Source organism: Sphingobium yanoikuyae (assembly GCF_013001025.1).
In the GTDB taxonomy this organism is placed as follows: domain Bacteria; phylum Pseudomonadota; class Alphaproteobacteria; order Sphingomonadales; family Sphingomonadaceae; genus Sphingobium; species Sphingobium yanoikuyae_A.
The window spans coordinates 1,403,820-1,461,490 of the sequence record NZ_CP053021.1 but is presented as its reverse complement, the minus strand read 5'-3'; the positions used below and the strand labels follow the sequence as shown (position 1 = coordinate 1,461,490).

Below are 57,671 nucleotides of genomic sequence, written 5' to 3'. Positions count from 1 at the left end.
GTATGACGCCGAATGGACTTGGCGCCAGAAGGAATTTGCCCGGCTGCCCGGCAGCGGCCGGACCGAAGGCGGCGCCGACGATCATCTGCCCAGCGTGACGGCCGCCACCCAGCAGCGCCGCTATGCCTATTGGAGCGACATCCTCAAACAGCTCGACCAGATCCCCGACGCGCAACTGTCGCATGAGGAATATATCAACAAGGCGGTGTTCAAGACCTCGGTCTGGGAGAATGCGACCAAGATCAAGTACAAGACCTATGAGGCGCCGTTCAACAGCGATACCTTCTTCTGGACCGGCCTCAACCCGCGCACGCCCTTTTCCAGCGCCGACAATTATCGCCGCTATCTCGGCCGGATGAAGGATATCCCGCGCTATTTCGACGAGCAGATCGCGAACATGCAGGCGGGCCTGAAGCGCGGCTATACCGTGCCGCGCGTGTCGATCGAGGGGCGTGACAAGACGATCGAGCCGTTCCTGGCCGCCGGCACCGACAATCCCTTCTACAAAGCATTCGCCGCGATGCCAGACACCATCCCGGCCGACCAGCGCCAGGCGATGCAGGCACAGGCCCAGGCACTGATCCGCGACGCCATCGCGCCCAGCTATCAGAAGCTGCTGACCTTCATGCGCGGCGAATATATGCCCAAGGCGCGCAAGACGATCGACGCCTATTCGCTGCCCGACGGCAAGGCCTTCTATCAGGACCAGATCCGCGAATATACGACGCTGGACCTGACGCCGCAGCAGATCCACGAGATCGGCCTCAAGGAAGTCGCGCGCATCGACGCGGACATGAAGAAGACGATGGCGGACGCTAAGTTCCAGGGGAGCTTCGCCGAGTTCCTGGAATTCATGCGCACCGATCCGCAATTCTATGCCAAGACGCCGCGCGAGCTGCTCTCCTATTCCGCCTATGTTACCAAGAAGATGGACGGCAAGCTGAAGGACACGTTCAACAATTTGCCGCGCTATCGCTTCACCATCCTGCCGGTGCCGGACGAGATCGCGCCCATCTATACCTCGGGTCGGGGCGGGCTCGAATCCTGCCTGATGAACACCTATGACCTGCCCTCGCGCCCGCTCTACAATCTGACCGCGCTGACGCTGCACGAATGCAATCCGGGCCACAGCTTCCAGGCCGCCTATGCGCTGGAAGCCCCCAATCGCCCGGCCTTCCGTGGCCAGACCTATTTCTCGGGCTATGGCGAAGGCTGGGGCCTCTATACCGAATGGCTGGGGACCAAGCTGGGCATGTATGAGACGCCCTATGAGGAGTTCGGCCGCGAGACGTTCGAAATGTGGCGCGCAGTGCGGCTGGTGATCGACACCGGCATGCACTCCATGGGTTGGACGCGGCAGCAGGCGATCGACTATATGGCCAGCCATACCGCGCTTGCGAAGCTCGACATCACCAATGAGGTCGATCGCTATATCGCCTGGCCGGCGCAGGCGCTGGCCTACAAGCTGGGCGAATTGTCGATCCGCAAGATGCGCGCCAAGGCCGAGGCGGAACTGGGCGACAAGTTCGACCAGCGCCCGTTCCACGACACGCTGCTGACCATGGGATCGGTCCCGCTGCCGGTGATGGAGGCGGAGCTTGACCGCTTCATCCAGGCGGAAAAGGCCAAGGCCGCAGCCGGGGCGTCCGGTGCGGCGCAGTAAGCGCATTCTCCTCCCCCTGATCGGCGCGGCGCTCTGCATGGGCGCCGCGCCGATCCCCCCTTCGGTGGAGACCGAGAAGGCGGCGATCCGGCAGGTGATCGCCGACATGGAGCTTGCCTGGAACCGGGGTGATTTTCGCGGCTATATGGCGGGCTTCCTCAACCCCGGCGTCACCTTCGTGTCGCGCGGCCAGTTCCAGCGCGACTGGCAGGGGACGCTCGATCATTATGTCCGCGACTATGGCGCCTCGCCCGAAACGCGCGGCACGCTCCATTTCTGCGACATCAGGATCGAGATGCTGGCGCCCGATGCGGCCCAGTTGATCAGCCGTTTCCACCTTGCCGCCAAACCCGGCCAGTCCGGCATCAACACGCGGCTGATGCGCAAGGTCGAGGGCCGCTGGGTGATCGCCCTCAACCATGTGTCCGCGTTCGAGCCGGACTCGACCCACCCTGCCTACTGCCAATGAGCGCCATGCCCCCAGCCGATCATCACGCCACCGCCACCTTCCTCGGCCATCCGCGCGGCCTGTTCATTCTCTTCTTCACCGAATTGTGGGAGCGCTTCTCCTTCTACGGCATGCGGGCGCTGCTGATCTTCTACCTGACCAAGCAGTTCCTCTTCTCCGACGAGCGCGCGGGCATGCTCTATGGCGCCTATATCGCGCTGGTGTTCGTCAGCCCGCTGGTCGGCGGCTGGCTGGCCGATCGCTACCTCGGCGCGCGCAAGGCGGTGCTGTTCGGCGGCATCGTCATCGCCTGCGGCCATATCCTGCTCGGCCTCGATGCGCTGGGCGGCGACCGTGAGAGCGCGACCCGCATCTTTCTCGCCGGCATGGCGGTGATCGTGGTCGGCACCGGCTTCCTCAAGGCCAATGTCTCGGTGCTGGTCGGCCAGCTCTACCCCCGCGACGACATGCGTCGCGATCCGGCCTACACCATTTTCTACATGGGCATTAACCTTGGCGGCGCACTCGGCCCGCTCGTCTGCGGCCTGCTGGGCGAAACGATCGGCTGGTCCTGGGGCTTTGGCGCAGCGGCGCTGGGCATGATCCTGGGCATCATCGTCTTCGTCATGGGCAGGCCATTGTTGCAGGGCCAGGGCGAGGCGCCCGACCCGGCCTGGCTGGCGAGCCCGCTGTTCGGCATCCCCCGCGAATATTGGCTCTATGCCAGCGCCCTGCCCTTCACCGCGGCGATGCTCGCCCTGCTCGCCAGCCCCGCGACGGTCGGCTATCTGCTGAGCGCCAGCGGCTTTGCCATGGGCATCGGCCTGGTCGCCTATGCCTGCCTGAAGCTCGATCCCGCAGCGCGCGGGCGGTTGCTGGTGGCGATCTTCCTGCTGGTGGTGCAGCCCGTCTTCTGGGGTCTGTTCGAACAGACCGGCTCCTCGCTCAACCTGTTCATCGATCGGCATGTCGACCGCACCATGTTCGGCATCACCGTGCCGGCCTCGCTGTTCCAGGCGGTCGGTCCCTTCTCCATCTTCCTGCTCGCGCCCTTCTTCGCCTGGCTATGGCTGAAGCTCGGCCGGCGCGGGCTGGAGCCGTCCGCCCCCGCCAAGTTCGGCCTGGCCATCATCCAGGTCGGCGCCGGTTTCCTGCTGCTGGTCGGCGCGGGCATGATGCTGCCGGGGGCGAAGATGCCGATGCTCTTCATCCTGCTGCTCTACCTGCTCCACACCATGGGCGAACTGTGCCTGTCGCCGGTCGGGCTGGCAGCGATGTCGCGCCTGTCGCCGCCCCATATGCTGGGGCTGATGATGGGCACCTGGTTCCTGGCGACGGCGGGCGGCAATTTCATGTCGGGCGTGATCGCCGCCGCCATCGGCGCATCGGCGGGGGCAGACCAGGCAAGCACGGTGCTCGCCGCTTATGGCCGGATCGGTGGCCTTGCCATGCTGATCGGCCTCATCATCCTGATCGTGTCGCCGCGTATCGGCCGCCTCATGCAACAAGGCGGCCGATAGCGTCTTTTGGGAAATGCGCGGAAGCGCGCATTTCCATTCCGTACCGGCCCGCTCCCCCACCCGGCCACCCAACGGCAGTATATATGGGTGGTCGGGCGGGGGAGCGGGCTGGAGCCGCCATGCGCCGACAGGCGCATCAAAGATCAGCTGCGCGCCAGCAGCGCGACCAGTTCATCCTTCCAGAATTTCGCCCAAGTGTGGGTGCTATGCCCCCGCGTCTCGGGCGAATAGGGGATCAGCTTGTAGCGCGTGGTCTTCAGGCGCTTGGCCGCCGTTTCGGCCATGCCCATTTCCGGCGGATTGATGAAATCGTCGGAGGAATTGATCCAGGTCATCGGCGCGCTGATCTTCTCCAGATCGGCGGACGGATCATAATCGCGCGAGGAATCGAGCTGGTAGAGATAATCATTGGCGTCGCGGCTGGCGATGTCGCGATCGAACCGTTCCTTCCAATAGGCGTCGACCGCGTCGCGCGTGGGGAATTGTACCTGCATGTACCAGGCGGCGGCACCGGCGATCTGCGACAGGCTGGATGCGGTACGCAGGCCGAGCAGCGGCTGCGCCTTGTAATTGCCATCCTGCCAGGCGGGATCGGCGCGGATGCCGTCCATCGCCGCCTTGCGCCACATCCGGTTGCGCCCGGCGATCGGCGCTGCCTGGCACGCCATCGGCATCAGCGCACTGGCAAAGCCGGGATGTTTCTCGCCCCAGACGAAGATGTGCATGCACCCCATCGAGGTGCCGAAGGTCAGCCGCAGATGATCGACCTTCAGCCCGTCGACCAGCATGCGGCGCTGCGCCTCGACCATGTCGTCATAATCATAATGGGGAAAGGCCATGCGCAGGCCGTCGCTGGGCTTGGAGGAATCGCCATGGCCGATATTGTCGGGCAGGATGATGAAATAGCGGCGCACGTCGAGCGGCTGGCCGGGGCCGTAAAGTTCGTCGGCAAATTGCGGCTGCAGGAACTGCGCGCCCGATCCGCCAGTGCCGTGCAGGATCATCACCGCATTGTCGATCCGACCCTTGGCATCGCGATGCGGCGTGCCGATGGTGCGATAATGCATCCGCAGTTCGGGCAGCTTCTCACCGGAGCGAAAGGCGAAATCGCGGATGACATGGTCGCCCTGCTTGACCTGCGCGGCATCGAAGCCCTGCGCCAGTGCCGGCGTGGCGAGCAACAGTGCGGCAGCGGCGGCGAGCCGGGGCCATCGGTTCTTCATGTTCTGGTCCTCCCTTGGAACTTTACGAAGATGACGCATATGCACATTTGACAGATTTGGTATACGATGTACGGTTCGCCGCAAATTTAGGCAACAGGCAGAGTCATGATCCCGAAAAACATCGCATATTCCGCCCTTCCCCTGCTGCTGACGGCACTGGCTGCGCCGTCGATCGCCGCCGACAAGCCTGCCCCGGCGGAGAAGGAAGAGGCCAAGAAGGACGATAGCGCCGTCGCCCCGGTCGAGGAACAGGCGATGCCCAGCCGCGCGTCGGTGACGGTCGCCGGCAAGCTGATCCACTATACCGCCACGCCCGGCACGCTGACGATCCGCAACGATGCCGGCGAACCAATCGCGAGCATGTTCTACACCGCCTATGTCGCCGATCGGGCCAAGGGCGCGAAGGAACGCCCCGTCACCTTCCTGTTCAACGGCGGTCCGGGTTCGTCGACCATGTGGCTGCACATCGGCTCCTTTGGCCCCGTCCGGGTGGATACGCCGACGCCCGACACCGCTCGCCCCGCCCCCTTCGCCATCGGCCCCAATCCCGACAGCCTGATCGACCGCAGCGACCTGGTCTTCATCGACGCGATCGGCACCGGCCTGTCGCGTCCGCTCGGCAAGGCACAGGGCAAGGATTTCTGGGGCGTCGATCCGGACATCGACGCCTTTGCCAGCGCCATCCAGCGCTATCTGACGATCAACAATCGCTGGAATGCGCCCAAATTCCTGCTCGGCGAAAGCTATGGCACGCTGCGAGCGGCGGGCCTGGTCAACACGCTGCAGGAACGCGGCGTGCAGATGAACGGCGTGGTGCTGCTGTCGTCGATCCTGAACTATGGCATCCGCAATCCGGGCTATGACCAGATCAACGTCACCTATCTGCCCAGCTATGCCGCCACCGCCTGGTATCATAACCGCCTGCCCAACCGACCGGCGACGCTGGAGCCGTTCCTGAGCGAAGTGCGCGCCTTTGCCCTGGGCCCCTATCTGTCCGCACTGGCCAAGGGCGACGACCTGCCCGATGGCGAGCGCGATGCGATCGCGACCCAGTTAGCCGCCTATACCGGCCTGTCCAAGGGCTTCATCCTGCAGAACAAGCTGCGCGTCGATCTCGGCCGGTTCCGCAAGGAGCTGATGCGCGACAGCAGCCGCACCGTCGGACGGCTGGATTCCCGCTTCGTCGGCATCGATGTCGACGACAGCGCCGCCGATCCCGAATTTGACGCGGCCGACACCTCGATCAGCGGCGCCTATATCGCGGCGCTCAATTCCTATCTGTTCGGCACGCTCGGCTACAAGACGCCGCTCAGCTACCGCCCGAATTTCTACAAGGAGATCAGCCCGGCCTGGGACCAGCGCCATCGCGCGCCGGGCGGCGGCGGCCGGCCGATGCCGGCGGCCGACACCGCGCTGGACCTGGCCCGCGCGATGCGCACCAACAGCCATCTGAAAGTGCTGTCGCTCAACGGCTATTATGACATGGCGACGCCCTTTGCCGGCGCCGAATATGACCTGAAGCATATGCAGCTCGACAAGGCGCTGCAGGCCGATATCAGCTATCGCTATTATGAATCCGGGCACATGATCTACATCCACCCGGAGTCCATGAAGGGCCTGCGCCGCGACTTGCTGGCCTTCTACGACAGCGCGACGGAATAGGCGGCAGGACGGGCGCGCGGGGATGGTCTTCCTATCCCCCCGCACCCGTCCTGATCGAGGGGCGTCACCCGTTCGATAGCGGAACACCCCTCCACCGGCTTCGCCGGTCCCCCTCCCCTTGCAGGGGAGGAACGGACATCCGGCGTTGCCCGCTTGCAGACGGCAGGCAACGCCCTCTGGGCATTGGCTGATCCACCACGAACAGGTGCGTCTGCGGCAGGGCCTGCAAATCGACCTCCTTGCCCGCGACGAACAGCCGGCCGAGGCGGCGGATATTATGGATGTCGGCCAGCGGATCGGCGTCCAGCAGCAGCAGGTCGGCGATCTTGCCCGGCTCCACCGTGCCCAGATCCTGGAGCCGCCCGGCTGCCTGCGCGCCGTTGCGGGTTGCCGCGACAATCGCCTGCATCGGCGTCATGCCCAGTTCCACCAGCCCTTCGATCGCCAGCAGGCTCCCCTCGCCTGGCTCCTGCTCCGGCGATTTGGGGCCGCGGCGAAATTCGGGCGCATCACCCAGATAATTGTCGGTCGCGATCGTGACGGGGCATCCGGCCGCGACCAGCCGCTCGGCATTGCGCCGCTCGATCTCCGCATCGTCGCCGCGCATCGCCGCCCGGCGACGCAGTTCGGTGCTGGTCAGCGCCGGCGGCATCTGCGCAATGTCCGCCACCGCCCTGGCGCGCCTTGCGATCTGCTTCTGTCGTACCGCGCCGGTGACCATGTTGGACCGCATCGCGCACAGCGTCCCCTTTGACAGGATCAGCGCGATCAGATCGTCGGGATAGTCGCGGCTCAATATCTCGGGATGCTGGATCAGGTCGATCCCCGCCTCGACCGCCAGGCGCAGCCCTTCCGAACTGGTGGCATGGGTTTCGGCCATCTTGCCGCGCTTGTGCGCCTCCGCCACGATCACCGCCTGCTGGCGCGGCGAAAAGCCGATCAGCGAGGGCATCATGAAATGGCTGGTGCCGCCATATTTGAGGAAATCGACGCCCCGATCGAGATAGGCGCTGACGGCGGCCCGCAATTGTTCCGGCGTCATGTCCATCAGTTCCTCGCCCATGCCCTGGGCCAGCATGTCGTTCCACTGTTCCTGAAACAGGGTCAGGTCGCGATCGCCGGTCAGCGAATAGGTCAGCGAAAATGGCCCACCCCAGCCCAATATATTGCCCGCCACCAGCATGCGCGCGCCGATCGCCTGGCCGCTGGCGATCCGGTCGCGCACCGCCAGCAGCGGCGGCAGCACGCCATAGCTGTCGCGCATGGTGGTGACGCCCGCGCGCAACTGGCGCTGGGCAAATTCGAGCGCCAGTTCCTCGTTCCGGTCGGCATAACGCGATGAGGTGTCGCGGCGCGCCGGATTGCCATAGACGGTCGCATGAACATTGGAGTCGATGAAGCCGGGCAGCAGATAGCGCCCGCGGCCGTCGACCTGCCGCGCCGAGGCCGGCGCCTTCAGCTTTGTGCCGACCGCTGCGACCTTCCCATCGGCGATGAGCACGTCCTGCCCTGCCTTCGGCGCAGCCCCGGTGCCGTCGATGACGGTTACGTCGCGTATCCATATTGTTTCAGCTGCAACAATCTCGGGCCGGAACAGCCCCAGAGCCGCTCCAGGCAGCAGCAGGGAACGAACAATTTTTCTATTTATTTTCATTACACTAACTCCCCGTTCGACGCTTTTAGCCGGCGACTGCGGACTGACATTTAACTGCAATCTTGACAGCCTCCTGCAGCCTTAGCATGATTAAAGTATACGATATTCCATATACATTGAAGCGGTCAAAGAGCTGCAAAGACAGAGAGAGGAGCTGAACACCCGTCCGGGGGACCGTCAGGCGGTCCGGTACGCAGGAGCCGACATCGGCGCAGCATCCCACATTGCTGCGCATGCAAAATCATAATCTGTGTCGAATGAATTGAATCCTAGCGATTACAAGGGGATAGACCAATGATGACGATCCGACCGGCGGGCCTGTACGGCCGCCGCAATGCCTTTCTGTTGCTGTCGACCATCCTAGCCGGCGGCGGCTTGGGTTCCACCGCCCAGGCCCAGGAGGCGGCCCAGCCCTCCACCGACATCGTCGTCACCGGGTCGCGCCTGGTCCGCACCGATCTGACCGCGCCCAGCCCGATTTCGGTCATGGGCAGCGAGGATGTGAAGCTGTCGGGCAACGTCACGCTGGAAAAGACCCTGAACGAGATGCCGCAGCTGGCGTCGGGCAACACCTCCACCGTCAATAATGGCGGCGGGTCGGGCGTGCTGACCGCCAATCTGCGCGGCCTGGGCAACACCCGCACGCTGGTGCTGGTCAATGGCCGCCGCTTCATCCCCGCCGATTCCAACGGCAATGTCGACCTTGCCTCCATTCCCGACGCCCTGATCAAGCGCGTCGAGATCATCACCGGCGGCGCGTCGGCCGTCTATGGCTCCGATGCGATCGCCGGCGCGGTCAACTTCATCCTCGACGACAAGTTCGAGGGCGTCGAAGCCAGCGCCCAATATGGCATTTCTGATCGCGGCGACGCCGAATCGAAGAAGCTCGACCTGACCTTTGGCACCAGCACCGCCGATGGCCGGGGCAATATCACTCTGTCGGGCAGCTGGACCCGCCAGTCGTCGATCACCCAGAATGATCGTGGTTTCAGCCGCACGCCGCTGGGCGAAGTCAACGGCCAGCTGGTCTATTCGGGGTCGGGCAGCATCCCCGGCACGCGCGTCCCGCTGAGCGCCGCGCAGCGTGCAGCGCTGACCGGCGTCAACCTGACCCCCGGCGGCAGTTGCACGTCGGTCACCGGCATTCGTTTTGGCGAGAACGGCACCGTCCTGCCCTATTGCCAGCCGGAGGACACCTACAACTACGCGCCCTATAATCTGCTGCAGCGCCCGCTCGATCGCTTCAACGTCGCCGCCAACGCCCATTATGAGGTGGCCGACAAGATCACCGCCTATGCCGAGGCCTATTTCGTCAACGCCAAAAATGACATGATCCTGGCGCCCGACAGCTTCACCCCGCTGACGCCCGGCGCCGCCTCCTCGACATTGCTGATCCCCAATTATGCCAGCAACCCGGTGCTGCCCGAAAGCCTGCGCCAGTTCTTCACCAACAATGCCGCCATCTTCGACACCAATGGCGACGGCACGGCGGAAATCGTCGGCGGCGGCCGCCGCGCGGACGAACTGGGCACCCGCAACTATCGCTACGAACGGCAATCCTACCAGATCACCACCGGCCTGCGCGGTGATGTGTCGCTGCTGGGCAGCGACTGGAAGTGGGACGCCTTCTACCAATATATGCGCAACCGCACCGACACCCGCAACGAGGGTCTGATCTCGCAAACCCGCCTGTCGATGGGTCTGGACGCGGTCATCGATTCCTCGGGCAATGTCGTCTGCCGCAACCAGTCGCTGGGCTGCGTCCCCGTGTCGATCCTGGGCCTCAATTCGATCAGCCCGGAAGCCGGCGCCTTCCTGACTCCGGTGCGTGAAAGCCATGACATCTTCACCCGCCAGGTCGCGGGCGCCAGCATCGCCGGCACCCTGTTCGAACTGCCGGCCGGCCCGGTTTCGGTCGCGCTGGGCGCCGAATATCGCAAGGACAAATATACGTTCAGCCCCAGCCCGCTCGACCTGGCCAATGAATATGGCGCGGTGTCGCAAAAGGCGCTGGCCGGTGCCTATGACGTCAAGGAACTGTTCGGCGAACTGCGCATCCCGATCCTGGCCGACATGCCCTTCTTCGACACGCTCGCGATCGAGGGTGCGGCCCGCTATTCGGATTACAGCTCGGTCGGCAAGGTCTTCACCTGGAAGCTGGGCGGCGAATATGCCCCGGTCAGTTGGATCCGCATCCGTGGCGCCTATAACAGCGCGATCCGCGCGCCCAATATCGCCGAACTCTATACGGCGGTGACCCGCGGCTATTCCAGCGGCACCGATCCCTGCGCCATCCCGACCTCGGGCGGCGACAATCGCAGCGACGCGCTCAAGAATTTCTGCGTCGCCACCGGCGTGCCGGCGGGCGAAATCGCCAACTTCACCCAGGCGACGCTCGGCCTCAACCAGGACAGCGGCGGCAACCCGAACCTGCGCGAGGAAAAGTCGAAGACCTACACGATCGGTGCCGTCATCTCGCCGCCCTTCATCCCGCGCCTCAACATCACGGTCGACTATTTCAACGTGAAGGTCGACGACGCGATCATGACCGTCAACGCGCAGCAGACGATGAACGACTGCTACACGATGATGGATGCGGGCAGCGCCACCTGCCGGGCGATCACGCGCCTGGGCAATGGCCAGCTCGACTATGTCAGCGTGTCGAGCAACAATATCGGCTCGCTCAAGGTCAACGGCATCGACGCGCAGGTCGATTATCGCGTGCCGCTGCCCGGTGCGCTGTCGCTGGGTGACGATGCCAGCCTGTCGTTGCAGGCGATCGCCAGCTGGCTGTTCGAGCGCACGACGCAGGTGCTCGCCACCTCCGCCCCGCAGGATTGCGCCGGCTATTATGGCGCGGGCTGCTCAGTCGGCACCGGCGGCTTCATCACCCCGGACTTCAAGCTAAACCTGGGCGCCACCTATGCCAGCGGCCCGCTGAGCTTCCGCCTGCAGGGCCGGATGATCGGCGACCTGAAGCTCTATCCGACCGCCACCAATGTGGTGAAGTCGGTGGACCCGGTCTGGTATCTCGACACCAGCTTCTCGATCGACGCGACGGAGACCTTCTCCTTCTTCGGCGGCGTCAACAATCTGCTCGACCGGCAGCCGCCGATCCTAGGCACGACGCTGGTCGGCGACGCCAATACCGACGTGTCGCTCTATGACACGCTGGGTCGCCGCTACTTCGTGGGCGCACGAATGAAGTTCTGATCCGGCCGATAGGCGGGCCGGAGCCGTGGCGCTCCGGCCCGCCACTTACAACAGCTATAGAGGAGAGCGTCGCATGGCCGTCCGGTCCCGTCCCATTCTCGCCCTGGCGGCGCTGCTCCTGAGCGGCAGCGCGCTCGCGGCGCCCGAAGCATCCAATGCGCCGGCGGCAAAGACCGCCGATCCCATTCCCGCCCGCAACCAGGGCGTAGGGCCGTTCCAGCGCACGGTGCTGCGCCATGTCTATATGATCGACGGCACCGGCGCCCCGGCGCAGGGGCCGTTCGACATCGTCCTGTCGAACGATCGCATCGCCGAAATCAAGTCGATCGGCGCGCCCGGCGCGATCAATCCCGCGCTGCGCGCCGCGCCCGGCGACCATGAGATCGACCTGGCCGGTGCCTATGTCATGCCTGGCTTCGTCGATGCCCATGTCCATCTTCATTCGCTGAGCGACGCGCAGAAAGTGCCGTCCGACTATATTCTCAAGCTCTGGATGGCGCATGGCATCACCTCCGTCCGCGACCTGGGCAGCGGCCATCCGATCGAATGGCTGGCCGAGATCAAGGCCCGCAGTGCCCGCAACGAGATCGTCGCCCCGCGCATCGACATCTATCCGATGTTCCACCAGATACGCGGCCCGGTGAACGACGCCGCCACCGCCCGCGCGGTGATCCAGGAAGCCAAGAAGCGCGGCGCCGACGGCATCAAGTTCATCGGCGGCGCGCCGGAGGATGTGCTCTATGCCGCGCTCGACGAGACGAAGAAGCTCGGCCTGCACAGCACCATGCACCATGCCCAGCAACTGGTCGCCTATGCCAATGTGCTGGGCACGTCGGGCGCGGGCCTGGAAAGCATGGAACATTGGTATGGCCTGCCCGAAGCGATGTTCACCGACCAGCGCATCCAGGCCTTTCCCACCGAGTTCATCAACAATGACGAGCAGATGCGCTTCGGCGAGGCCGGGCGGCTGTGGGCGCAGGCGGCCGAGCCGGGATCGGACCAGTGGAACAAGGTGATGGACACGCTGCTGGAACGCGGCTTCACCCTGGACCCGACCTTCACCGCCTATCTCACCAGCCGGGACTTCATGCGGATGAGCCGGGCGCAATGGCATGCCGATTACACCATGCCGGCGCTGTGGGACTATTATCGCCCGAGCCGCACCAATCATGGCGCCTATTGGTTCGACTGGACCACCGAGCATGAAATGGCGTGGAAGGACAATTATCGCCGCTGGATGCGGTTCGTGAACGACTACAAGAACCGTGGCGGCCGCGTCACCGTGGGCAGCGATAGCGGCTATATCTACAATCTCTATGGCTTCGGCTATATCCAGGAGATGGAATTGCTGCGCGAGGCGGGGTTCAGCCCGCTGGAGGTGATCCACGCCGCGACGCAGGAAGGCGCCCGGCTGCTCGGCCATGAGGACCAGATCGGCACCATCCGGGTCGGCCGCAAGGCCGACCTGGTGGTCATCAAGGGCAACCCGCTGGCCAACATGAAATTGCTGTTCGGCACCGGATCGATCAGGCTCAATGATGCGACCGGCAAGGTCGATCGGGTCGGCGGCGTCGATTACACGATCAAGGACGGCATCATCTATGATGCAAAGGCGTTGCGCGCGGAAATCCGCGCCATGGTCGCCCGGCAGAAGGCCGAGCGCGGCATGCCACCGGGCATCATGACGATCGAGAATGCGGAGGCCTCTACGCTACCATGAGGTCTTCGCAGCGACAGGCAGAAGGCGGCCTTTGAGGCCTGACCGGAGCCTGTCGACGGGCGCTCTTTCCTGTTGCCGACAGCCCTTGTCGGCAGCGGGGAAGAGCGCCGATTTGCCTTTGGCCCGTCAACCGCCCGCCGGCCCGAAGCGGGCCACCATGTCATAGGCGTCGGCCAGGAAGACCTGGCGGACATAGGTGATCGGGTCGCCGCCGCGCCAGGTATGGCGCTCGACGCACAGGCAGGGCGCGCCGGGCGCGATGCCGAGTTGGGCGGCCTCCTCCCGCGTTGCGCCTACCGCCGAAATCCGGTTTTCCGCCTCGGTCCAGGGCACATGCTGCAGCAGCCAGGTGCCCGGCGAGATGCTGTCGAAATCGCCATCGACGATCGCGGGCACGGCGCGGGTCGCGATCAGGCGATGTTCCACCGCCAGCGGCCGATCATTGGCGCAATGAATGCCATCCAGTTCCAGCAGTTGCGCGCCATTGGCCAGCGCCGCTTCCTCGTCGCGCCCGGCAATCGGGCCGCGCACCTGCCGCCGGGTCAGGCGATAGCTGTGGCGCTGGCCGCGCTCGCCAATCTGGACGGCAAGGTCCGGGATATCCAGCACCATCGAATGGACGCGCGGACGCGCGACGAAGCTGCCCGCCTTCTTGCGCCGCTCGACCAGGCCAGCCGATTGCAGCGCCGACAGCGCCTTGTTCACGGTCATGCGCGAACAGCCATGCGCCTGCATCAGTTCCTGCTCGGTCGGCAGCCGGTCGCCCGGCGCCAGCGTGCCGGCCAGGATGCGGGCCTCGAAATCGGCGCGGATCTTCTCGTGCAGCGGCTGTTTCACGCGGTCAGTTTCTCCAGCGTCCGGCGATAGCGGGTGGCGATGGTCTCGCGGGCGCGATGCCGCCCGCCGCTTACCATCTGCACGCCCCGGCGCCAGACCGTATCGATCGCCTCGCGCCCGGCGCCGAAGATCAGCCCATCCAGCACACGCTCGACCGGGCGATGGGACAGCGAGGGATGATTAAGGTCCAGCGTCACGAAATCTGCCGATGCGCCGACGCGCAGCCCAGCGGAGACACCCAGCGCCTGCGCGCCGCCCGCCACCGCCGAACGATAAAGGCGATCACCGGTAGACATACCCGGATCGCGCGCCAGCACATTGCGCTGCTGCAGGCCAAGGCGCTGGCCATATTCGAGCAGGCGCAGTTCCTCGGTCGCATCGATGCGGACATTGGAATCGCTGCCGACGCCATAGACGCCGCCGGCGTCCAGAAAGGGTTCGGCCGGGAAGAGGCCGTCGCCCAGATTGGCCTCGGTAATCGGACACAACCCCGCCACCGCGCCGCTGGCCGCCATCGATCGCGCCTCATCCTCGGTCATGTGCGTCGCATGGACCAGGCACCAGCGGTTGCTGACCGGCGCATGGTCGAGCAGCCATTCGACCGGCCGCTGGCCGCTCCAGGCGATGCAGTCGGCCACTTCCTTCTGCTGCTCGGCGATATGGATATGGACCGGATTATGACCCGCGATCCGGGCGAGCAGCGCCAGTTCGTCAGGTGCAACCGCACGCAGGCTGTGCGGCGCCACGCCGACCACGGCATCGGGCAGATCGCATGCACCGGCGATTGCTGCCTCGCGCAGCCGGGCAAAACCGTCGAGATCATTGATGAAACGTCGCTGGCCCTCGCTCGGCGGCTGTGCGCCGAACCCCGACCAGGCATAGAAGACCGGCAACAGCGTCAGGCCGATGCCGCTTTCCGCCGCCGCCGCCATGATCGCCAGGCTGGTTTCCGCCGGGTTCGCATAGGGCGCGCCGTCCGCGGCGTGATGCAGATAGTGAAATTCGCCGACACGAGTGAAGCCGCTTTCCAGCATCTCGACATAGGCCTGTGCCGCAATCGCCGCGATATCATCCGGGTCCATGCGATCGACGAAGCGATACATGAGGTCGCGCCAGGTCCAGAAACTGTCGCCCGCCGGGCCGCGCACCTCGGTCAGGCCGGCCATCGCCCGCTGAAAGGCATGGCTGTGCAGATTGGCCAGGCCCGGCAACGCGACGGGGTGACGGATATCCTCGGCCTGCGGGGCGGCGCCTTGCTCGATCGACGCGATCGTGCCGCCCTGCAACTGCATGCGGACGTCCCGCGCCCAGCCCACCGGCAGCAATACATGCGCGAAAAACAGGGACGTCATAGGCAGCAAATCTCCCGGACCGATATAATGTCTATACATTAAATATCGAATCATGCAATCTGGGCGGAAGGCCGTGAAGGGAGGCTGGCGATGACGATGATATGCGATCGGCTATGGACCAATGCCCGGCTGGCGACGATGGCGGGCGACGGGATCGGCGCGGTCGAGGATGGTGTGATCGCCGCGCGCGACGGCCGTATCACCTTTGCCGGTTCGCGTGCCGATGCCCCTGCATTCGCCCCCGTTGAGACAATCGACTGCGCCGGCCGCTGGATCACGCCGGGCCTGATCGACTGCCACACCCATCTGGTCCATGGCGGCGATCGCGCCGCCGAGTTCGAGCTGCGCCTGGCCGGCGCCTCCTATGAAGAAATTGCCCGAGCCGGCGGCGGCATCGTCTCGACCATGCGCGCCACCCGCGCAGCGAGCGAGGCGGAACTGATCGCCAGCGCCCTGCCCCGGCTCGACGCGCTGATCGCCGAGGGCGCCTCCACGGTCGAGGTGAAGTCCGGCTACGGCCTTGATCCCGTCTCCGAGTTGCGGATGCTGCGCGCCGCGCGCCAGCTGGGCCGCGAACGGCCGGTGCGGATCATAACGACCTTCTTGGGCGCCCACGCCCTGCCGCCCGAATATGCCAGCGATGCCGATGGCTATATCGCGATGCTGTGCGACGAATTGCTGCCCGCCGTCGCCGCCGAAGGCCTAGCCGACGCGGTCGATGCCTTTTGCGAGGGGATCGGCTTTTCGCCGGCACAGACCGACCGGCTGTTCACCGCCGCGCGCGCACTCGGCCTGCCGGTCAAGCTTCATGCCGAACAGCTTTCCAACCTCCATGGCGCGGCGCTCGCCGCCAGCCATGGCGCGCTGTCAGCCGATCATCTGGAATATCTGGATGAAGACGGAATCGCCGCCATGGCCCGCGCCGGCACGGTCGCAACCTTGCTGCCCGGCGCCTATTATTTCGTGCGCGAGACGAAGCTGCCGCCGATCGACGGGCTGCGCCGTGCCGGCGTGCCGATCGCGCTGGCGACCGACTGCAACCCCGGCACCTCGCCGCTCACCTCGCTGCTGCTGGTCATGAACATGGGCGCGACCCTGTTCCGCCTGACCATCGACGAATGTCTGGCGGGCGTCACCCGCAATGCGGCCCGCGCGCTCGGCCTTGCCGCCGACATCGGCACGCTGGAGGTCGGCAAAAGCTGCGACCTTGCCATCTGGGACATAGAGCGCCCCGCCGAACTGGTTTATCGCATGGGGTATAACCCGCTCCATGCCCGCATCTGGAGTGGTCAATGAACGCTATCATCCTCGTCCCCGGCGAAGCTTCGCTGGCCGACTGGCGCGCCATCTATCGCGGCGCGACGGCCCGGCTTGATGGCGCGGCGGCCCCGCGCATCGCGCAAAGCGCGGCAGCGGTGGCGCGCATCCTGGCGAAGGGCGAGCCGGTCTATGGCATCAACACGGGCTTCGGCAAGCTGGCCAGCGTCCGCATCGGTGACGAAGACCTCGCCACGCTCCAGCGCAATATCGTGCTGAGCCATGCCGCCGGCACCGGTGCCCCCTCCTCCGTGCCGGTCATCCGCCTGATGATGGCACTAAAGCTCGCCAGCCTGGGCCAGGGCGCGTCGGGCGTTCAGCCGCAGACGGTCGCCCTGCTGGAGGCGATGCTGGTCCAGGGGCTGACCCCGGTGGTGCCGGCCCAGGGGTCCGTCGGCGCCAGCGGCGATCTGGCGCCCTTGTCGCACATGGCCGCCGCGATGATTGGTGTCGGCGACATCATGCTGGACGGCGAGCGCCTGCCCGCCGCCGAAGCACTGGCCCGTGCCGGCCTCGCGCCGCTGGAACTTGGCCCCAAGGAAGGGCTGGCGCTGCTCAACGGCACCCAATTCTCGACCGCCAATGCGCTGGCCGGCCTGTTCGAGACGGAAACGCTGTTCCAGTCCGCGCTCGTCACCGGCGCGCTCTCGACCGAAGCGGCCAAGGGCTCCGACACCCCCTTCGACCCGCGCATCCACGCGCTGCGCCGCCATGCCGGGCAGATCGAGACCGCCGATGCGCTGCGCGGCCTGATGGCAGGCAGCGCCATCCGTGCGAGCCATCTGAAGGGCGATGAACGCGTGCAGGATCCCTATTGCCTGCGCTGCCAGCCGCAGGTGATGGGCGCCGCGCTCGACCTGCTGCGCCAGGCAGCGACCACGCTGGCCATCGAGGCGAATGGCGTGTCGGACAATCCGCTGATCTTCCCGGAAAGCGACGAGGCGCTGTCGGGCGGCAATTTCCATGCCGAGCCGGTCGCCTTCGCTGCCGACATGATCGCGCTCGCCATCTGCGAGATCGGATCGATCGCCGAACGGCGCATCGCCATGCTGGTCGATCCGGCGCTGTCGGGCCTGCCCGCCTTCTTGACCCCGCGCCCCGGTCTCAATTCGGGCTTCATGATCCCGCAGGTGACGGCCGCCGCTTTGGTGTCGGAAAACAAGCAGCGAGCCTATCCGGCCAGCGTGGATTCGATCCCGACCAGCGCCAATCAGGAGGATCATGTCTCCATGGCCGCGCATGGCGCGCGCCGCCTGCTCGACATGGCGGACAACGCCACTGCAGTGATCGGCATCGAATTGCTGGCGGCGGTGCAGGGCATGGACTTCCACGCCCCGCTTGCCTCCAGCACGGCATTGGAAGCGGCGCGCGCCTGCGTCCGGGATCAGGTGCCGCACCTCACCGACGACCGCCATTTTCATCCCGACATGGAGGCCGCCAACCGCATCGTCCGATCGGGCGCGCTGGTGGCGGCCGCTGGTCATGCCCTGCCGGTGCTGGGATGAACGACTGGCTCGACATCCGGCGGGGCGATGCGGCGCTGATCGTCGCCTTTCCCCACACCGGCACCGATCTGGCCGATGTCGGCGACGCCTTCCGCTCGCCCTGGATCGCGCGCGCCGATGCCGACTGGTGGGTGGATCAGCTCTACGCCTTCGCTCGCGATCTGGGCGCGACGACGATCCGCACCACCATTTCGCGCAGCGTGATCGACGTCAATCGCGATCCGTCCGGCGCCTCGCTCTATCCGGGGCAGGCGACGACCGAGCTCTGCCCGACGACCGATTTCGATGGCGAACCGCTCTATGCCGGCGCCGTCCCCGATGCGGCCGAGATCGACCGGCGGCGGGCCAACTGGTTCAGCCCCTATCATGCCGCGCTACAGGCGGAGATCGACCGGCTGCGCGCCCGGCATGACCGGGTCGTCGTCTACGACGCCCATTCGATCCGCAGCATCGTCCCGCGCCTGTTCGACGGCGCATTGCCGCAGTTCAACATCGGCACCAACTTCGGCACGACCTGTTCGCCGGACCTGACCGCCGAGGTCGCCCGCCTCTGCGCCGCAAGCGGCATGAGCCATGTCGTCGACGGCCGTTTCCGTGGCGGCTGGACCACGCGCCATTATGGCCGGCCCGAACAGGGCGTCCATGCGATCCAGATGGAGCTCGCGATGCGCGGCTATCTCCACGAACCGGCCGAACGCACCGAGGCCAATTGGCCGCCGCCGCTCGACCCGGCCCATGCCGCGCCGCTGACCGCCACCCTCACCGCCATCTTGAAGGCCTGCCTCGCCTTCACTCGCCAGGAAGGCCGACCTTCATGACCCGCATCGACAATAGCCGCATCATCAAGCCCGCCACCGGGACCGATCTCAGCGCGAAGAGCTGGCTCACCGAAGCGCCGCTGCGCATGCTGATGAACAATCTCCATCCCGACGTCGCCGAGCGGCCCGAGGAGCTGGTCGTCTATGGCGGGATCGGCCGCGCCGCACGCGACTGGGAAAGCTATGACCGGATCGTCGAGACGCTGAAGCGGCTGGACGACGACCAGACTTTGCTGGTCCAGTCGGGCAAGCCGGTCGGCGTGTTCCGCACCCATCGCGATGCGCCGCGCGTGCTGATCGCCAACTCCAATCTGGTGCCGCACTGGGCCAATTGGGAGCATTTCAACGAGCTCGATAAGCGGGGCCTCGCCATGTATGGCCAGATGACCGCGGGTAGCTGGATCTATATCGGCACCCAGGGCATCGTGCAGGGCACCTATGAGACTTTCGTCGAGATGGGACGCCAACATCATGGCGGCAACCTCAGCGGCAAATGGCTGCTGACGGCGGGCCTGGGCGGCATGGGCGGCGCGCAGCCGCTCGCCGCCGTCATGGCCGGCGCCTCCTGCCTCGCGATCGAATGCCAGCCGAGCCGTATCGAGATGCGCCTGCGCACCGGTTATCTGGATGTCGCGGCCTCGACGATCGAGGAAGCCATGGCGATCATCGAGCAAAGCTGCGCCGACAAGAAGCCCGTCTCGGTCGGCCTGCTCGGCAACGCTGCCGAAATCCTGCCCGAGATGTTCGCGCGCGGCATCCGCCCCGATCTGCTCACCGACCAGACCAGTGCCCATGATCCGGTCAACGGCTATCTGCCCGCCGGCTGGACCGTCGCCGAATGGATCGAGCGGCGCGAGCGCGAGCCCGAAGCGGTGGCCAAGGCCGCCAAGGCCAGCATGGCGGTCCATGTCCGCGCCATGCTGGATTTCCAGGCGGCGGGCGTGCCCACGACCGACTATGGCAATAATATCCGCCAGATGGCGAAGGACGAAGGCGTGGAGAATGCCTTCGACTTCCCCGGCTTCGTCCCCGCTTACATCCGCCCGCTATTCTGCCGCGGCATCGGCCCGTTCCGCTGGGCCGCGCTGTCGGGCGATCCGGAGGATATCTACAAGACCGACGCCAAGGTGAAGGAATTGCTGCCCGACAATGCCCATCTCCACAACTGGCTCGACATGGCGCGGGAGAAGATCCACTTCCAGGGCCTGCCCGCCCGCATCTGCTGGGTGGGCCTGGGCGATCGCCATCGCCTTGGCCTCGCCTTCAACGAGATGGTGGCAAAGGGCGAACTCAAGGCCCCGGTCGTCATCGGCCGCGACCATCTCGACAGCGGCTCGGTCGCCTCCCCCAATCGCGAGACCGAGGCGATGATGGACGGGTCGGACGCGGTCAGCGACTGGCCGCTGCTCAACGCCCTGCTCAACACCGCGTCGGGTGCGACCTGGGTATCGCTGCACCATGGCGGCGGCGTCGGCATGGGCTATAGCCAGCATAGCGGCATGGTGATCGTTGCCGACGGCACGGCGGAAGCGGCTGCGCGGCTGGAGCGGGTATTGTGGAACGACCCGGCCACCGGCGTGATGCGCCATGCCGATGCGGGCTACGAGATCGCGCGCGACTGTGCCCGTGACAAGGGCCTCGACCTGCCGGGGATATTGGGCTGAGCCACCAGCTCAGCCCCGATCAGGCGAGCTTGCCGGCCAGCATCTGCAGCGAGGCCGCATAATAGTCGGTCGACAGGCCTGCCGGTTGCGGCAGGCCCATGATCTTGCCGGCAATCGCCATGCCACCCGCCGACAGGGCATAGGGCGCGACCTCCCCGGACTGGACATCGACCCAGGCCGGGATCGGCTGTTGCCGGGTCACATAGCCCTGCCAATAATCCCGGATCGGCTTCAGCAGCGCAGCCCGGCGCCCGGCCTGGGCGTAGAGCGGCACGCGGATCGCGTCGAAGCCGAAACGGGCGGGCTTGCCCACGGCCGGCACCACCATGTCATGCCCCGTCACATCGACCCAGTCGGTCGGCAGCTTGAGCGGACCGAATTGCGCCGCCGCCATCAGCGCTTCGCTGTCGCTGATGATCCGCCCCCAGGCCGCCTCCCCATCCAGGCGGCGGAAGGCGTCGAGCGCAGGCCAGACGAAATAGGAAGGGTTGAGCGTCACCGCCTCCGGCGTGACGAAGCCCTGCAGGCCGGGCAGCAGCAATTTGCGCCCATGGCGTTCCAGCACCAGATGCTGGCGGATCGCAGCGCGGATCTCGGCCGAGCGGGTGGCATAACGCCCCTCGCCCCAGCTTTTCGCGGCTTCGGCCAGTGCCCAGGCGATGAACAGGTCGCCATCGGTCGCATTATTGGTGTCCGCCACCGGATTGGGCTGCCGCGGGTCATAGCGCCAGGCGTAAAGCGCCATGTCGGGCCGGACCAGATTGCTATCGGTCCAGCGCAGGATAGCGTCGAACGCTTCCCGGTCATCGTTCCACAATGCCAGGCCCAGGCCATAGCCCTGCCCCTCGCTATGGCTGACACCGCCATTGCCATTGTCGACGATGCGGCCCGACGGATCGAGAAAGGCGGCCTTGAACCGGGCCCAGTCGCCATTGGTCACGCTGCTGCCCCGCGGCTGACGCGCCTTGGCACAGGCTGCCGTGAAAACCAGTCCCATCCCCATCAGCAACGCACGCCGGTCAACGCCCATGGCGTATTTCCATGATGCCGTCGCGCCATTGGAGCACGGATGTATGCAGGTCCGCGCCGCCGCCCAGCGCCCGGAACCAGGCGTCATAGGCGCCACGCAGCAGCGACGGCGCCATGTCCGCCCAGCGGCCATCGACATCGCCCTGGAGCGTTTCGGGCAAGCCGATATGCTGGATCATGATTGCATCGTCCGTCATCCGCAATTGCGCCTCACCCCAGCCCAACGTCCGCCACAGCCGGTTGATCCGCGCCATCAGCGCGTCTCCGTCCGAAATGTCGGCGACCTGAAGCAGCGACGCGATGCGCCGACCGACTGCGCCGAAAAAGGCGTCAGCCTGGCCACGGGTCGCGGTGCCGAACACCTCGCTGCCAATCATCGCGGTCAGCAGCGACAGCCCGTCCATCGTCCACTGATCGGTTTCGGCGGGCTGATATTCCACGGCTTCCCGGATCATCAATTGCCTCCCAGAGACTGTTTGATCCCAATCAGCGACTTGAACTCGTCATAGCTGCCGAAGGTGTTGATGCTCATCTCACCGCCGACCCGCGTGCTGGGACTGACACGATAATAGATCGAGCCGTCCGTCGAAAGGGCAAAGCCGGTCTTGCTCAGGCTGTCATAATAAGAGCGCACGTCGCTGTTCTGGGCCTTGAGGCCATCCAGCACCGCCTGTGCCGCCGGATCGGTCGGATAGACATTGACCTGATCCTGGCTGTAGCTCTGATAGCCAGGCGCCACGCCCGCCTTCACCTCCAGCAGGTCCGACGCATAGGCATAACGCACCGGCAGGCTTATGCTAAAGAAGCTCTGCGGGCTGAAATAGCCGCCAAAGCCGTAGGTGAAGTAGTTCTGATTATTGTCGAAATCCTGATAGTTCACATTGACGCCGCCAGTGATCGACGACCGATCGCCGCGATAGAAGGGCAGATAGCCACCGACATTGGCCTGGAAACCATGGTTCTTGCGGACGTCATGCCCGGCATATTTATAATAGGACAGGTCGCCATAGACCCCCGCCCCATCCTGATCATAGGAGAAGGATGCGCCGCCGCCGGTCCGCATCACCTGGCCCCACATCGCCCCGGTCACGGGATCGCGTGTGCCAGCATAGGACAGGACACTGTCGGTCACCGGCTTGCGTTCGAACCAGGCGCGGGCCGTCGCATAGGGCGAGAAGCGCGGGCTGATCGCCGCATGCCAGGTCACGTCGCTATCCTCGAAACCGAGCGGCGTGACGCCAGCCTCCAGCTTCAGCAGCGGCGTCTCATAAGCGGCCGACAGCGCCACGCCGGACGCATGCTGGGTATCGGCGTCCACCAGTGCGGACTCCTCCTGATCGACGATCCCCTGCGCCTCGGGCGTCGCATTGCGGCCGAAGCGGGCAAGCCCCGACCGGCTGGGACGACCGGCATCCAGAACCACGGCTTCCGCCCTCGCCTTGATCCGGCCGTTGCCAAGGCTGGTGGAGACTTCGGCCGATCCGGTCAGTTCCTTGAGTTCACTCAGCCCCGCTTCACCCGATCGCTCGCGATAGCCGGTGCGCAGTTCGGCGCGCGGGCCGCTGTCGCGGGTCAGGGTTCGGATCTCGGTCTGGATACGATCCATCACCGGATCGCCGCTTGTCATCATCGATCCGCCCGGCGCAGACGCCGGCACGCCAACGGCCGGATAGCCGCCCGGCATCGGCGCAGATTGGGCCACGACAGCGGGCGGGAAGCCACCGGCTTCGCCAGCCTGCGGCATCGGCGCGAACGCCATGCCTGCCGGTGACGGCGCCTGTCCGGCCAGCCGCGCGCCCGATCCCAGCGCGAACGGATTGACCGCCGCCGGGGCGGCCGCAGCCGACTGGTTGCGGAACGGGTTGTTGCCCTGCATCGTCGCGGCAAAGGGATTGCTGGCAGTGACATTGCCTGCGCCGCTCTGCGCGGCATAGACTTCCTTCGCCCGCTTCAGATAGCGCAATGCGGCGCCCTCGTCGCCCCGCGCCTGCTCCATCCGCGCCGCCGCCATGTAGATCTGATAATCATTGGGCGACTGCTGCAAGGCGCGCTCGATCGTGGCGCGTGCCAGATCCTTGTCGCCCGCTGCGCCCGCCGTCTCGATCAGGCCCATCAGCGCACCCTTGTCATTGGGCGACTGGACCAGGACCAGTTGATAGGTCTGGGCCGCCTGGGCCGGCATGCCACCGGACTGATAGAGCCGTGCCAGCGCGGCCAGCACTTCCTGATTGCCCGGCGCAGCGTTCCACGCGCCCTGCAGCAGGTCGAAGGCCTGGGCGTTCTGGCCTGCGAGCCGCAGCCGATCCGCCTGCGACGCCGCCATGATGCCGTTCATCCGCGCGACGACACGCTGGCCGTCGGGCGTATTGCCCGCCAGTTGCGCGGCGCGCTGCACGGCGCTGGTGGCAAAGGCATCGCGCCCGGTCTTGGCCAGCACGCGCACGATCGGCTCGTAGCCGGCCGGGTCGGTGATGGTGCCGGCGGTCAGCGCCTGCTGCGCCAGTTGCGCCGCTCCTTCCCGGTCACCCAGTTCGAACATCGCATCGGCCACCGCAGCCTGCTTGGTCGGGTCGATGCCGGGGGTCGCGGCCAGTTGGCGCAGCGCCATCAGCGCATCGGCCTGCCGGCCCTGCGCGGCCATCGCCTTGGCCCGCTCGATCGCACCGTCCACCTTCAGGCCGACGGCGAAATTGCGCATCTGTTCGGTGCGCTGCATTTCGGGAATGCGCGCCATCAGCGTATCGGCGGCCGACGCCCGGCCGCGATCGGCGTTCAGCAGCGCTGCCGCATAGAGCCAGTCCGGGTCGCTCGACGATCCCAGTGAGTTGATCAGCGATTCCGCTTCAGGCAGGCGCTGGCGCTGGATCAGATAGCGGGCAAATTCATAACGGATCCACGGATCCTGCTGGTCCAGCAGCAGGCCGGAATGGAATTCCTGTTCGGCGGTGACATCATCGCCGCGCGCGGCCGCGGCACGGGCGCGATCGCGCGCGGCCCGGCTCGCCAGCCGACCATCGGACTGCTTGGCTCCTTCATTTGCCTGCCGGTAGAGGTCTGCCGCATCGGCATAGCGCCCCTGCCGCTCATAGATATCGGCCAGCAATTCGAGCGCCGGGCCACGCTGCGGATAGCCGGAACGGACCAGCGCCTCGGCATCGGCCTGCGCTTCGCCAAGCCGGCCCTGCGTCAGCGCCGCACGCGCATTGGCCAGCCCGCCAAAGAAGCGGGCGGAGGCCAGCGCCTGCGCCCATTGCCCGGCAGAACCGCGCTGCGACGCCTGATCGAGCAGGTCACGCGCTTCGCCAAAGCGCCCCTGGCGCAGGCGCACCAGTCCAAGGCCGCCCAGCGCGTCGGCATCATTGCGATTGGCCGCCACGGCGCGCTCGAACGCGCGCTCCGCGCCATCCAGATCATTGGCGTCGAGAGCCTTGAAACCGCTCGCGCGCGACGCGCCGCCGCCAGCATTGCCGCTCGGGCGCGCCGTCTGCGTCCGATTTGCCGCCGAGGGAGCCGCAGCCGGCGTGGGCGTGGGCCGTGGCGTCGCTTCGGCGCGCCGTGCCGGCGCTGGCGCGGGCGTGGGTTTGGGTGCCGGCTGTGCCTTGGGCGGCGGGCCGGCCAGCCCCTTGCGCGCTTCGGCATTATTGGGATCGAGCGCCAGCGCCCGGCGATAGGCCTGGTTTGCCAGATCCTGTCGCCCCTTGGACTGCCAATAGCGGCCCTGCTGGATCAGCGGCGCAACGCCCGGCACATCGGCCAGCGTGGGCATCGGCGCCATGCAGGCCAGCGCCAGGGCGGCGCAGGTGATACGCAGACGGAGGGTGGGGCTCATGCCTCATCCTCCTTGCTCAGGCGACGGCGCTGCTGCCGGCTGAGATAGAGATAGAGCGGCCCGGCGAGGATGAGCGCCGCGAGCAGGCCGCAGGCGGCCATCAGCAGAGGGCGCTGGCTCAGCCAGAAGGCGGCCTTCATCCAGAAGGGCAGATAGCCGACCCAATAGCCGGGCCCAACGGCGAAACTGCTCATCCCGTCGCCGCTGGTGACGGCCAGGTCGCCCTGGATCTGGGCGTTGATCTTGGCATCGGCCATGCCGCCGACCAGATCGGGCAGTGCGCGCGGATCGTCCGCCAGCAGGGCCACGACGCTGCGACCACCCTCGAACGGGGATTCGAAGCCGACAATGCCGGCAAAACCGCTGGACGAGGTGACGAACGCGTCCGCTTCGCCATCCCCCGATCGATCGAACGGCGAGAAGAAGGCGAAGATGCGCTGGATCGGGCTCATCTCCGTCACCTGCAGCCGGCCATTTTCATAACGGACCGGTGCGCCAGCGAAGAGCTGGTCGGAACCCGCCACGCTGCTGCCACCGATGACGATGATGTCCCTGCCCTGCAGTCGCTCGCCATCGACCGCGTTGGCGACGACGACACCGGTCACTGGCGCGCCGGTGGAATCGCCCATGCGGCCCATCAGCACCAGGAAGGCCTCGACCGCGCCGGCCGAAGGCTGGCCGCCCATCAGAACCGTGGTTTCCGACAGGTCGGGACGAATGGTGAAGGGATAGCCGGCGCCCGCAAAGGTGGCGAGATCGGGCATGTGCAGCGCGTGATAGGCGCGGCTGAGGTCAATGCTGCTGCTCGGACGCACGCTGACCCGGACATTCTCGGGCAGCGTCCCTTCGCATTTCTTCTTGTCGGCAATGATCAGATTATAGTCGAAGATCAGCTCGTTCTGGCCGAACAGATTGTAGCGCGGCAGCACGATCGAGGCGCTGGAATCGTTGGACGATGCGCCTTGCGCCCCGAACAGGCTGTCCCACCAGCCAGCCCCAGCGAGCGGCAGCGTGCGCAGATACTGGTTGTTGATCGAGACGTCGAGGCGCGAGGCACGACGATCGAGCCATTTGGCCGCCGGATAGCGGTAGCGCAGGTCCAGGCGACCACCCTGGCGCGGCCAGAAGAAGAGGTCGGGCGCGACCCGGAAGCGCGCCGACAACGGGCCAGGCGGTAGGCCCATGCCCTGCAGCGCATTGGCATCCATGATCTCGCCCAGCTGGACCGGGCGGTCGGTGCGCAGCCAGCGCGGCGCGGCATAGCGCGCATAGGTCGGGATGCGAACCCCATCGAAATTCATCCGCGCGCCGCTCAGCACGCCGCGGCCGCTGGCGATCGCCGCAGCGGCCAGCTTCAACTCGCTGGCGTTGCGGCCCATCACCACCAGCAATTCGCCGAACGTGTCGCGCGGATTGCGGATGACCGTGGCGCTAGGTCCGGTGATCGAAAGGTTGAGGCCGGCGATCGGCCGGTCCGGCGTCGCGAACAGGATCGCATTGCCGGTCGGGATCTGGTTGTAGACCGGCTTGAAGGAGAAGCCGCGATAGCTGGCCTGGGCGCCCAGCCAGGAGGCGAGGCTGGCGGCCGCCTCCAGCTCGCCCGCGCGCGGCGTGCCGGCGAAGACGAAGGGCAGGCGCAACGGCAGATTGTCGTGCCGGTCAAAGAAGGGACCGGGCAGACGGCCCAGGTCCGGCGCCATCGGGAGCGTCTGGACGCTGAGGTCGAACCAGGACCGGACATTGCTGATATTGGCCCAGAGCGAACTGTGGAACGGATCCTCGCAATCGCGCGCATAATGGCCGACCAAACGCAGGTTGAGCTGGTTGTCGCCCGGCAGGAACAGCGCCGGATTGACCGGAATGGTGATGTTCTGACCACCGGATTCCGCCGGGGTCAGGCGAATGGTGCGGACCACCTCGCCGTTCAGCAGCACGACCAGCTGGCTGAGATCGCCGAGCATCGCCGGCGACCAGGCGAAATTCAGCGTCAGGCTGCTGTCGGTCACCACCTCGTTGCGGCGCATGCCGAAGGGAATGCCGATTTCGCCGCGTGTGCCGGCCAGGCGGATCGGCATCTTGACCTGCAGGTCGCGGAAGCTGAGCCGCTGCTTCTGCACGCCCGCTGCGGTGGCGGGTGCCAGCGTCGCGGCAGGTGCCTGCGCCGCCTGCGCGAAGGCGTGACCGCTGCCTGCGAGCAGCAGCGTCCCGATCGCGGCCAGGCCGAGCAATGCGGCCGCAGCCTGCTTGGCGGCTTTCGCCGCGGCGGCCAGGCGAACGGCCTTCTTCTGCTTGCGGCGCTCCGTGCGGTTGAGGCGGAACAGGCGCTTGAGGGTCATATAGTCGACCACGATGATATCCCAGAGAGAGTGCAGGGCCGAAACCGGCTTGCGGGGGGCAGCGGGCTGCCAGGCATCGGCACGGCCCATCACCGCGCGGACAAGGTGACGCGAAGAGATCATGTCCAGTTCCTGGAAGCGCAGATTGACCTCGCCCCGATCGAACCGGACCATTTCGACCGGGATCGTCAGCTTCTCGTCACCCATCGGCAGCGACATATAGGCGACACGCCGGTCGCGCAGCGGGAAGTCGGGCGGCACGGCGATCGCGGCACCGCCCATCGAAATGTCGATCGTCGTCGCGTCGATAACATAGCCATCGGCCATGTAGAGGGTGACCGGCAATTCGGTGACGATGCGGATATATTCGCGCGCCTGCCGCGTCTCGCGCGCGACCGAAACGGCGGCGATCAGGATGATCAGGCTGAACACGGCCCAGACGACGTTCAGCACCAGCGTATCGGTCTGGATGTTGAACAGATGCGGGAAGAAGACCCGCTTCACGATCGCCAGCCCGATGCCGAAGATGATGAGGCCGATGCAGATCAGGTGCGGGCGCACCGTCGACAGGTCGAAATAGGTTCGGTCGAGCAGGCTGCCCTTGTCCGTCACGTTGAACTTGCCCTTGCGCGGCTGGAAGAAGGTCATGACCGTCGGGCGCGCTAGGTGAAAGGCCAGGATCGTCTCGTAGATTTCGCCCCAGAACGGCCGGCGATCCCCGCCCTGCGTATTCGCCGACGACGTCATCGAACAGACCAGATGCGGCAGCGCATAGGCGAAGATCAGCGAGGCCGAGGCATGGATGATGTTCTGGCCGAAGATCAGATAGGCAAGCGGGCTGGTCAGGAAGACGATGCGCGGCAGCGGAAACTGGAAATGCAGCATCGCATTCAGGTAGCAAAGCCGCTGCTGCCAATTGAGGCCGCGCCCGAACAGCGGATTGTCGATCCGCAGGATCTGCGTCATGCCGCGCGCCCAGCGGATGCGCTGGCCGATATGCAGCACCAGCCGCTCGGTCGCGAGACCCGCGGACAGGCGCGCGCCGATATAGGCGGTATTCCAGCCCATGCGCTGCAACTTCAACGCGGTATGGGCGTCCTCGGTCACCGTCTCGCCGGCAAAGCCGTTGGTCTGGGCCAGCGCATCGCGGCGAATGACGGCGCAGGAACCGCAGAAGAAGGTCGCGTTCCACAGGTCGTTGCCGGACTGGACCGCACCGTAGAACAGGTCGCCCTCACCCGGCAGGTCGCGCACCGTGCCCAGGTTGCGCTGGGCCGGATCGGGCGAATAGAAATGGTGCGGCGTCTGCATCAGCGCCAGCTTGGGATCCTGCTGGAACCAGCCGACGGTCATCTGCAGGAAGGCGCGGGTCGGCACATGGTCGCAATCGAAGATGGCGATCAGTTCGCCATTGGTCTTCTTCATCGCCGCATTGAGGTTGCCGGCCTTGGCATGAAGATTGTCGCCGCGGGTCAGATAGCCGCAGCCGGCTTGGCGCGCGAACGCCTGAAACTCCGGCCGGCGCCCGTCATCCAGGATGAAGACGCGGAAGCGATCGGCCGGATAGTCCATGTCCATCGCCGCGAACACGGTGTTGCGGACGATCTCCAGGCTTTCATTATAGGTCGGGACATAGACGTCGACGCTGGGCCATTGATCGGGTTCGCCCTCGATCTCGACCACTTCACGATCGAGCGGCCAGCCAGTCTGCAGGAAGCCCAGCACCAGGATCAGCCAGGCATAGACTTCGGCCAGATACAGGCCCGACCCCAGCAGAAACTCTGCCAGGGTGCCAAACTCCAGCGTCTCGGTGGTGCGCCAGAACATGTAGCGGGTCGATACGATCATCGACAGGATCGCCAGCACCAGCAGGGCACGACGGCTGCGCATGCGCCCCAATATGGTCGCGCCCACAATGGTGATGCCGGCAAAGATCCACTGCGCTTCCAGATCGAGCGGCACGGTGATCGCCAGCAGGGCAAACAGCCCGGCCAGCACCAGCAGTCCGTTGCTCAGGATCGCCTGCCGCCCCTTCACGAAGTAGCCTCCTCGGCCGCCTCGACCAGCCCGGCCGCCTGTTCCACGGTCGTCACCAGCCGGCGCAGGTCGTTAAGCGCCACGCTGGCCGGCGCGAAGCGGGCCAGCGGCTCGAACATCGCGCTTGCCTCGTTCACCGCTTCGTCACGGCGGATCGTGCCGAGCAGCTTGCTGCCGAACAGTTCGCGCAGGAAGATATGGGTGTGGCGCGACAGGCGATGGGTATCGTCGAGATGGTTGAGCACGAACCCGGTCTTGGCGAGATCGATCGTCGCCGTGCCCGGCTCAACCTTGGGCAGGGCCGCGAGCGATCCGGGACGCGGATGCAGGGGGCAGACATGCAGGGCGGCATGCGGCAACAGCATGTCCTTGGTCTCGCGGTCACCCGCCGCCACATCGGCAATGAAGATCTTCTTGCCGGCGAACGGCGAATGATCCGGCTTGCCCAGCAAATCCTGGAAGGTCGCGTCACGGCGCAGGCCATAGGCGGAAAAGAGCGCGACGCCCGACACCGCGATCTGGTCGGCGCTGCCGTCGTTCAGTTCCGGCAGGCCCTGGGCCGGGGTCAGGCCGAAATAGAGCTTGAGAGAATCCTGATAGGTGAAGTCGAGCGCACTGACATCATGCCCACGCTGCGCCAGATGGATCGCCAGTTGGGCCGCGATGAAGCTGGTGCCGACGCCGCCCTTGGGCGAATGACAGAGGATCAGCGGCATCAATAATCTCGCTTGTCGGGGTCGTTCGACAGATGGCCCAGGAAATCGCGCAGATTGCCGCGCGGCGCAGCGGATGGCGGCGCGTCCTGATAGGCGTCGAACATGCTGGTCACATTGGCGCGGGGTGCGGGCGCAGGCTGTTCCGGCTCCGCGCGGCGGATCGCCAGCACGGCTTCCGCCTCGCGCGCTTCCAGTTTGGACAGGGGGCGTCCAACCACGCGCGGGTCGGTCAGCAGGGCCTCGAAGATCGGCCACAATTCCATGTCCGCGAAACTGTCCGCGAACTCGCGATAGCGAAAATCCCGGCGCCCCAGCCGGGCCAGAAGGCTTTCTGCGTCGGAGCGCATGGCCCTGTTCTCCCTGATATCCAAGGAAAACCTAGAGTAAAATGGTTAACAAAATCTTTAGAAATTCGAAGAAGTTGCGGCATTGCGGGCGCTGCGTGCGACGCACCGTTCGTCGCACGCAGGAAAATCCCCTTTTTGCTTCAACATCTTGGCGCCGCGAGCCGCAAAAGCGCGCCGCGGCCATTGCCGCGCTTATTTGCGCGGCAATGCAACTTCCGCCTTGGCGGTCGCCAGGGTCGTGCCCAGTTGATTGACCATGCGGACGTCGATCTGCACCACGTCGCGACCGTCATCGTCGACGAACTTGTCGACCACCGTGCCGGTCATGATCGTGATGTCGCCGGTGAAGGCCGGCCCGCGATAGGAGGCGACCGAATGGGTCACCATGCCCCATTCGCCGGCCCAGCCCGCCAGATAATCGACGATCCAGGCGCCCATCGACGCGCCATAGCCATAGGCCCGCGGCATGCCGATGAAGCGGGCCCAGCGCGGGAAGAGATGGCCGCGCGACGGCCCGAAATAGGCGCCATCGGTCAGTTCCGGATTGATCCGCTCCATCACCGGGTCATTTTCATGCCCCGCCATTTCCTTGACGAAGCCGAGCGCCTCCATATCGAGATCGGTACGCCGGTGCGTGCCGCCCCAGATGGTGAAGAGATAGGCGCGCCATTCCGTGGTGAAGCTGGCAATGCTGTGCGGGCCGATGACGCGCTCGGGCAGAGCCGTGCCGATCTGGATATCGTCCCAATAACGTTTGCCATGGCCCAGTTCGTGCAGCATCTGCACCCAGTCGAACTTGCGATCCTGGATCTGCGCCAGTTCCTCGTCGCTCCACACCGGATCTTCGGTGCCCTCGACCACATCGGTCGTCTTCTCGCGCCCCGCCTCGGCCAGATAGCGGATCGAGGTGGAGCGCTGCTTGGCGATCAGTTCGCCATTCTGATTGTAATAATTATTGTCGCCACGCTGGAAACAGGTCGGCCCGGCGAACTTGGTATCCTTGACCGTATAGTCGAACGGAATGCGCTCATTATGGACCAGGTCACCGCCCTGGATGCGCGGACCATAGAACCACCATTCGTCGCCGCCGAACAGCAGGTGCGAATTGGGAATCGAACCGACGCAGGCCGGCCCGGCGCCATGGCCATCATCCATCGTCACGGCAAAGCTCTGCGGCGCGACCAGCCGCCCCCAGCGCCCTTCGGCGGCATAATCGGCATCATAATGCAGCAGATTGGGATAATGCATCGCCTGCGCCCAACGGCGAATGTCATTATTGTGGATCGGCTCGCGCATCCGCGCAGGCTGCATCGGTTTGCCGAGATATTGGTCGATGTCCGAACAGTCGAAGACGGCTATGCTCATGGTTCCCCTCCGAGGAAATCTTTGTTCTGCCCTGCCATGGCGGAGCAGCGCCCGACGGCACAAGTCCACGGCCGGCGACAGCATGCGCACCGACAAGCGGGAACATCCCGTCAGGCCGCAGAAAAGCGCGGTTTTTCGCCGTTTATCGCGATGCCGATGTTTGTCCTGTGCCGCCCGGAGCTTGAACAGGGTGGCGATTGCAGCTAGATTGATGCCTCAATTCACAAGAAAAGAGACGTGCCGTGGATTTCAACCTGACCGCAATGCCGATCCGCAACGCTGCCAGGGAAATTCATGCTCATGCCCGCCATATCCTGTTCCAATCTCGGCTGGACCACGCCTGACGGCCAGTCCGTCCTTTCCGGCCTGGACCTTCGTTTCCAGAGCGAACGCACCGCCCTTGTCGGCCGCAACGGCGTCGGCAAGACGACCCTGCTGCGTCTGATCGCAGGCGATCTCACCCCCAGCAGTGGCAGCATCACCGTGCAGGGCCGACTGGCCCGCCTGCGCCAGGCCGTGCAGTTCGGCGCGGATGAACGTATCGCCGATCTGTGGGGCGTGGCCGATGCCATCGCCCTGCTGCGCCTGGCGGAAAGCGGCGACGCCACGGCCGAGCAACTGGCCGATGCCGACTGGACGCTGGAAAGCCGGATCGACGCCGCGCTGGAGCGGGTCGGGCTCGATGCCGGGCCGGATACCCGGCTTTGCACCTTGTCGGGCGGCCAGCGCACCCGCGCCGCGCTTGCCGGCGCGATCCTAGAAGCCCCCGATTTCCTGTTGCTGGACGAACCGACCAACAATCTCGACCGGGCCGGGCGCGCGGCCGTCGCCGAACTGGTCGATGGCTGGCGCGCCGGCCTGATCCTCGTCAGCCATGATCGCGAGCTGCTGGAGCGGGTCGACGCGATCGTCGAACTCACCGGCCTCGGCGCGCAGCGTTATGGCGGCAACTGGTCCCATTATCGCGAGCGCAAGGCGGTCGAACTCACCGCCGCCGCCCATGATCTCGACATCGCGGAACGACAGGTGAAGCAGGCCGCGCAAGGCCCAGCTCGCGACCGAGCGACAGCAGCGACGCGACGCAGCCGGCGCCCGCAAGGGCGCGCGCGGCGACATGCCCCGCATCCTGATCGGCGCACGCAAGAACCAGGCGGAAGCCTCCTCCGCCGCCGGCCGTAATGTCGCGGAACGGCTCCGCGCCGAGGCGGAGGATCAGGCGCAGGCCGCACGCAGCCGGGTCGAGATATTGGAACCGATCCGCATTACCCTGCCCTCGACCGGCCTTGCGCCGGATCGGATCATCCTGCGCCTCACCGATGTCAGCGTCGGCCATGATCCCGCCATGCCCTTGCTGGAACATGTCGACCTGCTGGTCGAAGGGCCGGAACGGATCGCCATCACCGGGCCCAATGGATCGGGCAAGACCAGCCTGCTTGCGACCATGGCCGGCACATTACTGCCGCTCGCCGGGCGGATCGACCGGCCAATGCGTCACGCCGTGCTCGACCAGACCGCTGCGCTGCTCGATCCCACGCTGTCGATCGCGGACAATCTCGCGCGCTTGCACCCGGAACTGGACGAGAATGGCCGTCGCGCCCTGCTCGCCCATTTCCGTTTTCGCGGCGGCGCTGCGCTACAGCGCGTCGCGAGCCTCAGCGGCGGACAGATGCTGCGCGCGGGCCTGGCCTGTGTGCTGGGCAGCGCGCCGCCGCCGCTGCTGATCCTCGACGAGCCGACCAACCATCTCGACCTCGAAGCCATCGAGGCAGTGGAAGCGGGACTGCGCAGCTATGACGGCGCCCTGCTGGTCGTTAGCCATGACGAGCGCTTTCTCGATGCGATCGGCATCACGCGCCGGATCGCACTCGGCTAGGCAGCCCGCAACGCATCCGCCAGTGGCTCTGCCTGATCGCCCAGGATCAGGTGCAGCCAGCCATCGGCCGATGCCGGCAAGACCCAGGCCTTGACCCCCGCGCCCTGCAACGCCTCCGCATCCACGGCAGCGGGGCGATCGACGCGCACCAGCAAACGCGTGCCGCGCGGCTCGACGGCGCGGACACCGGCGCGCTTGAGCAGCGCGACCAGATCGGACGTGCCAGCGATTGGCGCCGGATCATGCCCGGCCAGCGCGCTGCGGATCTCCGCCGCGACCTGATCGGCGATCGGCCCCAGCACCACCTGGAAGCCGCCATCGCGCAGGCGGACGATACCCCGCGCACCCAGCGCCCGCAGCCGCGCCTCGTCGGCGATTGCGCTGTCGCCCAGCACCAGCCGCAGCCGGGTGGTGCAGGCATCGACCGATCGGACATTGGCCTTGCCACCCAGCGCCGCGACCATCGCTGGCCCGCGCGCACCGGCCACGCTTGGCATCTCGGCCGCAGCGGCGGGCTCATCCTCGCGCCCCGGCGTCTTCAGGTTGAAGCGGCGGATGCACCAGCTGAAGGTGGCATAATAGACAGCGAAATAGACAAGCCCGACCGGGATCAGCATCAGCGGCTTGGTCGCAAGGCCATAGTTCATCAGATAGTCGAACAGGCCAGCGGAAAAGCCGAAACCCAGCTTCACGCCCAGCGCGTCCATGACGACCATCGACAGGCCGGTCAGCACCGCATGGACGACATAGAGGATCGGCGCCAGGAAGATGAAGCTGAACTCGATCGGCTCGGTCACGCCGGTAAGGAAGGAAGTGAGCGCGAGACTGAGCAGCAGGCCGCCGACCCGCTTGCGCCGATCGGGCAAGGCGGTGCGATACATGGCAAGGCAGGCGGCCGGCAGGCCGAACATCATCACCGGGAAGAAGCCCGACATGAAGCCGCCGGCAGTCGGATCGCCCGCGAAGAAGCGCTTGATATCGCCGGTCGCGCCATGGAAATCGCCAAGCAGGAACCAGGCGACATTGTTGATGATATGGTGCAGCCCGGTAATCAGCAGCAACCGGTTGAGCAGGCCATAGACGAACAGGCCGAGCGGCCCGGCCGCCACCACCCATTGGCTGAGGCGATCGATCCCCGCCTCTATCCAGGGGAAGCCGAGGCCGAACATGAGCGCGCCGAACAGGCCGGCCAGCCCCGCGACGATCGGCACGAAGCGCCGTCCCGCGAAGAAGGCCAGATAATCGGGCAGCTTGATGTCGGAAAAGCGGTTGTAGAGCAGGCCCGCGACGATGCCCGACAGGATGCCGGCGGGCACGGAGACCTTGGCGATTTCCTTGGCGCGCCAGGCGGCCTGCGCCACCTCCGCCACGTCGGGCGGCAGGACCAGCAGCACCTTCGCCCCCTCGGTCGTCACCAGATAGGCGATCACGCCGGCGAGGCTCGCCGCGCCATGATTTTCGCGGGCGAGGCCCACGGCGACACCGGCGGCGAAGAGCAGGCCAAGATTGGAAAAGATCGCGTCGCCGGCCGCCGCGATGAAGGGAATGGCGAGCATGTCGGGCTGGCCAAGGCGCAGCAGCAGCGCCGCGATCGGCAGCACCGCGATCGGCAGCATCAGCGCCCGGCCAAGGGGTTGCAGCCGGGCCAGCAGGGTGGCGGGACGAAAGCTCATGCCAGGACTCCTTGGGCCATGTCGCGCACGGCAGCGGCGCTTTCGGCGGCGCAAGCGCGCTCCGCCAGGTCGATACAGCGGCCCATGTCGAGCGTGCGTACCACCGCCTTCAGCCGGGCGATGGCGGCCGGTGTGGCGGACAATTCAGTGATGCCAAGGCCGATCAGGATCGGCGCGGCAAGCGGGTCGGAGGCAACGCCGCCACAGACGCCGGCCCAGCGGCTATGGCGCTGCGCGCCGCGCCCGACTTCGCGGATCAGGCGCAGCACGGCGGGATGCAGCGCATCGATCCGGTGCGACACCGCCGCATTGCCGCGATCGACGGCCAGCGTATATTGGGTCAGGTCATTGGTGCCGACCGACAGGAAATCGGCCTCGGCCGCCAGCATGTCCGCCAACATCGCCGCCGCCGGCGTCTCGATCATCACGCCCAGCAGTACCGGTGCATCGATGCCCAGTGCCGCCTTTTCGGCGTCCAGCATCGCCCTGACCGCCCGATAGTCGGACAGGTCGGCTATCATCGGCAGCATGACGCGGCACTGGCCTGCCGGCACGGCGCGCAGGATCGCGCGCAACTGCACCTGCATCAGGTCCGGCCGGGCGAGGCTGAGGCGCACGCCGCGCAGGCCCAGCGCCGGATTTTCCTCAACCGCCATCGGCAGATAAGGCACCGGCTTGTCGCCGCCGATGTCGAGCGTCCGCACAATCAGCGGCCGATCGCCCAATGTCGTTGCGATACCGGAATAAATATTCCTTTGCTCGGCCTCGTCCGGCGCCTCCGCCCGCTCCAGGGACAGGAATTCGGTGCGCAGCAGGCCGCACCCCTCTGCCCCGGCCGCCACCGCGGCGGCGGCATCGGCCTGCGATCCCAGATTGGCGAAAATCTCGATCCGGGTGCCGTCGGCCATGCGGCAATCGGCATGGGCATGGGCCCGGTCACGGCTGCGCTGCTCGCGCGCGGCGGCGATCCGCGCGCTGACCTCCGACAATGTGCTCACGCCCGGATCGGCATCGATCCGGGCCCCGTCCGCATCGAGAATGACCGTCCGCCCCTCGGCAATGGCCAGCACATCCCGGCCAGCGGCGACCAGCATCGGGATGCCGGCCGACGCGGCGAGGATCGCGACATGGGAAGTGGGACCGCCGGCCGCCGTGCAGATTCCGGCCAGACGGTCCCTATCGAGCGCCAGGAACTGCGAGGGGAGCAGATCCTCGGCGATCAATATGCTTTGAGGGGGCAGCGTCGGCACCGCGCTGGCCTCGGTACCGAGCAGCGCGGCGATCAGCTGTCGCTCGATATCGATCAGGTCGGCGACACGTTCCATCAGCAGCGGATCGCCGGTCGCACGGATCGCCTCGGCTGCCTGGGCGGTCGCGTGGCGCCAGGCGAAGGCTGCGCTGCGCCCGGCATCGATCTGGTGCCCGGACGCCTCGGCCAGTTCCGGGTCGGCCAGCAGCGCGCGATGCGCCGCCGCAATTTCGGCCGCCAGGCCATGGCCCGCCGACAATTCGGCATCGACCGCCGCCATCGCCCGCGCGAGCGCGGCATGTTCGGCCGCGCCGCCCTGCCCGTCGCGCGGCACGTCGACATCGGCGACGCGCAGCTGCACCACCTGTCCGATCGCCAGCCCCGGCGCAGCCGTCACCGGGCCATGCTGCGGGACAACGGGTGCGGGCGCGGGATGATCGACCTTCGCCTCCTCACCCAGCCCCGCTGCGATCAGCGCCACCAGCGCCTCGACCGCCGCGCGGGCATCGCTGCCCTCGCCCCGGACGATAATCTCATCGCCGCTACGCACGCCCAGGCCAAGCAGCGCAACGGTGCTGCGCGCATTGACGCTCTTGCCGTCCCGCACGATCGACACCGGCGCGACGAAGGTGCGCAGCAGCGCCGCGATGCGCGCGGCCGGGCGGGCATGGATGCCATGGGGGGCGTCGACGCACATCACCCGTTCATGGGTGTCACCTTCGCTGTCACCCTTGGCCGCCACCGGCGCCAGCGCCGTGATCCGCGCGACGCCATCATTCCAGCCGACCAGCCGGTCGAGCGGCTCCAGTGACAGCGCATAGCCCTCGCCCGCCAGCACCACCGGCGTGATTAGCGCCTTGGCCCCTTCGGCTACCGCATCGAGATCGAAACCGATCAGCAGGTCGCCGGCCGCAACGGCATCGCCCGGCTTCACCTGCGGCGCGAAACCCTTGCCGGCAAGCGTCACCGTCTCCAGACCGACATGGATCAGCAGTTCCGCGCCATTGGCCAGACGCAGCGAGACCGAATGGCCGGTCGGCGCCACCGTCAGCACGGTCGCGTCGGCCGGCGCGCGGACTTCGCCTTCGATCGGGTCGATGGCAAAGCCCTCACCCATCATCCGCTCGGCAAAGACCGGATCGGGCACGCTTTCGATCGGCGCCAGCCAGCCCGTAAGGGGCGCGCGCAACGTCACGCTGGCCATCATGCCGCTCATGGGATCAGTTCCACCTGCTTGATCGCCCATAGGGGCTCAACATCCTTCGCCGTATAGGTGATGCACAAATTCTCCTTGCCGCTGCGCGGTGCGATCGGTGCAACCAGGCGGGTCACTTCCGGATTACCGATCGCGGGCGCCAGCGGCAGCACGGAGATGCGCTCGCCCTCGCAGCTGCCGGCGCGCACTTCCACTTCGCCCGCCGGGGTCGCCGGGGCGCGGAAATGGATGGCGTCGCGATCCTTGCCGATCTGGAAGTTGAACGGTAGCTGGCCGACGTCGATCGCGATTCTGGTCGCACCACCGACCGGGGCGTCGGCATAGAGCCAGCAGGGCTCAAGGATATCGGTCAGGAAATGCGCCCGCTCGCCCTGCGCCGGGGCATCATCCTCCAGCGAGAGCACGACCTTGTTGGCGCAGCTTGCCAGTTGCTCGTCGGTGCGGCGGCGCAGGAAGGACGCGTCGAGGCCGATGTCGATCGCGCCCGGCATCATCCCGCCGCGCCAGGCGGTGCCGGCCCGCAAGCGAGTGCCGACCGGCAGGCTAAGGCCGTCCTTGTAGACCGGCGCGCGCGGCGTCACCGCACTGCCATCCAGCGTATAATGGATCGGGAAGCCCGACTGGCTCTCCAGCGTCACCTGCGCCGTCTTGTCACCCGGCGCATAGTCGGTCTTCGCCGTCACCGTCAGCGCGCTGATCGCGGGCTTCAGGCCCAGCGTCCCCATCCGCGCCATCTGCGGCACCAGCCGGTCCATGAAGCTGGCGAAATCATGGCTCGTAACTGGCGACCAGCCGATTTCGGCCACCGCGCTGCCGCGCGGGAATTGTTGCCACTGGGCGCGTTCCTCGGTGCGGACATGCTCGGTGAAGAGATTGCCCTGCAGCCCCAAAATATGTTGCTGCTCGGCGGTGCTCAGCCCTTCGGGTTCGGGATTGAAGTCATAGACGCTGCGTAGGTCCGACAGATGGCCGCGCCCCGGCGGTTCCAGCAGCCCGAAGCCCTGGCGATTGTCGAAATAGAGGATCGGCGCCGGGCTCAATATCGCGTCATGGCCCGACTTGGCGGCGGTCACCGCCCCCTCGATCCCGCGCCAGGAGGTGATGGTGGCGTGGGGCGAGGCGCCGCCTTCCAATATCTCGTCCCAGCCGATCGGCTTGCGGCCATGTTTCGTCAGGAAATCGTCGATGCGGTGCATGAACCAGCCCTGCATCGCATCCTCGCTGCTGATGCCCAGCGCCTTCATCTTCGCCTGCATCGCGGGCGAGGATTTCCACTGGTCCTTCACCGCCTCGTCGCCGCCGATATGGATATAGGGCGACGGGAACAGCGCCATCACATCGGTCAGCACATCCTCCAGGAAGGTGAAGGTCGCATCATCGGCATTGTAGAGCCAGGGGAAGACGCCCCAGTCGGACTCCGCGCCCGGCGGGATCGGCACGCCCATGCCGAACTTAGGATAGGCGCGGATCGCCGCCAGCGCATGGCCCGGCATCTCGATCTCCGGCACGATCATGACGCCGCGCGCAGCGGCATAGGTGACGATCTCGCGAATCTCGGCCTGGGTGTAGAAGCCGCCGACCTTGGGCAGTGGTGGCGCGCCGGGCGCCCCGGCGGGCACACGCCAGGCGGAAATTTCGGTGAGACGCGGATATTTGGGGATCTCGATGCGCCAGCCCTGATCATCGACCAGATGCCAGTGCAACCGGTTGAGCTTGTTGACTGCCATCCAGTCGATCAACTGGCGAACATAGGCGGGCGACTGGAAATGGCGGGCGCTGTCGAGCATCAGCCCGCGCCACTGGAAGCGCGGCGCATCGGCAATGTGCATCGCCACGACCGTCACCGGGCCGGCGGCCTGATCCTGCGTCATCGCCTGCCACAGCGTCACCGCGCCATAGAGCAGGCCGGCATCGTCGCCGGCGGCGATTTTGACGCCCTTGTCGCTGACGTCGAGGGTGTAGGATTCCGCCGCACCGGTCTTCGCTCGGCGAAAGACTATGGCATTGCTGGCGTCACCACCCGTCTCGATCCGAGGACGAAAGCCCCGGCTGCGCGCGACCAGATCGGCGAACCGCTCGGCCGCGTTACGGGCAGCGGCATCGCCGACAGGCACCCGGATCGGCGTGGTCGAGCTGATGAGAAAAATGCCCTGCCCCTCTCGCATCTGCGCGGGCACCGGCAACAGGCGGGGCAGTTCGGCCATGGCCGGGGCGGTGGCGATGCCGGACAGCATCAGCGACGCGAGCAGCGTCAGGCGGCGGGCACGGATCACGAAACAGGCTCCCGAAAATAGCGTGCCCCTGCCGCGCCGCGCGGACGCGACAAGGGACGTGCGGCGGGCGGACGCTGTTGCGTTCCGTCCCGCCGTCTTCAAGTCATGCGCCTTCTGACAGGCGAGGCAATCAATAGTTGAAGTTCACCGTCGCCAGGAACTTGCGGCCCGAGCGATAGACGCCGCGCGGCAGTGCCGTGGTGTTGGCATAGGCATAATATTCCGCGTCGGTCAGGTTCATGCCCGACAGGGTGATGCCGATCTGCGGCGTGACATTATAGGTCGCCGACACGTCCAGATTGTCGGAGTCCCGCACGAACATATTGTCGCCACGGTCGATGCCGGTGAAATATTTCGACCGCCAGGTGTAGGTGGCGCGCAGCGCGACCGGACCGCTTTCGAAGAAGGGGCTGACGCTGGCCTGATGCTTGGAATTATAGGGCAGATCCTGGCCATCCTGGCCCGAACCGTCCGAATAGGTATAGTTGGCAAGGATGCCGAAGCCATAGGGCAGGTTCTGCTGATAGGCGACGGCAAAACCCTTCACCTCGGCCGAACCGGCATTATAGGGACGGCTGATCTGATAGGTCGTCACCCGGCCCTGCGACTGGTTGAAATAGCTCTCGGGCGCCGTCTTCTGCAGGATATAGTTGCTGATATCCTTGTAGAAGACTTCCGCCGACAGGATCGAGCCCTGCTTGAAATACCATTCGACCGAGGCGTTGAGATTGCCCGACGTATAAGGCTTCAGGTTCGGGTTGCCGCCACCGCCGGTCAGCACCGTGTCCGACAGCCAGAAATAATTGGTCATGTCGGCATAGTTGGGACGCGACATCACCTTGGCGGCGGAGAAGCGCAGGATCAGATCCTGCTGCGCGGTCCAGGCGATGTTGGCGCTGGGCAGCCAGTTGTCATAGCTGCGCTTGGTCGTCTGCCAGGTCCAGTCGGCCGCGCTGTTGCAGGGCGCGCCGGCGTTGCAGACATAGCCGGCGCTGTCGGTCTTGGTGTTCACATAGCGCACGCCGAAATTGCCGCGCAGCGTGCCGGTGTCGAAATTGGCCTGGGCATAGACCGCGTTGATATCTTCCTGGATGTTCCAGTTGCCGGCGGTAAATTCGGCCGCCGCGAAGATCGAGGGGGTCGGCAGCGTCTGGCCTTCCAGATAGTCGACCATCGACGGGCCGCTGATGATGAAGCGGTCGGTCATCTGATCGTTCACGCCGCTGAAGCCGCGCAGATAATTGCCCGCGACCGTCTTGGGATCGAACTGCGCCGCCGCGACGCCCAGACCATTGAGCGCGATGCCCGCATATTGCTGGCCGGTCTCGTGATGGCGATATTTATAGCCGATCTGGATGCGCTTGAGCGCCCCGTCGAAATCGAAACCGAGGTCGGCCTGGCCGTAACGCTCCTTGTCGCTGGTCGGCTTGGTGACGGTGTTGCCGCTCCAGCCCGGATCGGTGACGAAGGCATTGGGGTTACCCTGAACGTCGGTGGCATAGCTCAGCGAACCCGGCGACTTGGGCGCACCGCCAATATTCACGGTATAATCCGCCCAGTTCAGGAATTCGAGGAAGACCTGGCGCTTGGTGCCGCCGTCCGCGTCCGACAGGCCGCCTTCAACCGTCAGATCCCAGGTGCCACCGTCCCAGCGCGCCTTGCCGCGATAGGTATCTGACTTCATCTCGGCTTCACGATACTGGACGTCCAGCACCGACAGCGCATTCTTGAAACTCGCGCTGGTGACGATGCCGTTATTGACCTCGATCCCGGTCAGCGCGCCCAGGCTGTTCCAGGTATTGCCCTGGAAGGCATACATGGACTGGTTGAGGTTGTTGTAGGTGGCGTCGATCTTGAGCCAGCTCGCTTCCAGGGTTAGCTCGTCGACCGGCTTCCACTGGGCGGTGGCCGAATAGGTCAGGCGCTCACGGCCCTGTTCGAAATAGGAGGTGCCAAAGGCGTTGGGGCTGATCGCGTCGAGATTATTACTCAGCGTGGTGGCGCATTCGCCGACGCAACCATTGTCGCGCGAGTCCACCGGATTGTCGGCATTGCCGCCAGCCCACTGGTCGGCCTTCATCGTGCCATAGGTTTCGACGCCGTCGCGGCGCAGCCGGTCCTTGGCGCGCTGGAACGAGGCGAGAATGCCGAACGTGCCTTCCTCATTATGCCAGCTGACCAGCGCCGCCCCCTGGATATCGCCCTTCTTCGAGCGATCATTGTAGAGATAGCCAAGCTGGCCAGCCATGGTGAAGGGCTTCAGGTCCAGCGGCTTGCGGGTCACGACATTGACCGTGCCGCCGATCGAACCTTCGTCGATGCGCGGTTCGGGCGACTTGTAGACGTCGACCCGGCCGACCAGCTGCGGCGCGAGCAGCGCATAGTTGAAGGTACGGCCCGGCGAGTCGAGGATGAACCAGTCGGCCGACGCCACGGTCTGGCCGTCCAGCAGGGTGCGGTTGAGCGCCGGATCGGTGCCCAGGATCGACACTTTTTCGCCCTGGCCGAACTGGCGGTCGACGGTGACGCCCGGCACCAGCGTCAGCGCTTCGGCGACATTGGTATTGGGGAATTTGCCGACATCTTCGGCGGAAATGCTGTCGACGATCGCGTCAGCGTTACGCTTGACGTCGATCGCCTTGGCGAGCGAGGCACGATAGCCGGTGACGACGATATCGCTGGCATTTGCATCGGCGTCCGGCGCGGAAGCATCGCTTCCCTGCGCATGCGCGGCACCGGAAAACAGCGCGATGGCGCTGGCGGTACCGACCAGAAAAGTCCGAATCCCCATATCTCACCCCTTATTTATATTTGATGCATGGCACCAATTGGGCGGACCAACTGCATACCAATAAGCAGACCATCCGCCGAAGTCATACCGCCGTCAAGAGGGATATTTTCAAAATTGTGACGGTGTTTGAAATTTTTCACTGGCATATGGTATTTAATTGGTCTTAGTGTGCAGACAACACAGATGCTGGTGGAGACGAGATGCCGCTGCTTGCCGAACAGATTGGACCGCTCGACGCGCTGGGCGGTGGCCCGCTCTATCGCCGGCTCGAAGACGCCCTGCGCGAAGCGCTGCGCACCCAGCGACTGAAACCCAATGAGGCGCTGCCGCCCGAACGCGACCTGGCATCGGAACTCTCGGTGTCCCGCATCACCCTGCGCAAGGCGCTGGATTCCCTGGTCGAGGAAGGACTGCTGGTGCGCAAGCAGGGCGCCGGCACCTTCGTCGCCAACCGGGTCGAGAAGCAGTTCGCCAAGCTCTCCTCCTTTTCCGAGGATATGGCGGCACGCGGCCGCACCGTGCGCAGCGAGTGGCTGGGCCGCAGCGTCGGCGCGGTGACGCCCGACGACGCGCTGACGCTGGGCCTCAGCCCCGGCGCCGCCGTCTACCGGTTCAACCGCATCCGCTATGCCGACGATGTCGCGATGGCGCTCGAATATTCGACCATTCCCGGCTTCGGCCTCGACGGTGTCGATGTCGTCGGCGCCTCGCTCTATGCCGCCCTGGAAGCCGCCGGCAACCGTCCGGTCCGCGCCCTCCAGCGCCTGCGCGCCGTGCTGTTCAACGCCGAACAGGCCAAGCTTCTGGGGATCGAGGCAGGGGCGCCCGGCCTCTATATCGAACGGCGCGGTTTCCTGGACGATGGCCGCGTCATCGAAGCGACGCAAAGCTGGTACAGGGGCGATGCCTATGACTTCGTTGCCGAACTCGACATGCGCGCCTGACCGAAAAGATGCCTGATACGATGCTCAATCCGCAAGATACCCTGATGTTCGCCGAGGCCGCAGAGGCCGGCGCCGTCATCGCCCGCCAGTTCGCCGCCAACGCCCAAACGGTCAAGGCGCTGGCCGCCAGCCTGCGCGCCGATCCGCCGCGCGGCATCGTCACTTGTGCCCGCGGCAGTTCCGATCATGCGGCGACCTTCGCCAAATATCTGTTCGAAACGCGCCTGGGCCTGCTGACCACGTCGGCCGCCCCCTCGATCGCCTCGGTCTATGGCACCGCTCCGGCGCTCGCCGACATGCTGGCCATCGCCATCTCCCAGTCTGGCAAGAGCCCCGACATCCTGGCCACGGTCGATGCCGCCAAAAGCGCGGGCGCAAGGACCGTCGCGATGGTCAATGTCGCCGACTCACCGCTTGCCGGCCAGGTCGATACGCTGCTGCCGCTCCATGCCGGGCCGGAACGCAGCGTCGCCGCCACCAAATCCTACATCGCCTCGATCGCCAGTCTGCTGAAACTTGCCGCCCATTGGAGCGAGGATGCGGAATTGCTGGCGGCGCTGGAGACTGCCCCTGCCCTGCTCGCCCAGGCCTGGGCCTGCGACTGGACGCCGCTGGTCGAACAACTCGCCACCGCGCGTGGCCTCTACGTCATCGGCCGCGGCATCGGCTTCGGTATCGCGCAGGAAGCCGCGCTCAAATTCAAGGAAACCAGTGGCCGAAGCGTTCAGCGCGGCCGAGGTCAAGGATGGCCCGATGGCGCTGGTCGGCCCCGATTTTCCGCTGCTGGTGTTCCGCCAGGCGGACGAGACCGCCGAAAGCGTCGATGAACTGGTGCGCGAGGTCGTTGCGCGCGGCGGCCAGGTGTTGATCGCCGGGGAGCCGGTGGATGGCGCCATCCACCTGCCGGTGCCCGCCGCCCATCCGGCGATCGAACCGATGCTGCAGGTCCAGGCCTTCTACCGCGCGGTCAACGCACTGTCGGTCCGGCGCGGCTTCAACCCCGACCAGCCCCCGCACCTTGCCAAGGTGACGGAGACCCTCTGATGCGTCACGCTCTGGTCAACGGGTCGATCCTGATCGACGGCCACTTCCATGCCGGCAAGGCGCTGCTGATCGAGGGTGATCGCATTGCCGCGATCCTGCCCGACGCCGATGTCCCGGCCGATGTCGCGCGGCGCGACCTGGGCGGCGACCGGCTGGTGCCCGGCTTCATCGATACGCAGGTCAATGGCGGCGGCGGCGTGCTGTTCAATGATGCCCCGACGGTCGAAGGCATCGCCGCGATCGGCGCCGCCCATCGTCGTTTCGGCACCACCGGCTTCCTGCCGACGCTCATCAGCGACGATCTGGCCGTCATCCGCCAGGCGGTCGCCGCTGTCGACGCCGCGATCGAGGCCGGCGTGCCCGGCGTGCTCGGCATCCATATCGAAGGGCCCTATCTCAATATCGAGCGCAAGGGCATTCATGACGGCGACAAGATCCGCCCGCTCGATGCCGAGGGGCTGGAAGTGCTATCTTCGCTCAAACGCGGCCGCACCCTCGTTACGCTGGCGCCCGAGCGGACCTCGCCCGACATGGTGCGCCAGCTTGTGGAGCGCGGCGTGATCGTCGCGGCGGGCCACAGCAATGGCGGCTATGAGGATATGATCGGCGCGATCGAGGCCGGCCTGTCCGGCGTCACCCATCTCTACAATGCCATGTCGCCGCTGGGATCACGCAAGCCCGGCATCGTCGGCGCCGCGCTGGAACAGGACAGCGTGACCTGCGGTATCATCGTCGATGGCCATCATGTCAGCGCCACCGCGCTCAAGATCGCGCTGCGCTGCAAGCCGGAAGGCACGCTGATGCTCGTCACCGACGCCATGCCCTCGGTCGGCTCCGACGCGGACGAGTTCATGCTCCAGGGCCGCCATATCCTGGTCCGCAACGGCGCCTGCACCGATGATGCCGGCACGCTCGCGGGCTCCAATCTCGACATGATCGCCGCCGTCCACAACAGCGTCGCCATGCTGGACGTCCCGATCGAACGCGCCATCGCCATGGCATCGGCCGCCCCGGCCGCCTTCCTGGGCCTTGCCGCCGGAACCGGTCGCATCGCGCCGGGCCTGCGTGCCGACCTGCTGCAACTGGATGCCCAGGGCGCGGTCATACGCAGCTGGATCGGCGGCAGCTACTGAACCAAACATCGCCGGGGCGGTTGGATCACGCCCCGGTTCCCTGCCTGCTCGGCCCCGCTTATGATACAGATCGTCTCACGGCCACCGGACGTCGGGACCAGACCTGTTGCCTTGAGAGGATGCCGATGAAAACTGTCCTGATCGCCGCCAGCCTGATCTTCGCTGCGACCACGCCGCACATCGCCATGGCGCAGGCCCCTGCCGCCGCGCCCGCCCCGGCCTATAGCGTCGAGACGACCGACATCGGCACATTGCTCGACAATCCGGCGACCAAGGCCGTCCTGGACAAGAATCTGCCGGGCTTCACCGCCAATCCGCAGATCGACATGGCGCGTTCGATGACGCTGAAGGGCGTGCAGCAATATGCCGCGGACACGCTGACCGACGCCGCGCTTGCCAAGGTGCAGGCCGATCTCAACAAGATCCCGGTGAAGAAATAAGGATAAGGCCGGCGCGCATCATCGCGCCGGCTGACCGGCTAGGCGGTGTGTTCGTCGGCATCCTTGCCGGTGGCGTGGCGCATCAGCGCCTCCACCATGGCCAGCGCCTCGTCATGGCCCAGCGTCACGCCCAGGCTCTGTTCCATCACGATCGACCGGGCCATGCCCGCCGCCAGCACGGAAAGCCCGACCGGCGACAGCCCCGCGCCATCGGCCGCGCCGATCGCCCGCGTCTGGATATCGCGCAATTCCTCGACAAAGGCGGCGATTTCCTGCCGGATCGCCTTGCGATGATTGGACAGCGCCATGAACTCCAGCACGATCGCGCTGCCATCCGGATCGGAATTGAGCTGCCACAGCGCGCGCAGCGGATCGGGCGTATCCAGCCGGCTGGCCAATTCTTCCTTGAACCGGGCCGACAGGCTGCGGAACAGCGCCAGCAGCAGGTCGTCCGTCGTCGCAAAATGATAATGGACCAGCGCCGGCGTCACGCCGACGATCTTGGCCACGCGCCGGGTGGTGACGGCGGCATAGCCTTCCTCGACCATCAGCCTCTCGGTCGCGGCCAATAGGGCGCCGCGCGCCGACGCGCGTTCCTTCCTGCCGGCGCGGGTTATGCCTTTCTCCATCGCCCCTGCGGCCTATTCGTCCAGCATGTCCATCACGTCGCGCGCGGCATTGCGATCGGCTTCATCCTCGAAAGCGACATCCAGATCAGGCGCGGCGCCCAGCATGTAGAGCAACGTCCACAGGGCGAAGCGCCGGGGGCGGTCGGTTTCCAGCCCGAAGGCCACCTGCATCCGCTCGATCCCGGCCGCCATGCCCTCAGGCGGTACGCTCGCCAGGTCGTCGGTGCCGAAATAATGGCGAAACTGATCGTCTAAATCCATCGCCGCGCTATCCCACAGCGCGGCGCGCTTGACCAGACGGATCAGGCCGGCCGCTTGGGCAGTTCGATCTCCGCCTTGGCCGTGGCCAGCACGGCGCCGGTCTGGTTGACCATGCGGCAATCGACCTGCACCATGTGCCGGCCGTCCTCATCCACGAACTTGTCGAGGATGGTGCCGGTGGTGATGGTGATGTCGCCGGTCAGCGCCGGACTGCGATAATTGCAGGCGGAATGGCGGGTCATCCCCCATTCGCCCGCCCAACCGGCGAAATAATCGGTGATCCACGCCCCCATCGACGCACCATAGCCATAGCCGCGCGGCATGCCGATGAAGCGCGCCCAACGCGGGAAGAGATGGCCACGCGACGGGCCGACATAGGCGCCGTCGGTGAATTCCGGATTGATCGCCTCCATCACCGGGTCATTCTCATGCCCCGCCATTTCCTTGACGAAGCCCAGCGCCTCCATGTCGAGGTCGGTGCGCCGGTGGGTGCCGCCCCATTGGGTGAAGATATAGGATCGCCATTCGGTCGCGAAGGAGACGATCGAATGTGGGCCGACCACCCGTTCGGGCAATGCCGCGCCGACCGTCACATCATCCCACCAGCGCCGGTCATGGCCCAGATCATGGAGCATCTGAATCCACTGCATCTTGCGCGCTTCCAGTTCCTCCAGTTGGTCGTCGGTCCAGACCGGATCGTCAAAACCTTCGGTCGGCACATTGTCCTTGCCCGCTTCCTGGCTGTAGCGGATTGACGTCGAACGCTGCTTGGCGATCAAATCGCCCTGCTGATTATAATAGAAATTGTCGCCGCGCTGGAAACAGGTCGGGCCGGCGAATTTGGTATCCTTGACCGTATAGTCGAACGGGATGCGTTCATTGAGGATGCGGTCGCCCGCCACCATGCGCGGGCCATAGAACCACCATTCATCGCCGCCGAACAGCATGTGCGAATTGGGCACGCGGCCAATGCAGGATGGCGCGGAGCCATGGGCGCAGTCCATCGTCACGGCAAAGCTCTGTGGCGCGACCATGCCGCCCCAGCGGCTCTGCGCGGCATAGTTCGCGTCATAATGGAGCCGGTTGGGATAATGCATCGCCTGCACCCAGCGACGGATATCGCCATTGTTGATCGGCTCGACCATCCGCGCGGGCAGGATCGGCTTGCCCAGATAATTGTCGATATCCGAACAATCGAGCGTCGGGCTGGTCATGGATCGTCTCTCCGCAAATGGGCTTGTTTGATGCCAAGGCTAGCGACGCCCCGACACCACGACTTGACCAAAATGGACAGGCGCCCGGCCATTGCCGCGCCTCATAAAATTGCCCAGAAGCGGAGCTGAAGAAGGACGGAAAGGACGATATGGCTACCGCTCGCAGACTTGGCGCCGAAGGATCGCAGAACCGCGCCCGCTTCATCGACGCGGCCGAAGCGATCCTGACAGAGGTCGGCGAGCATGGCATTTCCGCGCGGCAGGTGGCGCAGCAGGCGGGGCTGAAGACCCAGCTTCTCTATTATTATTTCCGCACCATGGACGATCTGCTGCGCGCCGTGGTGCAGCGGATCAACGAGCGCCGCATGGCCCGCTTCGCCGAGGCCCTCGCCGCCGCCCGTCCGCTGCGCGCCATGTGGGAGATGATGCGCGATCCCTCGACCGCTGCCCTTGCCGCAGAACTCAGCGCCATCGCCCATCATCGCGAGGCGGTGCGGGCCGAAATCGTCACCGCCGCCCAGGCATTTCGCGCGCATCAGGCGCAGGCGGTCGCATCGCTGCTGCCCGCCGATCAGGCCGCCAATGCCGGCGGCCTGGTAATGATCGCCGCCTCGCTCGCCCGCATGCTGGTCAGCGAGACCGCGCTTGGCCTGACCGAGGGCCATGACCAGGCCTTGGCCATGATCGAGGCGATGCTGGACCAACTCGAATCCAAATGATCGCCCCGGCGCTATCGCCGCTTCCGCCATCGCACCATCCCCCCCACAGCTGCTAATGAACTGTTCAGCATCGCGGTCCAGCACAGGCCAGCGGGGCAAGGAGAGGTCATGGCAGCACTGGAAAACAAGGTCGCGCTGGTCACCGGCGCATCCTCCGGCATTGGCGAAGCCGCAGCGCTCGCGCTGGCGCTTGAGGGTGTCAACATCGCTGTCAATGGACGGCGCCGGGACCGGCTCGATGCGCTGGTCGCGCGGATCGAAGCGGCAGGCGGCACGGCGCTCGCCCTGCCCGGCGACGTCTCGGTCGAGGCGGATGCGGCGGCCGCCGTCGCCGACACGGTGGCGCGGTTCGGCCGGCTCGACATCCTCGTCAACTCCGCCGGCGTCAACGAAGCGGGCGGGATCGAAAGCCTGACCAGCGCCCAGTGGCAGCGGGTGATCGATATCAACCTGATGGGCACCATCCATGCCTGCCGCGCCGCCTTCCCAGTGATGAAGGCGCAGGGCAGCGGCGACATCGTCAATATCTCCTCGACCGCCGGACGCCGCTCGGGCTGGCGCTTCGCCGCCTATTCGACCAGCAAGTTCGGCCTGACCGGCTTTACCGAAAGCCTGCGACAGGAGGGGGGCCAGGCCGGCATCCGCGTGTCGATCATCGAACCGGGCGCCACCGCGACCGAGATCGCCAGCTCCATTTCCGACCCGCAATGGCGCGACATGATCCAGCAGCACACCCACAAGGACGGGGCGATGGCACCCGACGATATCGTCGCGGGCATATTGCTCGCCGTCAGCCTGCCGCGCCGCGCCAATGTGAGCCGCATCCTGATCCAGCCGACCATCGACACGGAGCCGATGCCATGAGGCTGGCGGGCAAGAGCGCGGTCATCACCGGCGCGGGGTCGGGCATGGGCAAGGCGATGGCCGAGCGCTTCGCGCAGGAAGGCGCGCGGGTGCTCTGCGCCGACATCAGTGGCGCGCAGGATGAAGTCGCCGCCGCGATCGGCAACGGCGCGATCGGCCTGCATGTCGACGTGGCAGAGGAAGTGGATATGCAGGCGATGATCGCCACTGCCTGCGAGGCTTTTGGCCGGGTCGACATCCTCGTCAACAATGCCGGTTTCGGCGGCGGCATCATGCCGCTGCACGAACAGAGCAGCGACAATTGGGACCGGGTCCATGCCGTCAATCTGAAGGGCGTATTCCTGGGCATGAAATATGGCGTGATCGCTATGCTGGAAAGCGGCGGCGGCGCGATCGTCAATATCGGATCGGCCACCGGCATGGTCGGGTGGAAGGGCCATAGCGTCTATGCCGCCGCCAAGGGCGGGGTCAGCCAGATGACCAAATGCGCCGCGCTCGATTATGCCGCGCACAATATCCGCGTGAACGCCGTGCTGCCCGGATCGATCTGGACCGGGCTGGTGCCGATGGCCAAGGATCATCCCGAACCGCCGCCCGGCATCTTCCGCGTGCCCGGCATCCCGATGGACCGATGGGGCCTCGCCAGCGAGATCGCCAATGCCGCCTTGTTCCTCGCCAGCGACGAGGCGTCCTACATCACCGGCACCTTGCTGCCGGTCGATGGCGGCTATTGCATCGGCTTTTCCGGCATGGCCGCCGAACAGGATTGAGATCGAAGGAGCAGGATCATGAACGTCATTCACAAGAGCCGCGTCACCTTCCGCCCGGTCAAGCCGCTGATCGGCGCGCTGGTCGAGGCCGATCGGGAGGCGCTGTTCGATCCCGAAGTGGTCGCCCAGTGTCGCGACATGCTGGAGGAACGGACCGTGCTGGTCATGCCGCAGGTCCATTTCACCAATGAGGAGCAACTGGCCTTTACCGACCTGCTCGGCGGGCGGCTCAACCTCACCAGCGAGGCGACGACCAACAAGGACGAGGACGTCTATCAGGTGACGCTCGATCGCAAGATCAACCGCGCGCCCGAATATGTGCTGGGCACCTTCTTCTGGCACATGGACGGCATGCCGATGGAGATGCCGCCACCGCTCGCGACCCTGCTCTCGGCCCGGCGCCTGGCGCCCAAGGGCGGCCAGACCGAATTTGCCAACACCTTCGCCGCCTATGAGCAGATGCCCGAAGCGCAGCGCGCCGAGATAGAGGATCTGCGCATCATCCATAGCGTCGCCGCCAGTCTGCGCTCGATCGCCGACGCCATTCCCGAGGCGGAAAAGGGCAAGCTGGCGATCGGCGTCGAGAAGGAACGGCCGCTGGTCCAGACCCACAAGAATGGCCGCAAGAGCCTGATCGTCGGATCGACCGCCGACCGGATCGTCGGCATGGAGCTGGCCTATGGCCGCGCCTATATCGCCCGGCTCAACGAATGGGCGACCCAGCCCGATTTCGTCTATCAGCATCAATGGCAGGCGGGCGACTTCGTCATCTGGAGCAATACCGGCGCGCTGCACCGGGTGGTGCCCTATGCCCGCGATTCCGGGCGGATGATGCACCGCACCTCGATTGCGGGCTGAAGGGTCAGGCGGGCGCGTGCAACCGCGCCCGCAACCGCGTCGGCGACGCGCCGAACCAGTGGTTGCAGCTGCGCGTCATCACCGATTGCTCGGAAAAGCCCAGCTTCTCCGACACATGGGCGAAGTCGATGTCGGTCTGCTCCAGATAGTAGCGCAATATGTCGCGCCGCACCTCGTCCTTGATCTTCTGGAAGCTCGTGCCCTCCGTCGCCAGCCGGCGGTGCAGGGTGCGCGGGTGCAGCCCCAGTTCGGCCGCGACCCGATCGTTCGAGCAATGGGCGGTCCATAGCCATTGCATGACGATGCCGCGCACCTGCGCATGCAGCGGCGGATGGCGATGGGGAAATTCCCGTTCGATATAGGCGGTGACGGCGGCAAAGACCGTGGCATCCCGGTCGATCACCGGGCTTGCCATGTCGCGCTCGGAAAAGCTGATCCCGTCCTCATTCTGGCCGAAATGGACCGGGCATCCGAAATAGCGGCGATAGATGCGCGCCGGCGAGATCGGCTGATGGCGGAAATGCACCCGCCGCGCCCGTGCCCGCCCGCCGGTCAGTTCCATCGCGAAAAGATGGCCGACCAGCAGGATATGCTCCATCGCCTGCGCCCGGTTTGGCACGCCGTCGAGCAATATGTCATGCCCGACGAAGACATGGCGGACGGAAGGAAAGCGGCGGAGCCAGACCGACGCCGCCAGGCTGTGCGCATAATTATGGCTGCACACATAGTCGATCGCCGCGCCAAAGGTCGGCGCGTTGCGCATCGCGTCGCCCAGCGGCCCGAACAGGTCCACGCCGCGCTGGCGCAGGGCAAGGCGCATGCCGAAATCCGGGCAGGCGAGCCGATGCGCAGCCTCCTCGATCAGTGCGATGGTCTGGCGATAGCTGGGTGACGCATTGCTGCTGTCCGGCGCTTCGCCGCCCAGTTCCGCCACCAGCTCCGGCAGGAACCGCAGCATATGGGCGTTGATCGCCTCGAACGCGTCACGATCCTCATCCATCGCCTGACCTCCCATTCGGACAGGCTCTCACCACCTGTCCGAATAGGTCAAGCGACCGCCGCTCCATTTCGGCGGGGCGATGCCGTCAAAGCCAGTTGAGCTTGCGGAAACGCCGGTAGAGGATGGAACAGATCAGCAGGATCACCGCCAGTACGACGAAATAGCCGTAGCGGGTCTTGAGCTCGGGCATATGCTCGAAATTCATGCCGTAGATGCCGGCGATCGCGGTCGGTACCGCCAGGATCGCGGCCCAGGCGGCAAGCTGACGGGTGATCGTGCCGGTGCGCTGCTGTTCCAGCAAATTGCTGAACTCGAAGACGGAATTCAGCACCTCGCGCAGATCGTCGACCATCGTCTGTACCCGCCGCACATGGTCGCGCACATCGCTGAAATAAGGTCGGGTTTCCGGGTCGATGCAGGGCAGGTCGATCTTGACGAACTTGGTCGCGACCTCCTGCACCGGCCCCAATATGCGCTGGAAACGGATCAACTGGCGCCGCAGGTTGAAGATGCGGGTGATCTCGTCGCGGCCGAGGAAATTGTCGACCGTGTGCTGCTCCATCGTCAGCACTTCCTCCTCGATCCCCTCGACGATCGGCAGATAGCCGTCGACGATGAAGTCGAGGATGGCGTGCAGCACATAATCGACGCCATGGGCCAGTCGGTCCGGCACCGCCTCCAGCGCGTGACGCAGCTCGATATGCCCACGCGCCGAGCCATGGCGGACGCTGATGATATGGCTGTGGCCGACGAAGATCGCTGTCTCGCCATAGGCGATCGTCTTCTCCTCGACATGGGCGGTGCGGGCGACGACGAACAGTTGCTCGCCATAGATGTCGACCTTGGGCAGCTGGTCCGCCTTGATCGCATCCTCCACCGCCAGCGGGTGGAGATTGTAATTCTGCTGCAGCGTCCGCATTTCCTCGGCCGTCGGGCTGGCGACGCCGATCCAGACGAATTCCGACTTGTCCTCGGCGCAATCGATCCGTTCATTGATCGACACTTCGCGCACGCGCTGGCCGTTGCGATAGAGATAGGCGGCAATGACGGTCATTCGGGCCTCGAAATCATTCTATTCGGCCAGCCTAGCGCGGCCAGCCTTGATCGGGAAGGCGATCAGGCGGCGGGCGATGGCGCCTGCACCACCAGCATCGCGCCCTGCGCGTCGCGCAGGCGGACATAGAGCTTGCCGTCGGTCGGCGCCGGGACCGTCAGGGTCGATCCGGTGAAGCCCTGCGCCACCGGGGCGGGCTGATCGAAAGCGGGATTGCCGGCGACGGCATCGACCAGGAACAGGTCGCGTCCCTTGATGGTGCAGCCCTGATCCTTCTGCTCCTTGCCCGCGCAATCCACCGCCTCGATCCGCGGCAGGCGGGCAAGCGGCATCAGCGGCTGCCAATCCCCCTGTTCGCGGCCCCGCACGATGCGGAATTGCAGCGGACCAAAGGCGGGGCCGAGCGCCGCGGGATCCAGGGTCGCCACCATCACCTGCGGACTTTGCAGTTGCAGGCCGGAACCGGCCGTCAGCCGGACGCTGGCCCCGCCATCCTGCGTCGCCACCTCGATCGCATCGGCCATGGCCAATTTGGTGCCGTCCTGCGCCTGCACGGAAAAGACCAGGCGGCCGTTATTGGGCAGCACGTCCGATCCGCCCAGCGTCACCGGCAGCCCTGTTGTCGCAGCGGGCGTGACGCTCTTGTTGAGCAGGGTCACACGGGGACGCGCGGGGGCAATCGTGACCGGCACGGATACGATGCGCCCATCCTCCAGCTGCACGCGGGCGCTGGCGCCTTCGGCGGGCACAGTCCCATCGCCCGCGGCCGTCAGACGGAGCCGATCGACCGAACCGTCGCGGGTCAGGCCATCGGGTTTCCAGCTACGCCCGCCAAGGTCGACGCTCGCCACCTGATCGAGCCGTTGCCCCGTCATTTCACCCCAGGCATCGCCCTGATGCACGGTCAGCCAGTCCAGCTTGCTCGCCGGGGCATAGGCGCGCAGCGCCATGGAGAATGGCTTGGCGACGCCCTGATATTTGACATCGACAGTGACAGATCCGGCGCGCCGATCAGCAAGCGGCAGGGTCAGGTCCAGCGCATCGCGGCCCTGCACCTTCCAGCCGATCGCCTGGGGCGCTGCATTGCCCTGGCGCAGGGTGACACTTTCGACGCAAGAAGGCGCACCGCCCGTCAGCGTCAGGCCATTGTCGCGGCCGACGACCAGTGTCGGCGCCTCGCCCTTCACCTGCCAGACCGCATCATCGGGCCGCTGCAGGATGTAATCGGGCCCTTCGAACCGGTCGAAGCCCCATTGACCATAGACATGAGCCTCGATCGATCCCCTGAAGTCGGCCGGCCAGGGACCATCAGCGCGGATAACATAGCCGCCCCGATCGGCCCGCGCTTCCAGCGGATATTCGATCGTCTGGCCCGACGCCGCCTTCAACTGCACCGTCATGCCGCGCGCATAGCTGGTCGAATAGATGAGCGGCGCCCCCTCGACCGGCAGCACCGTGCCGGGCAATGCCGCGCAGATCGGTGCCTGCGCACCGCTGCGCAGGCGCGGCGGGCTGTCCGCCTCGATCGAGGGCATGCCGACCACCATCACCGATTTGGGCTTGGCGAAGGACGGCGCCTTGTTCAGCATCAGCCCGATATTGTCGTCGCGGCGCAGGCTGACGGTCGGCAGATATTCGAAGCTCGGACTGCTGAAGGCCCCGAACATCCGGGCCAGATCGCGCACCACGCCGATATAGGGGCTGTAATAGCCATAGCCCGCCTCACGCGTGGAGGCGAGTTGCAGGGCCAGGTCGGTCGGCGTGCCGCTCAGCGTCTCGGCAATCGAACTGCTGTGAACATCGGCGAGGACCAGCTGATCCTTATTCTCCAGCAGGCAGGCCGCCTGAAGCTCGATCACCTTGGACAGGCAATCCTCATTGAGCTTCATTGACAGGCTGCGGGCCAGCGCCGGCGCGACGCTGCGCAGGAATTCGGGATGGCTGTTTTCCTGTGTCCGGATCGCCGTCATGAAGGCATCCAGTCGCGAGCGATCCAGCGACGCCTGGTTGAGTTCCTGCGTAGCCCGCACGAACTCGCCGGGTTTTCCCCGCACCGCATCGCTGACCGTGCCCTCCCCACCGCCGGTCTCGGGCACCAGGAACAGCACCATCTGACGCGCGCCGTCCGGTACTGTCAAGGCGAGGCGGCGATCCTTGTCCTTCTTCTTCCATGTCTCCGCGCTGTCGATCCAGTCCTTGGGCGGCGGATTGGTCGCGCCCCGCAGAAAGGCCGACATCAGCACGAAATTGGCGCCCTGTTCCTTGGGCAAGTTCGGCTCGATCAGCAGCTTGTCGCCGGCCCGCAGGCTCGGCACTTGGCTGATCGGCAAGCTGGTCGTGCCGCGGGTCACGCTGACCTTTAGGTCCGGCCCGGTCAGCTCGAACGGCGCAGGCTCGGCCGCAAGGCCCGGCGTCAGTAATGCAGCCCCCAATGCCGTTCCGATCAACAGGCCGATCGGCTGGCGCAGGCGCGCGATCTGGATCGGGGCGGAAGGCTGGGGCATGTCTCTCTATCCGGCTATCTATGTTTTTCGGCGACCATTGCGCCTGTCCCACAGGAATTCGGCGATTCCAAGGCGGCAGCAAATGCGGGCCATGCCACCCCCTCGCTGAACCTGCGACAACGGGCTAAGAGGGGAAAATCGCACGCAATCAGGCAGGGCCATGCAGACCGGAACGCTTAAGCTCAAGATCCAGATCCTTTGCGGGGACGAGATCGCCATGGGACCGGGCAAGGCCGATCTGCTCGATGCGATCGCGCTGCACGGCTCGATATCGGCGGCCGGGCGGGCGCTGGGCATGAGCTATCGGCGCAGCTGGCTGCTGGTCGACACGATGAACCGCTGCTGGAACGACCGGCTGGTCGAGACGGTCGCTGGCGGCGGCCGTGACCGCGGCGCGCGAGTGACGGAGGCAGGGCAGGCCGTGCTCGCCGCCTATCGTGCGCTGGAGCAGGCAGCGCTCACCGCGACCGGCGGACAGGCGCCGGGCCAGCTTGACGCCCTGCTGCGGTCGATCCCCCTGCCCGTCCCTCTTTCATAATTTCTTGCCGCAGGCTTCGTCCGGCATGGCGAAGCGTGGATCGGTGAGGAGCGCCTGATCGGTCAGGCTGTCGAGGAAAGCCGTGATCGCTATCCGTTCGGCGTCGGTCAGTTGCTGGCCATGGCGCAGGATCGCCGCATCCAGCGTTTGCGCGGACCCATCATGCCACCAGGGGCCGGTCACCGCGACATTGCGGAGCGGGGGCGTGCGAAAACGCCCGGCATCACTGGTCAGCCCCGTCTTTTCGGCCAGCCCCGGATCGGTGGCCGTCGCCGGTTCCAGCCGATGATAGGCGCCGTCACTGAAATCCCGCCCCGCATGGCATGACGCGCAGCCCTTGTCCGCGAACAGATGTGCGCCCTGCCGGGC

At 65.9% G+C, this 57,671-nt stretch carries 40 protein-coding genes and 2 pseudogenes (2 of these 42 cut by a window edge); 20 read left to right on the top strand and 22 right to left on the bottom strand.

What is annotated here, in order from left to right; genetic code table 11:
• The 3 genes in view from HH800_RS07470 to HH800_RS07460 are tightly spaced (at most 37 nt apart) and all read left to right on the top strand, a layout consistent with a single transcriptional unit that may run on beyond the window.
• Positions 1–1,663 carry the 3' portion of a DUF885 domain-containing protein gene (locus tag HH800_RS07470; protein ID WP_169860680.1) on the top strand. It extends 140 nt beyond the left edge of the window, so 1,663 of the gene's 1,803 nt are visible here — the last part of the coding sequence; the start codon falls outside the window, past its left edge; the stop codon is at positions 1,661–1,663.
• A 37-nt stretch (positions 1,664–1,700) separates the two neighbouring features.
• Entirely contained in the window at positions 1,701–2,132 is a 432-nt protein-coding gene (locus HH800_RS07465) for a YybH family protein (protein ID WP_169863267.1), read from the top strand.
• Positions 2,129–3,631, top strand: coding sequence for a peptide MFS transporter (locus tag HH800_RS07460; protein ID WP_169860679.1), 1,503 nt, complete (start codon positions 2,129–2,131; stop codon positions 3,629–3,631). The genes HH800_RS07465 and HH800_RS07460 overlap by 4 nt, the downstream gene beginning before the upstream one ends.
• A 143-nt stretch (positions 3,632–3,774) precedes the next feature.
• On the opposite strand, the gene HH800_RS07455 is transcribed toward HH800_RS07460, so the two are convergent.
• Positions 3,775–4,854, bottom strand: coding sequence for an alpha/beta fold hydrolase (locus tag HH800_RS07455; RefSeq protein ID WP_169860678.1), 1,080 nt, complete (start codon positions 4,852–4,854; stop codon positions 3,775–3,777).
• Positions 4,855–4,959: 105 nt separating this feature from the next.
• Here HH800_RS07455 and HH800_RS07450 point away from each other — a divergent pair, with 105 nt between their 5' ends.
• Positions 4,960–6,516: a S10 family peptidase gene (locus HH800_RS07450; RefSeq protein ID WP_169860677.1), complete on the top strand. Its 1,557-nt coding sequence runs from the start codon at positions 4,960–4,962 to the stop codon at positions 6,514–6,516.
• Positions 6,517–6,580: 64 nt separating this feature from the next.
• Here the strand turns inward: HH800_RS07450 and HH800_RS07445 are convergent, their stop codons facing one another.
• On the bottom strand, positions 6,581–8,017 hold the full coding sequence (locus HH800_RS07445; protein WP_235682042.1) for an amidohydrolase family protein: 1,437 nt from the start codon (positions 8,015–8,017) through the stop codon (positions 6,581–6,583).
• 447 nt (positions 8,018–8,464) lie between these two features.
• Between HH800_RS07445 and HH800_RS07440 the strand changes: the two genes are divergently transcribed.
• Entirely contained in the window at positions 8,465–11,383 is a 2,919-nt protein-coding gene (locus HH800_RS07440) for a TonB-dependent receptor domain-containing protein (RefSeq protein WP_169860676.1), read from the top strand.
• Between the two features lie 73 nt (positions 11,384–11,456).
• Complete coding sequence (locus tag HH800_RS07435) at positions 11,457–13,103, top strand: amidohydrolase family protein (protein WP_169860675.1); 1,647 nt, start codon at positions 11,457–11,459, stop codon at positions 13,101–13,103.
• Positions 13,104–13,229: 126 nt separating this feature from the next.
• On the opposite strand, the gene hutC is transcribed toward HH800_RS07435, so the two are convergent.
• Together hutC and HH800_RS07425 are read right to left on the bottom strand one after the other, a co-directional pair.
• Positions 13,230–13,940 carry a histidine utilization repressor gene (gene hutC / locus HH800_RS07430; RefSeq protein ID WP_169860674.1) on the bottom strand — a complete coding sequence of 237 codons (711 nt, stop codon included), beginning with the start codon at positions 13,938–13,940 and terminating at the stop codon, positions 13,230–13,232.
• Positions 13,937–15,292 carry a formimidoylglutamate deiminase gene (locus HH800_RS07425; protein ID WP_169860673.1) on the bottom strand — a complete coding sequence of 452 codons (1,356 nt, stop codon included), beginning with the start codon at positions 15,290–15,292 and terminating at the stop codon, positions 13,937–13,939. Before HH800_RS07425 ends, hutC begins: the two co-directional genes overlap by 4 nt.
• A gap of 96 nt (positions 15,293–15,388) precedes the next feature.
• Here HH800_RS07425 and hutI point away from each other — a divergent pair, with 96 nt between their 5' ends.
• Genes hutI through hutU form a run of 4 tightly spaced genes read left to right on the top strand, consistent with a single transcriptional unit; the run spans position 15,389 to position 20,596 of the window.
• Positions 15,389–16,588: an imidazolonepropionase gene (gene hutI, locus HH800_RS07420; protein WP_169863266.1), complete on the top strand. Its 1,200-nt coding sequence runs from the start codon at positions 15,389–15,391 to the stop codon at positions 16,586–16,588.
• Positions 16,585–18,114 (top strand): histidine ammonia-lyase, encoded by a 1,530-nt coding sequence (gene hutH / locus HH800_RS07415; RefSeq protein WP_169860672.1) that lies wholly within the window; start codon positions 16,585–16,587, stop codon positions 18,112–18,114. The genes hutI and hutH overlap by 4 nt, the downstream gene beginning before the upstream one ends.
• Entirely contained in the window at positions 18,111–18,932 is an 822-nt protein-coding gene (hutG, locus tag HH800_RS07410; protein WP_169860671.1) for an N-formylglutamate deformylase, read from the top strand. The genes hutH and hutG overlap by 4 nt, the downstream gene beginning before the upstream one ends.
• Entirely contained in the window at positions 18,929–20,596 is a 1,668-nt protein-coding gene (gene hutU / locus HH800_RS07405) for a urocanate hydratase (RefSeq protein WP_169860670.1), read from the top strand. Before hutG ends, hutU begins: the two co-directional genes overlap by 4 nt.
• A 19-nt stretch (positions 20,597–20,615) precedes the next feature.
• On the opposite strand, the gene HH800_RS07400 is transcribed toward hutU, so the two are convergent.
• The 7 genes from HH800_RS07400 to HH800_RS07370 form a co-directional block, all read right to left on the bottom strand.
• On the bottom strand, positions 20,616–21,626 hold the full coding sequence (locus tag HH800_RS07400) for a glycosyl hydrolase family 8 (RefSeq protein WP_169860669.1): 1,011 nt from the start codon (positions 21,624–21,626) through the stop codon (positions 20,616–20,618).
• Positions 21,616–22,080, bottom strand: coding sequence for a cellulose biosynthesis protein BcsD (gene bcsD / locus HH800_RS07395; protein ID WP_169860668.1), 465 nt, complete (start codon positions 22,078–22,080; stop codon positions 21,616–21,618). Before bcsD ends, HH800_RS07400 begins: the two co-directional genes overlap by 11 nt.
• Positions 22,080–25,454 carry a cellulose synthase subunit BcsC-related outer membrane protein gene (locus HH800_RS07390; RefSeq protein ID WP_169860667.1) on the bottom strand — a complete coding sequence of 1,125 codons (3,375 nt, stop codon included), beginning with the start codon at positions 25,452–25,454 and terminating at the stop codon, positions 22,080–22,082. The genes bcsD and HH800_RS07390 overlap by 1 nt, the downstream gene beginning before the upstream one ends.
• Positions 25,451–29,827, bottom strand: a complete 4,377-nt coding sequence (gene bcsA, locus HH800_RS07385; RefSeq protein ID WP_169860666.1) for a UDP-forming cellulose synthase catalytic subunit — start codon at positions 29,825–29,827, stop codon at positions 25,451–25,453. The genes HH800_RS07390 and bcsA overlap by 4 nt, the downstream gene beginning before the upstream one ends.
• Complete coding sequence (locus HH800_RS07380; protein WP_004212465.1) at positions 29,824–30,543, bottom strand: ParA family protein; 720 nt, start codon at positions 30,541–30,543, stop codon at positions 29,824–29,826. The genes bcsA and HH800_RS07380 overlap by 4 nt, the downstream gene beginning before the upstream one ends.
• The gene (locus HH800_RS07375) at positions 30,543–30,890 is read right to left on the bottom strand and encodes a hypothetical protein (RefSeq protein ID WP_004212463.1); all 348 of its coding nucleotides are present in this window, start codon (positions 30,888–30,890) and stop codon (positions 30,543–30,545) included. The genes HH800_RS07380 and HH800_RS07375 overlap by 1 nt, the downstream gene beginning before the upstream one ends.
• A gap of 192 nt (positions 30,891–31,082) precedes the next feature.
• Entirely contained in the window at positions 31,083–32,255 is a 1,173-nt protein-coding gene (locus HH800_RS07370; RefSeq protein WP_169860665.1) for an FAS1-like dehydratase domain-containing protein, read from the bottom strand.
• A gap of 294 nt (positions 32,256–32,549) precedes the next feature.
• On the opposite strand from HH800_RS07370, the pseudogene HH800_RS07365 reads away from it, so the two are divergent.
• Positions 32,550–34,128: pseudogene (locus HH800_RS07365) on the top strand (ABC-F family ATP-binding cassette domain-containing protein).
• On the opposite strand, the gene nagE reads toward HH800_RS07365, so the two are convergent.
• From nagE to HH800_RS07345, 4 genes are all read right to left on the bottom strand, one after another.
• The gene (gene nagE / locus HH800_RS07360) at positions 34,125–35,801 is read right to left on the bottom strand and encodes an N-acetylglucosamine-specific PTS transporter subunit IIBC (protein WP_169860664.1); all 1,677 of its coding nucleotides are present in this window, start codon (positions 35,799–35,801) and stop codon (positions 34,125–34,127) included. The pseudogene HH800_RS07365 and the gene nagE sit on opposite strands and share 4 nt — an antisense overlap.
• Entirely contained in the window at positions 35,798–38,266 is a 2,469-nt protein-coding gene (ptsP, locus tag HH800_RS07355) for a phosphoenolpyruvate--protein phosphotransferase (protein WP_169860663.1), read from the bottom strand. The genes nagE and ptsP overlap by 4 nt, the downstream gene beginning before the upstream one ends.
• Entirely contained in the window at positions 38,263–40,539 is a 2,277-nt protein-coding gene (locus tag HH800_RS07350; protein WP_169860662.1) for a beta-N-acetylhexosaminidase, read from the bottom strand. The genes ptsP and HH800_RS07350 overlap by 4 nt, the downstream gene beginning before the upstream one ends.
• 130 nt (positions 40,540–40,669) lie before the next feature.
• On the bottom strand, positions 40,670–43,330 hold the full coding sequence (locus HH800_RS07345) for a TonB-dependent receptor (protein ID WP_169860661.1): 2,661 nt from the start codon (positions 43,328–43,330) through the stop codon (positions 40,670–40,672).
• Positions 43,331–43,530: 200 nt separating this feature from the next.
• Between HH800_RS07345 and HH800_RS07340 the strand changes: the two genes are divergently transcribed.
• The 4 genes and pseudogenes from HH800_RS07340 to HH800_RS07325 all read left to right on the top strand — a co-directional run bounded on the left by HH800_RS07340 (position 43,531) and on the right by HH800_RS07325 (position 46,891).
• Positions 43,531–44,274, top strand: a complete 744-nt coding sequence (locus HH800_RS07340; protein ID WP_010339098.1) for a GntR family transcriptional regulator — start codon at positions 43,531–43,533, stop codon at positions 44,272–44,274.
• 8 nt (positions 44,275–44,282) lie between these two features.
• Positions 44,283–45,318, top strand: a pseudogene (locus HH800_RS07335) (SIS domain-containing protein).
• Positions 45,318–46,451 (top strand): N-acetylglucosamine-6-phosphate deacetylase, encoded by a 1,134-nt coding sequence (nagA, locus tag HH800_RS07330; RefSeq protein ID WP_169860660.1) that lies wholly within the window; start codon positions 45,318–45,320, stop codon positions 46,449–46,451. The pseudogene HH800_RS07335 and the gene nagA overlap by 1 nt, the downstream one beginning before the upstream one ends.
• Positions 46,452–46,576: 125 nt before the next feature.
• Positions 46,577–46,891, top strand: coding sequence for a hypothetical protein (locus HH800_RS07325; RefSeq protein ID WP_169860659.1), 315 nt, complete (start codon positions 46,577–46,579; stop codon positions 46,889–46,891).
• 38 nt (positions 46,892–46,929) lie between these two features.
• Here HH800_RS07325 and HH800_RS07320 read toward each other — a convergent pair whose 3' ends face one another.
• From HH800_RS07320 to HH800_RS07310, 3 genes are read right to left on the bottom strand one after another with little or no spacing between them, the layout of a single operon-like run.
• Positions 46,930–47,520 carry a TetR/AcrR family transcriptional regulator gene (locus HH800_RS07320; RefSeq protein WP_169860658.1) on the bottom strand — a complete coding sequence of 197 codons (591 nt, stop codon included), beginning with the start codon at positions 47,518–47,520 and terminating at the stop codon, positions 46,930–46,932.
• Between the two features lie 12 nt (positions 47,521–47,532).
• The gene (locus tag HH800_RS07315) at positions 47,533–47,781 is read right to left on the bottom strand and encodes a hypothetical protein (RefSeq protein WP_004212448.1); all 249 of its coding nucleotides are present in this window, start codon (positions 47,779–47,781) and stop codon (positions 47,533–47,535) included.
• 41 nt (positions 47,782–47,822) lie between these two features.
• Complete coding sequence (locus HH800_RS07310; RefSeq protein WP_169860657.1) at positions 47,823–48,995, bottom strand: FAS1-like dehydratase domain-containing protein; 1,173 nt, start codon at positions 48,993–48,995, stop codon at positions 47,823–47,825.
• A 149-nt stretch (positions 48,996–49,144) separates the two neighbouring features.
• On the opposite strand from HH800_RS07310, the gene HH800_RS07305 reads away from it, so the two are divergent.
• The 4 genes from HH800_RS07305 (at position 49,145) to HH800_RS07290 (ending at position 52,206) form a co-directional block, all read left to right on the top strand.
• Positions 49,145–49,714: a helix-turn-helix domain-containing protein gene (locus tag HH800_RS07305; RefSeq protein WP_169860656.1), complete on the top strand. Its 570-nt coding sequence runs from the start codon at positions 49,145–49,147 to the stop codon at positions 49,712–49,714.
• A 108-nt stretch (positions 49,715–49,822) separates the two neighbouring features.
• Positions 49,823–50,578: an SDR family oxidoreductase gene (locus tag HH800_RS07300; protein ID WP_169860655.1), complete on the top strand. Its 756-nt coding sequence runs from the start codon at positions 49,823–49,825 to the stop codon at positions 50,576–50,578.
• On the top strand, positions 50,575–51,348 hold the full coding sequence (locus tag HH800_RS07295) for an SDR family NAD(P)-dependent oxidoreductase (RefSeq protein WP_169860654.1): 774 nt from the start codon (positions 50,575–50,577) through the stop codon (positions 51,346–51,348). The genes HH800_RS07300 and HH800_RS07295 overlap by 4 nt, the downstream gene beginning before the upstream one ends.
• 18 nt (positions 51,349–51,366) lie before the next feature.
• Complete coding sequence (locus HH800_RS07290) at positions 51,367–52,206, top strand: TauD/TfdA dioxygenase family protein (RefSeq protein ID WP_136187161.1); 840 nt, start codon at positions 51,367–51,369, stop codon at positions 52,204–52,206.
• A gap of 4 nt (positions 52,207–52,210) precedes the next feature.
• Here HH800_RS07290 and HH800_RS07285 read toward each other — a convergent pair whose 3' ends face one another.
• The 3 genes from HH800_RS07285 to HH800_RS07275 all read right to left on the bottom strand — a co-directional run bounded on the left by HH800_RS07285 (position 52,211) and on the right by HH800_RS07275 (position 56,764).
• Entirely contained in the window at positions 52,211–53,206 is a 996-nt protein-coding gene (locus HH800_RS07285) for an AraC family transcriptional regulator (protein ID WP_169860653.1), read from the bottom strand.
• Between the two features lie 85 nt (positions 53,207–53,291).
• A complete protein-coding gene (locus HH800_RS07280; protein ID WP_169860652.1) occupies positions 53,292–54,260 on the bottom strand; it encodes a magnesium and cobalt transport protein CorA in 969 nt (322 codons plus the stop codon).
• A 62-nt stretch (positions 54,261–54,322) separates the two neighbouring features.
• Positions 54,323–56,764: a hypothetical protein gene (locus HH800_RS07275; protein ID WP_169860651.1), complete on the bottom strand. Its 2,442-nt coding sequence runs from the start codon at positions 56,762–56,764 to the stop codon at positions 54,323–54,325.
• 160 nt (positions 56,765–56,924) lie between these two features.
• Here HH800_RS07275 and HH800_RS07270 point away from each other — a divergent pair, with 160 nt between their 5' ends.
• A complete protein-coding gene (locus HH800_RS07270; protein ID WP_069338387.1) occupies positions 56,925–57,302 on the top strand; it encodes a winged helix-turn-helix domain-containing protein in 378 nt (125 codons plus the stop codon).
• On the opposite strand, the gene HH800_RS07265 is transcribed toward HH800_RS07270, so the two are convergent.
• Positions 57,297–57,671, bottom strand: the 3' portion of a protein-coding gene (locus tag HH800_RS07265; RefSeq protein ID WP_069338386.1) for a cytochrome-c peroxidase. It continues 612 nt past the right edge of the window; the window shows 375 of its 987 coding nt (coding positions 613–987); the start codon falls outside the window, past its right edge — the gene reads right to left on this strand; it ends in the stop codon at positions 57,297–57,299. The two genes, HH800_RS07270 and HH800_RS07265, sit on opposite strands and share 6 nt — an antisense overlap.

What these genes read in the sequence shown, in the direction of transcription:
- HH800_RS07465 (WP_169863267.1), top strand. Translation starts at nt 1,701, where the DNA reads ATGGGCGCCGCGCCGATCCCCCCTTCGGTGGAGACCGAGAAGGCGGCG.
- HH800_RS07460 (WP_169860679.1), top strand. Translation starts at nt 2,129, where the DNA reads ATGAGCGCCATGCCCCCAGCCGATCATCACGCCACCGCCACCTTCCTC.
- HH800_RS07455 (WP_169860678.1), bottom strand. Translation starts at nt 4,854, where the DNA reads ATGAAGAACCGATGGCCCCGGCTCGCCGCCGCTGCCGCACTGTTGCTC.
- HH800_RS07450 (WP_169860677.1), top strand. Translation starts at nt 4,960, where the DNA reads ATGATCCCGAAAAACATCGCATATTCCGCCCTTCCCCTGCTGCTGACG.
- HH800_RS07440 (WP_169860676.1), top strand. Translation starts at nt 8,465, where the DNA reads ATGATGACGATCCGACCGGCGGGCCTGTACGGCCGCCGCAATGCCTTT.
- HH800_RS07435 (WP_169860675.1), top strand. Translation starts at nt 11,457, where the DNA reads ATGGCCGTCCGGTCCCGTCCCATTCTCGCCCTGGCGGCGCTGCTCCTG.
- HH800_RS07425 (WP_169860673.1), bottom strand. Translation starts at nt 15,292, where the DNA reads ATGACGTCCCTGTTTTTCGCGCATGTATTGCTGCCGGTGGGCTGGGCG.
- hutI (WP_169863266.1), top strand. Translation starts at nt 15,389, where the DNA reads ATGATATGCGATCGGCTATGGACCAATGCCCGGCTGGCGACGATGGCG.
- hutH (WP_169860672.1), top strand. Translation starts at nt 16,585, where the DNA reads ATGAACGCTATCATCCTCGTCCCCGGCGAAGCTTCGCTGGCCGACTGG.
- hutG (WP_169860671.1), top strand. Translation starts at nt 18,111, where the DNA reads ATGAACGACTGGCTCGACATCCGGCGGGGCGATGCGGCGCTGATCGTC.
- hutU (WP_169860670.1), top strand. Translation starts at nt 18,929, where the DNA reads ATGACCCGCATCGACAATAGCCGCATCATCAAGCCCGCCACCGGGACC.
- HH800_RS07400 (WP_169860669.1), bottom strand. Translation starts at nt 21,626, where the DNA reads ATGGGCGTTGACCGGCGTGCGTTGCTGATGGGGATGGGACTGGTTTTC.
- bcsD (WP_169860668.1), bottom strand. Translation starts at nt 22,080, where the DNA reads ATGATCCGGGAAGCCGTGGAATATCAGCCCGCCGAAACCGATCAGTGG.
- HH800_RS07390 (WP_169860667.1), bottom strand. Translation starts at nt 25,454, where the DNA reads ATGAGCCCCACCCTCCGTCTGCGTATCACCTGCGCCGCCCTGGCGCTG.
- HH800_RS07380 (WP_004212465.1), bottom strand. Translation starts at nt 30,543, where the DNA reads ATGCCGCTGATCCTCTGTCATTCGCCCAAGGGCGGCGTCGGCACCAGC.
- HH800_RS07375 (WP_004212463.1), bottom strand. Translation starts at nt 30,890, where the DNA reads ATGCGCTCCGACGCAGAAAGCCTTCTGGCCCGGCTGGGGCGCCGGGAT.
- HH800_RS07370 (WP_169860665.1), bottom strand. Translation starts at nt 32,255, where the DNA reads ATGAGCATAGCCGTCTTCGACTGTTCGGACATCGACCAATATCTCGGC.
- nagE (WP_169860664.1), bottom strand. Translation starts at nt 35,801, where the DNA reads ATGAGCTTTCGTCCCGCCACCCTGCTGGCCCGGCTGCAACCCCTTGGC.
- ptsP (WP_169860663.1), bottom strand. Translation starts at nt 38,266, where the DNA reads ATGAGCGGCATGATGGCCAGCGTGACGTTGCGCGCGCCCCTTACGGGC.
- HH800_RS07345 (WP_169860661.1), bottom strand. Translation starts at nt 43,330, where the DNA reads ATGGGGATTCGGACTTTTCTGGTCGGTACCGCCAGCGCCATCGCGCTG.
- HH800_RS07340 (WP_010339098.1), top strand. Translation starts at nt 43,531, where the DNA reads ATGCCGCTGCTTGCCGAACAGATTGGACCGCTCGACGCGCTGGGCGGT.
- nagA (WP_169860660.1), top strand. Translation starts at nt 45,318, where the DNA reads ATGCGTCACGCTCTGGTCAACGGGTCGATCCTGATCGACGGCCACTTC.
- HH800_RS07325 (WP_169860659.1), top strand. Translation starts at nt 46,577, where the DNA reads ATGAAAACTGTCCTGATCGCCGCCAGCCTGATCTTCGCTGCGACCACG.
- HH800_RS07320 (WP_169860658.1), bottom strand. Translation starts at nt 47,520, where the DNA reads ATGGAGAAAGGCATAACCCGCGCCGGCAGGAAGGAACGCGCGTCGGCG.
- HH800_RS07315 (WP_004212448.1), bottom strand. Translation starts at nt 47,781, where the DNA reads ATGGATTTAGACGATCAGTTTCGCCATTATTTCGGCACCGACGACCTG.
- HH800_RS07310 (WP_169860657.1), bottom strand. Translation starts at nt 48,995, where the DNA reads ATGACCAGCCCGACGCTCGATTGTTCGGATATCGACAATTATCTGGGC.
- HH800_RS07305 (WP_169860656.1), top strand. Translation starts at nt 49,145, where the DNA reads ATGGCTACCGCTCGCAGACTTGGCGCCGAAGGATCGCAGAACCGCGCC.
- HH800_RS07300 (WP_169860655.1), top strand. Translation starts at nt 49,823, where the DNA reads ATGGCAGCACTGGAAAACAAGGTCGCGCTGGTCACCGGCGCATCCTCC.
- HH800_RS07295 (WP_169860654.1), top strand. Translation starts at nt 50,575, where the DNA reads ATGAGGCTGGCGGGCAAGAGCGCGGTCATCACCGGCGCGGGGTCGGGC.
- HH800_RS07290 (WP_136187161.1), top strand. Translation starts at nt 51,367, where the DNA reads ATGAACGTCATTCACAAGAGCCGCGTCACCTTCCGCCCGGTCAAGCCG.
- HH800_RS07285 (WP_169860653.1), bottom strand. Translation starts at nt 53,206, where the DNA reads ATGGATGAGGATCGTGACGCGTTCGAGGCGATCAACGCCCATATGCTG.
- HH800_RS07280 (WP_169860652.1), bottom strand. Translation starts at nt 54,260, where the DNA reads ATGACCGTCATTGCCGCCTATCTCTATCGCAACGGCCAGCGCGTGCGC.
- HH800_RS07275 (WP_169860651.1), bottom strand. Translation starts at nt 56,764, where the DNA reads ATGCCCCAGCCTTCCGCCCCGATCCAGATCGCGCGCCTGCGCCAGCCG.
- HH800_RS07270 (WP_069338387.1), top strand. Translation starts at nt 56,925, where the DNA reads ATGCAGACCGGAACGCTTAAGCTCAAGATCCAGATCCTTTGCGGGGAC.